Annotated in this window: 52 protein-coding genes and 2 riboswitches (2 of these 54 running past the window's edge); of the genes, 35 read left to right on the forward strand and 17 right to left on the reverse strand. The window is 66.0% G+C overall.

Features of this window, described 5'->3' with window-relative positions:
• Positions 1-1,406: the 3' portion of an EAL domain-containing protein gene (locus tag AAFF19_RS10120; protein WP_342721741.1), read on the forward strand. It extends 1,033 nt beyond the left edge of the window; 1,406 of the gene's 2,439 nt are visible here — the last part of the coding sequence; its start codon lies off the left edge, out of view; the stop codon is at positions 1,404-1,406.
• 55 nt (positions 1,407-1,461) lie between these two features.
• On the opposite strand, the gene AAFF19_RS10125 is transcribed toward AAFF19_RS10120, so the two are convergent.
• The 3 genes from AAFF19_RS10125 to AAFF19_RS10135 all read right to left on the reverse strand — a co-directional run bounded on the left by AAFF19_RS10125 (position 1,462) and on the right by AAFF19_RS10135 (position 3,191).
• Positions 1,462-2,277 carry a sulfite exporter TauE/SafE family protein gene (locus tag AAFF19_RS10125; RefSeq protein WP_008906176.1) on the reverse strand — a complete coding sequence of 272 codons (816 nt, stop codon included), beginning with the start codon at positions 2,275-2,277 and terminating at the stop codon, positions 1,462-1,464.
• Between the two features lie 339 nt (positions 2,278-2,616).
• Entirely contained in the window at positions 2,617-2,967 is a 351-nt protein-coding gene (locus AAFF19_RS10130) for a cell division protein ZapA (RefSeq protein ID WP_008906175.1), read from the reverse strand.
• Positions 2,964-3,191, reverse strand: a complete 228-nt coding sequence (locus tag AAFF19_RS10135; RefSeq protein WP_008906174.1) for a hypothetical protein — start codon at positions 3,189-3,191, stop codon at positions 2,964-2,966. Before AAFF19_RS10135 ends, AAFF19_RS10130 begins: the two co-directional genes overlap by 4 nt.
• A 35-nt stretch (positions 3,192-3,226) precedes the next feature.
• A riboswitch (cobalamin riboswitch) is annotated at positions 3,227-3,466 on the forward strand.
• A gap of 81 nt (positions 3,467-3,547) precedes the next feature.
• Here AAFF19_RS10135 and AAFF19_RS10140 point away from each other — a divergent pair.
• The 22 genes from AAFF19_RS10140 to AAFF19_RS10245 all read left to right on the forward strand — a co-directional run bounded on the left by AAFF19_RS10140 (position 3,548) and on the right by AAFF19_RS10245 (position 30,455).
• The gene (locus tag AAFF19_RS10140; protein WP_342721742.1) at positions 3,548-5,431 is read left to right on the forward strand and encodes a TonB-dependent receptor; all 1,884 of its coding nucleotides are present in this window, start codon (positions 3,548-3,550) and stop codon (positions 5,429-5,431) included.
• Entirely contained in the window at positions 5,428-6,807 is a 1,380-nt protein-coding gene (locus AAFF19_RS10145) for a cobyrinate a,c-diamide synthase (RefSeq protein WP_342721743.1), read from the forward strand. Before AAFF19_RS10140 ends, AAFF19_RS10145 begins: the two co-directional genes overlap by 4 nt.
• The gene (locus AAFF19_RS10150) at positions 6,804-7,391 is read left to right on the forward strand and encodes a bifunctional adenosylcobinamide kinase/adenosylcobinamide-phosphate guanylyltransferase (protein ID WP_008906171.1); all 588 of its coding nucleotides are present in this window, start codon (positions 6,804-6,806) and stop codon (positions 7,389-7,391) included. Before AAFF19_RS10145 ends, AAFF19_RS10150 begins: the two co-directional genes overlap by 4 nt.
• Complete coding sequence (locus AAFF19_RS10155) at positions 7,391-8,320, forward strand: helical backbone metal receptor (protein WP_342721744.1); 930 nt, start codon at positions 7,391-7,393, stop codon at positions 8,318-8,320. Before AAFF19_RS10150 ends, AAFF19_RS10155 begins: the two co-directional genes overlap by 1 nt.
• A complete protein-coding gene (locus AAFF19_RS10160) occupies positions 8,320-9,402 on the forward strand; it encodes an iron ABC transporter permease (protein WP_342721844.1) in 1,083 nt (360 codons plus the stop codon). Before AAFF19_RS10155 ends, AAFF19_RS10160 begins: the two co-directional genes overlap by 1 nt.
• Positions 9,402-10,208: an ABC transporter ATP-binding protein gene (locus AAFF19_RS10165; RefSeq protein WP_342721745.1), complete on the forward strand. Its 807-nt coding sequence runs from the start codon at positions 9,402-9,404 to the stop codon at positions 10,206-10,208. Before AAFF19_RS10160 ends, AAFF19_RS10165 begins: the two co-directional genes overlap by 1 nt.
• 21 nt (positions 10,209-10,229) lie before the next feature.
• On the forward strand, positions 10,230-10,799 hold the full coding sequence (cobO, locus tag AAFF19_RS10170; protein ID WP_342721746.1) for a cob(I)yrinic acid a,c-diamide adenosyltransferase: 570 nt from the start codon (positions 10,230-10,232) through the stop codon (positions 10,797-10,799).
• A 175-nt stretch (positions 10,800-10,974) separates the two neighbouring features.
• Complete coding sequence (locus AAFF19_RS10175; protein WP_342721747.1) at positions 10,975-12,432, forward strand: DUF3375 domain-containing protein; 1,458 nt, start codon at positions 10,975-10,977, stop codon at positions 12,430-12,432.
• Positions 12,433-12,434: 2 nt separating this feature from the next.
• A complete protein-coding gene (locus AAFF19_RS10180; protein ID WP_342721748.1) occupies positions 12,435-13,103 on the forward strand; it encodes a DUF4194 domain-containing protein in 669 nt (222 codons plus the stop codon).
• Positions 13,093-16,602, forward strand: a complete 3,510-nt coding sequence (locus AAFF19_RS10185) for an ATP-binding protein (protein ID WP_342721749.1) — start codon at positions 13,093-13,095, stop codon at positions 16,600-16,602. The genes AAFF19_RS10180 and AAFF19_RS10185 overlap by 11 nt, the downstream gene beginning before the upstream one ends.
• Positions 16,589-17,812 (forward strand): Wadjet anti-phage system protein JetD domain-containing protein, encoded by a 1,224-nt coding sequence (locus AAFF19_RS10190; RefSeq protein WP_182119066.1) that lies wholly within the window; start codon positions 16,589-16,591, stop codon positions 17,810-17,812. Before AAFF19_RS10185 ends, AAFF19_RS10190 begins: the two co-directional genes overlap by 14 nt.
• Before the next feature lie 29 nt (positions 17,813-17,841).
• Positions 17,842-18,822 (forward strand): adenosylcobinamide-phosphate synthase CbiB, encoded by a 981-nt coding sequence (cbiB, locus tag AAFF19_RS10195; RefSeq protein ID WP_246330821.1) that lies wholly within the window; start codon positions 17,842-17,844, stop codon positions 18,820-18,822.
• Positions 18,819-19,895 (forward strand): aminotransferase class I/II-fold pyridoxal phosphate-dependent enzyme, encoded by a 1,077-nt coding sequence (locus AAFF19_RS10200; RefSeq protein WP_182119068.1) that lies wholly within the window; start codon positions 18,819-18,821, stop codon positions 19,893-19,895. Before cbiB ends, AAFF19_RS10200 begins: the two co-directional genes overlap by 4 nt.
• Entirely contained in the window at positions 19,892-20,686 is a 795-nt protein-coding gene (locus AAFF19_RS10205; protein WP_182119069.1) for a HipA family kinase, read from the forward strand. The genes AAFF19_RS10200 and AAFF19_RS10205 overlap by 4 nt, the downstream gene beginning before the upstream one ends.
• Positions 20,673-21,065: a DUF3037 domain-containing protein gene (locus AAFF19_RS10210; protein ID WP_055395250.1), complete on the forward strand. Its 393-nt coding sequence runs from the start codon at positions 20,673-20,675 to the stop codon at positions 21,063-21,065. The genes AAFF19_RS10205 and AAFF19_RS10210 overlap by 14 nt, the downstream gene beginning before the upstream one ends.
• Before the next feature lie 35 nt (positions 21,066-21,100).
• Complete coding sequence (locus tag AAFF19_RS10215; RefSeq protein WP_342721845.1) at positions 21,101-22,567, forward strand: cobyric acid synthase; 1,467 nt, start codon at positions 21,101-21,103, stop codon at positions 22,565-22,567.
• 442 nt (positions 22,568-23,009) lie between these two features.
• Positions 23,010-24,758, forward strand: coding sequence for an AMP-binding protein (locus tag AAFF19_RS10220; RefSeq protein ID WP_342721750.1), 1,749 nt, complete (start codon positions 23,010-23,012; stop codon positions 24,756-24,758).
• Positions 24,759-24,794: 36 nt separating this feature from the next.
• Positions 24,795-25,706 (forward strand): bile acid:sodium symporter, encoded by a 912-nt coding sequence (locus tag AAFF19_RS10225; RefSeq protein ID WP_008906153.1) that lies wholly within the window; start codon positions 24,795-24,797, stop codon positions 25,704-25,706.
• 36 nt (positions 25,707-25,742) lie between these two features.
• A riboswitch (cobalamin riboswitch) is annotated at positions 25,743-25,937 on the forward strand.
• 44 nt (positions 25,938-25,981) lie between these two features.
• Complete coding sequence (bluB, locus tag AAFF19_RS10230; RefSeq protein WP_182119072.1) at positions 25,982-26,743, forward strand: 5,6-dimethylbenzimidazole synthase; 762 nt, start codon at positions 25,982-25,984, stop codon at positions 26,741-26,743.
• A gap of 94 nt (positions 26,744-26,837) precedes the next feature.
• A complete protein-coding gene (cobT, locus tag AAFF19_RS10235; RefSeq protein WP_182119073.1) occupies positions 26,838-27,899 on the forward strand; it encodes a nicotinate-nucleotide--dimethylbenzimidazole phosphoribosyltransferase in 1,062 nt (353 codons plus the stop codon).
• 159 nt (positions 27,900-28,058) lie between these two features.
• Positions 28,059-29,657, forward strand: coding sequence for a hypothetical protein (locus AAFF19_RS10240; protein ID WP_342721751.1), 1,599 nt, complete (start codon positions 28,059-28,061; stop codon positions 29,655-29,657).
• Between the two features lie 9 nt (positions 29,658-29,666).
• Positions 29,667-30,455, forward strand: a complete 789-nt coding sequence (locus tag AAFF19_RS10245) for a hypothetical protein (protein ID WP_342721752.1) — start codon at positions 29,667-29,669, stop codon at positions 30,453-30,455.
• A 124-nt stretch (positions 30,456-30,579) separates the two neighbouring features.
• On the opposite strand, the gene AAFF19_RS10250 is transcribed toward AAFF19_RS10245, so the two are convergent.
• Together AAFF19_RS10250 and nth are read right to left on the reverse strand one after the other, a co-directional pair.
• Positions 30,580-31,713, reverse strand: a complete 1,134-nt coding sequence (locus AAFF19_RS10250) for a GGDEF domain-containing protein (RefSeq protein ID WP_342721753.1) — start codon at positions 31,711-31,713, stop codon at positions 30,580-30,582.
• Positions 31,714-31,916: 203 nt separating this feature from the next.
• On the reverse strand, positions 31,917-32,555 hold the full coding sequence (gene nth / locus AAFF19_RS10255; RefSeq protein WP_342721754.1) for an endonuclease III: 639 nt from the start codon (positions 32,553-32,555) through the stop codon (positions 31,917-31,919).
• A gap of 200 nt (positions 32,556-32,755) precedes the next feature.
• On the opposite strand from nth, the gene AAFF19_RS10260 reads away from it, so the two are divergent.
• Together AAFF19_RS10260 and AAFF19_RS10265 are read left to right on the forward strand one after the other, a co-directional pair.
• Positions 32,756-33,946: a PLP-dependent aminotransferase family protein gene (locus AAFF19_RS10260; RefSeq protein ID WP_342721755.1), complete on the forward strand. Its 1,191-nt coding sequence runs from the start codon at positions 32,756-32,758 to the stop codon at positions 33,944-33,946.
• A gap of 7 nt (positions 33,947-33,953) precedes the next feature.
• On the forward strand, positions 33,954-34,181 hold the full coding sequence (locus tag AAFF19_RS10265) for a SlyX family protein (protein ID WP_008906148.1): 228 nt from the start codon (positions 33,954-33,956) through the stop codon (positions 34,179-34,181).
• A gap of 14 nt (positions 34,182-34,195) precedes the next feature.
• Here the strand turns inward: AAFF19_RS10265 and AAFF19_RS10270 are convergent, their stop codons facing one another.
• Positions 34,196-34,828, reverse strand: a complete 633-nt coding sequence (locus tag AAFF19_RS10270) for a TetR/AcrR family transcriptional regulator (RefSeq protein WP_342721756.1) — start codon at positions 34,826-34,828, stop codon at positions 34,196-34,198.
• A 73-nt stretch (positions 34,829-34,901) separates the two neighbouring features.
• On the opposite strand from AAFF19_RS10270, the gene AAFF19_RS10275 reads away from it, so the two are divergent.
• Complete coding sequence (locus AAFF19_RS10275; protein ID WP_342721757.1) at positions 34,902-36,992, forward strand: NADPH-dependent 2,4-dienoyl-CoA reductase; 2,091 nt, start codon at positions 34,902-34,904, stop codon at positions 36,990-36,992.
• Positions 36,993-37,046: 54 nt separating this feature from the next.
• Here the strand turns inward: AAFF19_RS10275 and AAFF19_RS10280 are convergent, their stop codons facing one another.
• The 3 genes from AAFF19_RS10280 to pstS all read right to left on the reverse strand — a co-directional run bounded on the left by AAFF19_RS10280 (position 37,047) and on the right by pstS (position 40,574).
• Complete coding sequence (locus AAFF19_RS10280; protein WP_237707285.1) at positions 37,047-37,760, reverse strand: 3'-5' exonuclease; 714 nt, start codon at positions 37,758-37,760, stop codon at positions 37,047-37,049.
• Between the two features lie 76 nt (positions 37,761-37,836).
• Entirely contained in the window at positions 37,837-39,363 is a 1,527-nt protein-coding gene (locus AAFF19_RS10285) for a CYTH and CHAD domain-containing protein (protein WP_342721759.1), read from the reverse strand.
• Between the two features lie 113 nt (positions 39,364-39,476).
• Entirely contained in the window at positions 39,477-40,574 is a 1,098-nt protein-coding gene (pstS, locus tag AAFF19_RS10290; protein WP_342721760.1) for a phosphate ABC transporter substrate-binding protein PstS, read from the reverse strand.
• A 175-nt stretch (positions 40,575-40,749) separates the two neighbouring features.
• On the opposite strand from pstS, the gene AAFF19_RS10295 reads away from it, so the two are divergent.
• Together AAFF19_RS10295 and AAFF19_RS10300 are read left to right on the forward strand one after the other, a co-directional pair.
• A complete protein-coding gene (locus tag AAFF19_RS10295) occupies positions 40,750-42,396 on the forward strand; it encodes a methyl-accepting chemotaxis protein (protein ID WP_342721761.1) in 1,647 nt (548 codons plus the stop codon).
• Positions 42,397-42,485: 89 nt separating this feature from the next.
• A complete protein-coding gene (locus AAFF19_RS10300) occupies positions 42,486-42,821 on the forward strand; it encodes a DUF6172 family protein (protein ID WP_008906141.1) in 336 nt (111 codons plus the stop codon).
• A gap of 35 nt (positions 42,822-42,856) precedes the next feature.
• On the opposite strand, the gene AAFF19_RS10305 is transcribed toward AAFF19_RS10300, so the two are convergent.
• On the reverse strand, positions 42,857-44,140 hold the full coding sequence (locus AAFF19_RS10305; RefSeq protein ID WP_342721762.1) for a DEAD/DEAH box helicase: 1,284 nt from the start codon (positions 44,138-44,140) through the stop codon (positions 42,857-42,859).
• A gap of 185 nt (positions 44,141-44,325) precedes the next feature.
• Here AAFF19_RS10305 and AAFF19_RS10310 point away from each other — a divergent pair, with 185 nt between their 5' ends.
• From AAFF19_RS10310 to AAFF19_RS10325, 4 genes are all read left to right on the forward strand, one after another.
• Positions 44,326-44,793, forward strand: coding sequence for a DUF2721 domain-containing protein (locus AAFF19_RS10310; RefSeq protein ID WP_182119083.1), 468 nt, complete (start codon positions 44,326-44,328; stop codon positions 44,791-44,793).
• Positions 44,790-45,152 carry a translation initiation factor Sui1 gene (locus AAFF19_RS10315; protein ID WP_342721763.1) on the forward strand — a complete coding sequence of 121 codons (363 nt, stop codon included), beginning with the start codon at positions 44,790-44,792 and terminating at the stop codon, positions 45,150-45,152. The genes AAFF19_RS10310 and AAFF19_RS10315 overlap by 4 nt, the downstream gene beginning before the upstream one ends.
• A 10-nt stretch (positions 45,153-45,162) precedes the next feature.
• The gene (locus tag AAFF19_RS10320) at positions 45,163-45,375 is read left to right on the forward strand and encodes a DUF3820 family protein (RefSeq protein WP_008906137.1); all 213 of its coding nucleotides are present in this window, start codon (positions 45,163-45,165) and stop codon (positions 45,373-45,375) included.
• A gap of 97 nt (positions 45,376-45,472) precedes the next feature.
• Positions 45,473-45,646, forward strand: coding sequence for a DUF5668 domain-containing protein (locus AAFF19_RS10325; protein WP_008906136.1), 174 nt, complete (start codon positions 45,473-45,475; stop codon positions 45,644-45,646).
• A gap of 31 nt (positions 45,647-45,677) precedes the next feature.
• On the opposite strand, the gene AAFF19_RS10330 is transcribed toward AAFF19_RS10325, so the two are convergent.
• Together AAFF19_RS10330 and ytfE are read right to left on the reverse strand one after the other, a co-directional pair.
• Positions 45,678-46,124 (reverse strand): group III truncated hemoglobin, encoded by a 447-nt coding sequence (locus AAFF19_RS10330; protein ID WP_342721764.1) that lies wholly within the window; start codon positions 46,122-46,124, stop codon positions 45,678-45,680.
• Between the two features lie 15 nt (positions 46,125-46,139).
• Complete coding sequence (ytfE, locus tag AAFF19_RS10335) at positions 46,140-46,877, reverse strand: iron-sulfur cluster repair protein YtfE (RefSeq protein WP_342721765.1); 738 nt, start codon at positions 46,875-46,877, stop codon at positions 46,140-46,142.
• A 92-nt stretch (positions 46,878-46,969) separates the two neighbouring features.
• Here ytfE and AAFF19_RS10340 point away from each other — a divergent pair, with 92 nt between their 5' ends.
• Positions 46,970-47,497, forward strand: coding sequence for an Rrf2 family transcriptional regulator (locus AAFF19_RS10340; RefSeq protein WP_008906133.1), 528 nt, complete (start codon positions 46,970-46,972; stop codon positions 47,495-47,497).
• A 37-nt stretch (positions 47,498-47,534) separates the two neighbouring features.
• Here AAFF19_RS10340 and AAFF19_RS10345 read toward each other — a convergent pair whose 3' ends face one another.
• From AAFF19_RS10345 to mfd, 4 genes are all read right to left on the reverse strand, one after another.
• Positions 47,535-48,131 (reverse strand): protein disulfide oxidoreductase, encoded by a 597-nt coding sequence (locus AAFF19_RS10345; RefSeq protein ID WP_008906132.1) that lies wholly within the window; start codon positions 48,129-48,131, stop codon positions 47,535-47,537.
• Between the two features lie 26 nt (positions 48,132-48,157).
• A complete protein-coding gene (serB, locus tag AAFF19_RS10350; protein WP_342721766.1) occupies positions 48,158-48,871 on the reverse strand; it encodes a phosphoserine phosphatase SerB in 714 nt (237 codons plus the stop codon).
• 100 nt (positions 48,872-48,971) lie between these two features.
• Positions 48,972-49,631: a hypothetical protein gene (locus tag AAFF19_RS10355; RefSeq protein WP_342721767.1), complete on the reverse strand. Its 660-nt coding sequence runs from the start codon at positions 49,629-49,631 to the stop codon at positions 48,972-48,974.
• A 68-nt stretch (positions 49,632-49,699) separates the two neighbouring features.
• Entirely contained in the window at positions 49,700-53,176 is a 3,477-nt protein-coding gene (mfd, locus tag AAFF19_RS10360) for a transcription-repair coupling factor (RefSeq protein WP_182119091.1), read from the reverse strand.
• A 97-nt stretch (positions 53,177-53,273) separates the two neighbouring features.
• On the opposite strand from mfd, the gene AAFF19_RS10365 reads away from it, so the two are divergent.
• Positions 53,274-54,170, forward strand: a complete 897-nt coding sequence (locus AAFF19_RS10365) for a 2-C-methyl-D-erythritol 4-phosphate cytidylyltransferase (protein ID WP_182119092.1) — start codon at positions 53,274-53,276, stop codon at positions 54,168-54,170.
• Between the two features lie 101 nt (positions 54,171-54,271).
• Positions 54,272-54,751 (forward strand): 2-C-methyl-D-erythritol 2,4-cyclodiphosphate synthase, encoded by a 480-nt coding sequence (gene ispF, locus AAFF19_RS10370; RefSeq protein ID WP_182119093.1) that lies wholly within the window; start codon positions 54,272-54,274, stop codon positions 54,749-54,751.
• Positions 54,752-54,802: 51 nt separating this feature from the next.
• Here the strand turns inward: ispF and AAFF19_RS10375 are convergent, their stop codons facing one another.
• A protein-coding gene (locus tag AAFF19_RS10375) for an ATP-binding protein (protein ID WP_246330815.1) crosses the window boundary here: on the reverse strand, positions 54,803-55,547 show its 3' portion. It continues 794 nt past the right edge of the window; the window shows 745 of its 1,539 coding nt (coding positions 795-1,539); its start codon lies off the right edge, out of view; it ends in the stop codon at positions 54,803-54,805.

Here is a 55,547-nt window from a genome sequence, read left to right on the forward strand (position 1 = left end):
CACTGCGTGACGATGAGGGGCGTCTGGTACAGAGCATTGGTTTCATGCGCGACCTCACCCTTCAGCACGCAGCCCAGAAACGCATTGAAGAGTTGGCCTACAGTGATGTGCTCACGGGCTTGCCCAATCGCCTGCTGTTGTCGCAGCGGGTGGATACCGCCATTCAGGGGGCACGCCAAAGCGATACGGGTTTTGCGATCTTGTTCCTTGATCTCGACCGCTTCAAGATCATCAACGACTCCTTGGGTCACCCATTTGGGGACCGCGTCCTGCAGCTGGTGGCAGAGCGCCTGCAGGCCTGCCTGCGCCAGACGGACATGCTTTGCCGGCTCGGTGGGGATGAGTTCGTCATCTACCTGCATGGTGGAGATGCCGTAGTGGCCGAGAGCGTCGCTCGCCGCATTCTGGACGACATGCTCAAGCCGTTCACGCTCGACAGCATGGGCTTCTCCATCCAGTGCAGCATCGGCATGGCGCTCTACCCGCAGGACGGTGCCACGCTCGATGATCTGATCAAGCAGGCCGATACCGCCATGTACCGCGTGAAGGAGCGGGGGCGGGGGAGTTATGGCTTCTATCAGCCGCAGATGAATGCCAACCTTCTGTCGCGCATGCAGATGGAGCATGCCATGCGTCAGGCGCTGGGCAAGGGCCTTATGGCGGTGCACTACCAGCCTCAGGTGCACATGGCAACGGGGCGAATCACCGGCGCCGAGGCGCTCATCCGCTGGACCGATCCCGAGTTTGGCTCCGTGTCACCGGCGCACTTCATCCCGCTGGCGGAAGAGTCGGGATATATCGTCACGCTGGGTGCATGGGTCATGGAGCAGGCGGTACGCGAGGCCGCCATGTGGATGCACGGTGGCACGCCCATCATGATCTCTGTCAATGTGTCGGCGCTGGAGTTTCGGCAACCCGACTTTGTCGAACGGCTGACGCGCTTGCTGGCGGTGCACCAACTGCCTCCCACGCTGCTTGAACTGGAGCTCACGGAAACCATCCTGCTGCAGGACGCGCAGGAAATGGAGCAGCGCTTGCTGGCTCTGGCCGGTCTGGGCATTGGACTGGCCATTGACGATTTTGGTACTGGCTACTCCAGCCTCGCCTACCTTAAAAAATTGCCTATCCACAAACTCAAGATCGATCAGTCGTTTGTGCGGGGGCTCCCTGATGACGAAGGCGACCGGGCCATTGTGAGTGCGATCATCAGCATGGGCCGCGCGATGCACATTGAGGTGGTGGCGGAGGGCGTCGAGACCGAAACCCAGCAAGCGGTGCTGCTGCAGATGCAGTGCGACCACTACCAGGGGTTTCTGTGTGCGCCCGGGCTTCCGTCCGAGGAGTTTCGCGCCATGCTGGGCAAACCATTGCCCTTGAAAGCCCAGGGCAGGCGAAGCCCGGCGTAGTGCTGGCGGGTCGTGGCACCAGCCGCTGGCAACCGCACGGGCGGCCGCGCACCAGTCAGAGGGCTGCCACGCCCTTCCAGAGCATGTATGCCGCCAGACCGAACAGCAAGGACGCAAATACCCGCTTGAGCTGCTTCACCGGCAGGTTGTGCGCCGCCTTTGCACCCAGTGGCGCGGTCAGCACACTGCAGGTGGCGATCACCAGCAATGCTGGCAACCAGATATAGCCGACCGAGGCGGCGGGAAGACCGGTCACGTTCTGGCCGCCGATCACGTAGCCCACCACATTGGCCAGCGCGATCGGGAAACCTAGCGCTGCACTGGTGGCCACGGCGTTGTGGATGGCAACGTTGCACCAGGTCATGAAAGGCACACTCACAAAACCACCGCCCGCACCCACCAGTCCCGACAGGAATCCGATGACGCCACCTGCAGCAACCTGTCCGGCTCCGCCAGGCATCTGTCGCGCGGGCGCCGGTTTTTTATCCAGGAACATCTGCGTCGCCGAGAAGCTCACGAACAGTGCGAAGAAGATCGCCAGAAACGAGCCTTTGAGCAGCGAAAACACGCCCAGGCTGGCAATGAAGCCCCCCAGCACGATGCCTGGTGCCAGGCGCTTGACGATGTCCCAGCGCACCGCTCCGCGCTTGTGGTGGGCGCGCACGCTGGAGATGGATGTGAACATGATCGTCGCCATGGAAGTGGCGATGGCCATCTTCACGGCCAGATCGGGCGCCACTTGTTGCGCGCCGAGGATGTAGGTCAGGAACGGCACAAGCAGCATGCCGCCGCCAATGCCCAGCAGACCTGCCAGAAAACCTGTGGCAAGGCCCAGCACGCCGAGTTCAACGATCAGGAGGGGATCCAGCATGGGGTCAGAAAGAAAGGAAGGGGAGAACGCGGGAGTGCACTGGATGGGGCGCAGGGTGCGCACTGGACAGGCATCTGAAAATGGGTGTCTGCGAATGCCACCGGACCCTCATCCTGAACCGGGGGTTCAGGTGGGCGAGGGCAGCCAAGCGTTGGGTTCATCTGACGCGAGATGATCACGCTCACCGGGCAATGTACCAAGCCCGAGCTCGTTGAGCATTGGTTCAAGGAAATATAAGGCCCGACGGCTTCGCAGACACTCCCATTGTAGGCGCTGGCAACCTGCATTCCAGCCGTGGGGCATGTAAAGCCCGCCCCATCCGGCGTGAATATGGGCGGGCTAAATCAGGCGTCCGTCATCCCCGAGTGCCTGGTCCAGACGCTGAACCAGCCTCTGCAGATCCTCGTGTTCCTCGTCAGGCAGGAGCGCTGCCTGGTGTCCAGCCGGCGCTGGCGTCGCGCTGATGGCGCTGGCTGCCAGGTCGGCGGCCTCACGATCGGCGATTTCAAAGGCCAGGTTCAACGCTGCCAGCACTGCAATGCGTTCACGGGCGCGGACCTTGCCAGCGTCACGGATGCGCGTCATCGCGGTATCCACGCGCTCAACGGCGTCGAGGAGACGGCTCTCGTGGCCCTCGGGGCAGGTCAGCAGGTAGCTTTGCTGGAGGATCTGCACCTCGATTTGCTTCATTCGATTTCTTTCGTGACGGCGGGGGTCGCGGCGGGCAGGCGCTCCAGCAGGGCATCAACGCGGGCGCGGGCGGCGCTGAGCCGCGACTTGAGCGAGTCCCGTTCCTGCGTCAGGGCTGCGACCTGATCTGCAAGCAGTGCATTGGTGCGTTGCAGCTCGGCATGGCGCAACAGCAGGCGTTCGACGCGCTCGGCGATCTGATCGATGGTGGATGGTGTGGCCATACAGCGCCCGATTGTAGGGTTGGCGTAAAAATCGGTCGTAAAATTCGCCCGTTGGTGCTCGCGGTGTGGTTCACACGCCGCAGTTCAACGGGAAGCAGGGAGGCGCCGTACCACCGGTACCCGCCCAGCCTGCGCTGCCCCCGCAACGGTCAGCGGACGAATCACCCGATTCTCTCTCCATCCATAAGCCACTGGGCGCCTTGAACAAGCGCCTGGGAAGGCATTGGGGGGGTGTTCCGCCAGCCCGGATACCGGCCAACACGGTGGCTGCGTGCGCTCTTTTTTGGCGCTGCGCGGCTGTATCACCCATACGCTGGCGGGAGGCCGGCCCGGGTTGTTTGTTGATCTTGATTCCCATGAAAATCCGTACCCTTCGTGCGCGCCCTGTGGCGTCGTTGCGCCTGTCCGCACCGCGCCTGGCCATGCTGTCCCTTGTTGCGGGCAGCGCCTGCACCGCCTTGGCCCAGACTGCCCCGGCCTCCGGTGAGCTGCTGGCGCAGAACCTGCGCGCGCCCTCGTTGTCTGAAACCGTGGTGGCCGCCACGCGCACGCCGCAGCCACTGTCCGACCTGGTGGCCGACATCTCCATCGTGGACCGCGAAACCATTGAAAGCAGTGGTGCCACCGGCCTGGCCGACCTGCTGGCCCGCCTGCCCGGTGTCGAGTTCTCGCGCAATGGCGGCCCGGGCAGCACTACCGGCGTCTTCTTGCGTGGCGCAGAGTCGCGCTTCACCGCGGTGTACATCGATGGGGTACGCATCGACTCCCAATCCACCGGCGGCGCACCCTGGGAGAGCATTCCCCTGGGCCTCATCGACCGCATTGAAGTGCTGCGTGGCCCGGCGGGTGCCGTTTATGGTTCGGATGCCCTGGGTGGTGTGGTGCAGATCTTCACCAAGCGCGGCGAAAACGGCACGGCGCCGTACGTGGGCGTGGGTGTGGGCAGCCACAACACCACCAGGCTAGAGGCGGGGATCAGCGGTGCCAGCGGCACGCTGGACTACGCCCTGGGGTTGGCGCGTGAAGACAGCAAGGGCTTCAACGCGCGCCCTGTCGCCGGGCAGAACCCGGACCGCGACGGCTACCGCTCCACAGCGGGCCACGCGCGGGTAGGCCTGCAGGTGAACGCAGTGCATCGCCTCGAAGGCACCCTCATGCTGAATGACACCAACAGCGGCTACGACAGCGGCCTGGGCAAGGACGACCGCAACCTGCACACCCTGCACGCGCTGGGCCTCAACTGGACGGCCCAGTGGAACAGCGCCTACAAAACGCGACTTTCGATCACCGACTCGCGCGACGAATACGAAACCCGCCCTTCGCCGTATCTGAGCGACACGCGCTTGCGTGGCTACTTCTTCCAGAACGAATGGCGCCAGGGCGCGCACCTCGTCACGGCCGCGCTGGAGCGCCGGGAAGACCGCCTGGAAAACACGCCCATTGACGCCAAGCGCTCGCAAGACGCGCTGGCGCTGGGCTACGGCTACAACGCTGCAGGCCACACGGTGCAGCTCAACCTGCGCCATGATTCCGACAGCGAATTCGGTGGCAAGAGCACCGGCAGCGTGGCCTACGGCTATGCCATCACCCCGCAGTGGCGCGCCACCGCGTCGGTGGGCACGGCCTTCCGTGCGCCCACGCTGTACCACCGCTTCAGCGAATACGGTGTGGCCACGCTGCGCCCCGAAAGCAGCCGCAATGCCGAAGTGGCGCTGCGCTATGCCCAGGGCAACAGCACCTTCTCGGCCACGCTGTTTCGCAACCGGGTGACCAACCTGATTTCGTTCTCGGGCCCTGGCAGCTGCCTGTCGGACTTTGGCTGCTACGCCAACACCGCCCGCGCCGAATACAGGGGCGTGACGTTTGCGGGTTCGCACCGCGTGGGCGACGTGCAGTTGCATGGCTCCATCGACCTGCAGCGCCCGCGCGACCTTGCCACGGGCAAGCAGCTGGCACGCCGCGCCAGGCAGCACGCCACCTTTGGCGCCGACACCCGCCTGGCGGGCTGGACGGTGGGTGCCGAGGTGCAGGCTTCGGGCCGCCGATTTGACACCGTGGCCAACACCAACGTGCTGGGGGGTTATGCGCTCGTAAACCTGTACGCCAGTACCCGCATCGCACGCGACACCACGCTGCTGGCCCGCGTCGACAACCTGGCCGACAAGGACTACCAGCTGGCCCGCACCTACGCTACCGCAGGCCGCACGGTTTATTTGGGCGTCAAGTGGGCGCCGCAGTGACCCTGGCGTCAACCGCTTCCGCCCGCTGCCCGGCGCTGCTGATTGCAGCCCCGGCCTCAGGGCAGGGCAAGACCACCGTCACCGCCGCCCTGGCGCGCCTGCATGCGCGCCAGGGGCGACGGGTGCGGGTGTTCAAGTGCGGGCCGGATTTTCTGGACCCGCACTGGCATCAGCTCGCCAGCGGTGCGCCGGTGCACCAGCTCGATTTGTGGATGAACGGCGAGGCCGACTGCGCGCAGCGCCTGCACGATGCTGCACGCGAGTCGGACCTGATCCTCATCGAGGGTGTGATGGGCCTGTTTGATGGCAACCCCAGCGCGGCCGACCTGGCCCGGCACTTTGGCGTGCCGGTGCTGGCGGTGGTCGATGCCTCGGCCATGGCCGGCACCTTTGGCGCGCTGGCCTATGGCCTGCGCCACTACCGGCCGGGCCTGCCCTGGGCGGGTGTGTTGGCCAACCGCGTAGGCAGTGCTCGCCACGCCGACATGTTGCGTGACGGCTTGCAAGATGCCGACGACTGGATGGGCGCGCTGATGCGGGTGCAGACAGGCAATGCGCCTTTAGCCGCCAAGGCCGGTGCGGCGCTGCTGCCCGAGCGCCACCTGGGCCTGGTGGCTGCGCACGAGCTGGACGACAGCCTGCAGCGGCTGGACGCTGCGGCCGATGCCCTGGCCGCTACACCCCTAGGCCAAATGACGCTGGAGGACCTACAGCGCTGGGCCGTGGACTTTCCGGCGCCTGCATCCCAGGTTGCCGTGCCTGCATTGCTCGCAGGCCGTACGGTGGCGGTGGGGCGTGACGTGGCGTTCTGCTTCACCTACGCCGCCAACGTGCAATGCCTGGAACAGATGGGCGCGCGCGTGGTGTGCTTCTCGCCGCTGCACGATGCGGGTCTGCCCGATTGCGATGCAGTCTGGCTGCCTGGCGGCTACCCCGAGCTGCACGCCGCGCAGATCGCGGCCAACACCGGGATGCAAGCCAGCCTGCGTGCCCATGTGGCCGCAGGCAAACCCCTGTGGGCCGAGTGCGGCGGCATGATGGCGCTGTTCGATTCCATCACGCTGGCCGATGGCAGCACGGCTCCGCTGTGGGGCCTGCTGCCCGGCCGCGTGACCATGCAAAAGCGACTGGCGGCCCTCGGCCCGCAGCACCTGACGGTGGCAGGGCACACGCTGCGCGGCCATACGTTTCACTATTCGACCAGCGACAGCAGCGCCCCCGTGGTGGCCCGCACGGCGCGCCCGAACGAGGCGGTTGCGCCCGATGCGGGCGAGGCGCTGTACCGGCAGGGCAGCATCCACGGCAGCTATTTCCACGCCTGGTTCCCATCCAGCCCCGAGGCGGTGGCGCATCTGCTGGGAGGCGCTTCCGTATGACGATCACCACCGAACTCATCCTGGGCGGCCAGAAAAGCGGCAAGTCCCGCCGCGCCGAACTGCTGGCGCGCGACTGGCTGGCCCAGTCTGCCGACCACCGCGCCGTGCTGATCGCCACCGGGCAGGCCTGGGACGACGAGATGCGCGAGCGCATCGCCCGCCACCAGCGTGACCGCGCCGAGCGCGTGCCCGGGCTGGAGACGGTGGAAGAGCCGCGCGACGTGGCGGCAGCCCTCGTGCGCTTCAGCACGCCGCAGACGCTGGTGGTGATGGACTGCCTCACGCTCTGGCTCACCCACTGGACCATGCCCGTGGGTGTGGAATCCATGAGTATTGAACAAAAACAGGCGCTAGCGCTTGACTGGAAAGCGCAATCAGCTATGTTTTTAGGAGCAATTCGGAAATCCCCCGGCCCCGTTGTTCTGGTGGGCAACGAAATTGGCCTGGGGGTCATCCCGATGGGGCGTGAGGTGCGCGCCTTTGTGGATGCGCTGGGCATACTCAACCAGCAGGTGGCGCAGGTGTGCCCCCGCGTTACGCTCATGGCCGCAGGCCTGCCTCTTACCTTGAAAGAACCCCGGTGATGAAACCCACCCCCGTGCGCCGCATCCTCTGGGTGATCGCCATTCTCATCGTGCTGGGCCTGCTCATGGCCGGGCTGGCAAGGGCCCAGCCGGTGCAGGTCACCGACGACCGGGGCCGCGCGGTGACGCTGCCGCGCCCGCCCCAGCGCATCGTGAGCCTGCTGCCTTCGCTTACCGAAACGATCTGCGCGCTGGACCAGTGCCACCGTCTGGTGGGGGTAGACCGCTATTCCAACTGGCCCGAGTCCGTCACCCGCCTGCCGCAGGTGGGTGGTGGGCTGGACCCGAACATCGAGGCCATCGTGGCGCTGCGGCCGGATGTGGTGCTGCTGGCCACATCGTCCCGCGCCTCGGCCCGGCTGGAGTCGCTGGGCATCGTCGTGGTGGCGCTGGAGCCCAAGACCCACGCCGATGTGCAGCGCGTGATGGGCAAGCTGGGCCAGGTGCTGGCCGTGCCCGATGCCCAGCGCGTGTGGCGCCACATCGACGCGGCCGTGGAGGCCGCCGCGCAAGCCGTGCCGCCCGCGGCCCGGGGCATGCGCGTGTACTTTGAGGTCAACCGTGGGCCGTATGGGGCCGGAGCCTCCTCGTTCATTGGCGAGACGCTGACCCGGCTGGGTGCGCGCAACATCCTGCCCGCGTCGCTCGGGCCGTTTCCCAAGCTCAATCCCGAGTTTGTGGTGCGTGCCGACCCCGACCTGATCATGGTGGGCGCGCGCAGTGTGGAGGGTCTGAACGAGCGGCCGGGCTGGAGCAGCCTGCGGGCGCTGCGCGAGCAGCGGCTGTGCGTGTTCCCGCCCGAAGAGGCTGACGTGCTGGTGCGGCCCGGCCCGCGCATGGCCGAGGGCGCGCGCATCATGGCCCGCTGCCTGGCCAGCAAGGCCGCGCCCGGTGCCAAGGCGCAGGCGCCTGCGGCGGTGCGCCCATGATGGGATCGGTGGTGCAGCGCGGTCGCTGGCTGGCGGGCCTGCTGCTGCTGGCCAGCGCGCTGCTGGTGCCGCTGGGCACCGGCGTGGGCAGCGTGGGGCTGGAGAACCTGTGGCCCGCGCTGTGGGATCAAAGCACTGACTCTGCTGGCAATGCCGCACGGGACATGGCCTGGCAGATCGTGTGGGAGATCCGGCTGCCGCGCACGCTGGGCGCGTGGTGCGCCGGTGCGCTGCTGGGGCTGGCTGGGGCCGTGGCGCAAGGCCTGTTCCGCAACCCGCTGGCGGACCCGTACCTGCTGGGCAGTGCCTCGGGCGCGTCACTGGGCGTGGCTGCAGCGCTGGCGCTGATGGGCGGCGGCGCGGGCATGGTGGGCAGCGCCAAGGGTGCGGCCGTGGCCATGGTGTTCTCGGGCCACTGGCTGGTGCGCCTGGGCCTGACCGGCGCGGCGTTTGCCGGGGCGGTGCTGGCGGTGCTGCTCACGCTGGCGCTGGCGCGCGGCGTGCAGCACACACTGCGGCTGCTGCTGGCGGGGGTCATTGTGGGCGTGGTGCTGGGCGCGTTCACCTCGCTCATCCTGCTGCTGTCGCCCGATTCATTGCAGGCCATGCAGGCGTTCCTGCTGGGCTCTACCGGCTTTGTGGGCTGGACCTCGTGCCTGCTGATGGCCGGGGTGTGGCTGCTGTGTGTGGTGGCCGCCTGGGCGCTGTCGCGGGTGCTCGATGGCCTGGCGCTGGGCGAATCCACTGCGCACAGCCTGGGGCTACCGCTGGCGCCGCTGCGCGCCGCGCTGGTGGCGGTGCTGGCCCTGGCCACCGGCACGGCCGTGGCGCAGACCGGGTTGATTGCTTTTGTGGGCCTGGCAGCGCCCCACCTGGTGCGCGCCGTGGTCAAGGTGCCGCACGGCCGCCTGATGGGGCTGGCCAGCCTGATGGGGGGTGTGCTGCTGGCCGGCGCAGACCTGCTGGCGCGTGGGCTCATCGCGCCGCAAGAGCTGCCTGTGGGTGTGCTCACGGCGGTGCTGGGCGGTGGCTACCTGCTGTGGCTGATGCACCGGCGCACCGGGCCAGGAGGCGTGCTGTAATGCGCAATGCTCCTGAAAACATAGCTGTCAGCGCAAGCGGGGTAAGCGCCAGCATCGGTAAAAACCCCATATTGCACGGCATCACGCTGCACCTGGCGGCGGGCCGGTGGACCAGCATCGTCGGCCCCAACGGCGCGGGCAAGTCCACGCTGCTGCGGGCGCTGGCGGGCCTGCTGCCTTGCACGGGCAGCGTGCAGTTGCTGGGCCGGCCGCTGGCCGCCTGGCACCGCAGCGACCGGGCGCGGGCGCTGTCGTGGCTGGGCCAGAACGAGGTGGCGGCGGATGACCTGCTGGTGTACGACGTGGCCATGCTGGGCCGCCTGCCGCACCAGCCCTGGCTGGCGCCCCCCAGCGAGGCCGACCACGCCGCCGTGGAGCTGGCCCTGCGCGCCACCCAGGCCTGGGACTGGCGCCACCGCGCACTCTCGCAGCTCTCGGGCGGCGAGCGCCAGCGCGTGCTGCTGGCCCGCGCGCTGGCCGTGCAGGCGCAGGTGCTGTTGATGGACGAGCCACTGGCCAACCTCGACCCGCCCCACCAGTCCGACTGGCTGCTGCTGGTGCGCGACCTGGTGGCCCAGGGCAAGACGGTGGTCAGCGTGCTGCACGAAGTCTCGTTCGCGTTGCAGGCGGATGATGTGGCTATCGTTGCAGCCGGCCGCCTGCGCCACCATGGCTCCACCCAGGACACCCACACCCACCGCGCGCTCGAGCAGGTGTTTGACGACCGCATTGCCATCCACCCGGTGGAGGGCCAGTGGCTGGCCTTGCCCCGTTTGCTGACCCGCCGTACTCCGGCGGAGCACTGATCCCTGACTGAAAGACAAGCTATGCAGATTGAAGCCGCCCCCACCGAAAAACGCTACGAGAAGGCCGAAGGCGAACGCCGTGGCCTCATCATCGTCAACACCGGCGACGGCAAGGGCAAAAGCACGGCCGCCTTTGGCCTGGCGCTGCGCGCGCACGGCCGGGGCAAGGCCGTGAAGATTTTCCAGTTCATGAAGGTGCCCACCGCACGCTTTGGCGAGCACCGCATGTTCGAGCAGATTGGCCTGCCCATCGAGGGGCTGGGCGACGGCTTCAGCTGGAAAAGCAAAGACCTGGAGCACTCTGCCCTGCTCGCGCGCGACGGCTGGGAGAAGGCGCGCGCCGCCATCCTGTCGGGCGAGCACTTTCTGGTGGTGCTCGACGAGATCACCTACCCGCTGATTTACGGCTGGCTGCCGCTGGACGGCGTGCTGCAGACCCTGCGCGAGCGGCCCAAGGACGTGCATGTGTGCCTCACCGGCCGCCGCTGCCCGCCCGAGATCATCGAACTGGCCGACACCGTGACCGAAATGCAGATGGTCAAGCACGCGTTCAAGGCGGGCATTCCCGCGCAGCGCGGTATTGAGGACTAAAGGGGCGCGCGCATGGCCGACAATGCGGCCTGACTGTGTTGCCCGCTTTGTGAAGGTGCGGCGAACACGCCCGGTATCGACCTGGCGCATTGTCGACACCCACTACCGGTCGGGTGAGCCTGTCGAAGCCTGGGCGCCGCTCGTGCAAAGCCCCCGACCTTTCTTCAAACTTCGCATGGATCTGGACTACACCACGCTGCACCAAATGCGCCGCCAGCACCCCGCCTGGCGGCTGCTGGTGGCCGAGCATGCGCCGTTGGTGGCCAGTTTTCTGCACCGCGTTTTCATTGCGCCGAATGTGCGCTCCATGGCGCAGGCCAACCTGGTGGAGGCGCTGAACGACACGCTTTACGATCTGCGTGAACGCCTGGGCGAGCAGGCCTTCCCCCGGTCGGCGCTGGACTATCTGAACGACTGGGCCGCGCACGACAAGGGCTGGCTGCGCAAGTTCTACCCCCCGGGCACGGACGAGCCGCAGTTCGACCTCACCCCCGCCACCGAGCGGGCCTTGACCTGGCTGGCCAGCCTGACAGAGCGCAGCTTTGTGGGCACCGAATCGCGCCTGCTCACGCTGTTTGCGCTGCTGCAGCAAATGAGCGAAGGCACCGACACCAACCCCGAGACCCGCATCGCTGAACTGCACAAGCGCCGCGATGCCATCGACGCGGAAATCGCCCAGGTGCTGGGCGGACACATGCCGCTGCTGGACGACACCGCGCTCAAAGACCGGTTCCAGCAGTTCACCAGCTTGGCGCGTGAGTTGCTGGCCGACTTTCGGGAGGTGGAGCACAACTTTCGTCAGCTCGACCGCAAGGTGCGCGAACGCATCGCGCTGTGGGACGGCGGCCCCACGCAGGGCCGGGGTGCGCTGCTGCGCGAAATATTGGGCGAGCGCGACGCCATTGCCGAATCCGACCAGGGTAAGAGCTTTCGGGCGTTCTGGGAATTCCTCATGTCGCAGGCGCGGCAAGAGCAACTGAGCGCGCTGCTCGACCACGTGCTGGCCCTCGACCCGGTGGCGCAACTGGCCCCCGATGCACGGCTGCGCCGCGTGCACTACGACTGGCTGGAGGCGGGTGAGCATGCCCAGCGCACGGTGGCGCAGTTGTCACAGCAATTGCGCCGGTTTCTGGACGACCAGGCCTGGCTGGAGAACCGCCGCATCATGGACCTGCTGCACGGCATCGAAGCGCGGGCCGTGGCGCTGCGCGATGCGCCCCCGCCTGGCGAGGTGTTTGCCGTGGACGCCCTGCACCCCGCTGTGCAGTTACCCCTGGAGCGCCCGCTGTTTCGCCCTGCGGCCGCGGTAGCGCTGAACGATGCTCCCGTGCAGGTAGGCGACGCTGGGGTGGACGCTGAGGCGCTCTTTACCCAGGTGCGGGTGGACAAGGCCGCGCTGGCTGCCCATGTGCGGCAAGCGCTGCAAACGCGGGCCCAGGTCAGCCTGGGTGAGTTGCTGCACATGCGCCCGCTGCAGCAGGGGCTGGGCGAGCTGGTGGCCTACCTGCAACTGGCGAGCGTGGCCGCGCAGGCCGTGGTGGACGAAGCTGTGCAAGAGACGGTGCACTGGACCGCATCTGACGGCGTGCAACGCAGCGCCACGCTGCCGCGTGTGATCTTTGTGAGGACTTGAGCATGAGCGACGACCTGTACAACGCAGCAGCGCCCATCGACGCGCCCGCAACCCCCGCACCTCAGTGGGATTTGTCTGCAGTGGTCATCCCGTTGCTGCGTGGCGTGGTCTACCGCGATGAAGACGCTGCGTTGTGGGATGCCCTGCAGGCGCTGCGTGCACGGGCGGCAGACTACGTGGCGGTGCTGGCGTTGGACCTGGTGGTGGACGAGGCCGAAGGCTACGCCTTTGTGCGCTCGCGCGTGCAAGAGGAGGACGAGGCGGCCGCCAAGTTGCCGCGCCTGGTGCGCCGCCAGCCCCTGAGTTTTCACGTCAGCCTGCTGCTGGCCCTGCTGCGCAAGAAGCTGGCAGAGCTGGACGCCACCGGCGGCGAAGCCCGGCTGATTTTGGCGCGCGACGAGGTGGTGGAGATGGTGCGCATCTTCATGCCCGCCAGCACCAACGATGCGCGGCTGATCGACCAGATCGAAACGCACCTGAACAAAGTGATTGAGCTGGGCTTTGTGCGCCGCCTCAAGGCCACCCATGCGGGCCAGGCACCGGTGTACGAGGTGCGCCGCATCCTGAAGGCCTTTGTCGATGCGCAATGGCTGGCCGATTTTGACGAGCGCTTGCAGGCCTACCAGCAGCACCTGAGCGCCCCGCAGGCGGAGGCAGACGATGCACAGTAGTGACGAGGGCGACCTGTTTGCAGGCGATCCCGCAGCCCCCGCAGCCCCGGCCGCGCCCGGAGCTCCCGCCGCCGCGCAGGCGCAGTCCGACGCTTCCACGGCGGTGGCGCTCTCAGGCTTTCGGCTCACGCGGCTGGAGGTATACAACTGGGGCACCTTCGACAAACGCGTGTGGTCGCTGGCGCTGGACGGCCGCAACGGCTTGCTGACGGGCGATATTGGCTCGGGCAAGTCCACGCTGGTGGATGCCGTCACCACGCTCTTGGTGCCTGCGCACCGCATTGCCTACAACAAGGCCGCCGGGGCCGATGCGCGTGAGCGCTCCTTGCGCTCTTATGTGCTGGGGCATTACAAGTCCGAGCGCAACGAAACCAGCGGCAGCGCCAAGCCCGTGGCCTTGCGCGACGCGGGCAGCTATTCGGTCATCCTGGGGGTGTTTCACAACGCGGGGTTTGACCAGACGGTGACGCTGGCGCAGGTGTTCTGGCTCAAGGAGGCCCAGGGACAGCCCGAACGCCTGTACGCCGTGGCCGACAAGGCCTTGTCGATTACCGACGACTTTGCCCAGTTTGGCAGCGCCATCACCGGGCTGCGCACACGGCTGCGCAAAGGCGGTGTGGCCCTGTTCGACAGCTTTGCGCAATATGGCGCGCATTTTCGGCGGCGGTTTGGCAACCTGGGCGAGCAGGCGCTGGAGTTGTTTCACCAGACGGTGTCGATGAAGTCGGTGGGCAACCTTACCGAATTTGTGCGCCACCACATGCTGGAGCCCTTTGACGTGGCGCCGCGCATTCAGAGCCTGATGGCGCACTTTGACGACCTGAGCCGCGCCCATGCGGCGGTGCTCAAGGCGCAGCACCAGGTGGCGCTGCTGACCCCGCTGGTGGCCGACTGCGACCGCCATGCCCAGGTGCAGGCCCACATCGACACCCAGCGCGCCAGCCGCGATGCGCTGCGCGCGCACTTTGCCGGGCTTAAGCTGGCGCTGCTGGATGAGCGCATTGCGCAGCTCACCGATGCCCTGGCCAGCGACCACACCAAGGTGCAAGTGCTTGAGGTCGACAAAGCCCGCCAGCAAACGCAAGAGCGCGAACTGCGCGCGGCCATTGCCCAAAGCGGTGGCGACCGCATTGCCCTGCTGGAAGAAGCCATGGCCCGCAGCCAGGCCGAAAGCACGCGCCGCAAAGCCCATGCCGCGCGCTACGACGCGCTGCGCCAGCCGCTGGGCCTGCTGCAGGTGGGCAACGCGCAAGAGCTGCTGACCCAGCAGCAGGCCTGCCAAAGCATGCGTGAGGTGGAAGGGGCTCGCAGCAACGCGCTGCGCAACGAGGAGGTGGAGCAGGGCGCCGCGCTGCACCAGGGGCGGCAGGAGCACGCCGAGCTGGCGGCAGAGATTGACAGCCTGCGCGGGCGCCGCAGCAACATCGATGCGCGGCAGATCGGCATCCGCGCGGCGCTGTGCCAGGCGCTGGGCGTGCCCGAAGACCGCATGCCCTTTGCGGGCGAGCTGATCGAGGTGCGAGACAGCGAACGCGACTGGGAAGGCGCCATCGAGCGGCTGATGCACAACTTTGGCCTGTCTTTGCTGGTGCCCGAAGCGCTTTATGCGCGCGTGGCCGAATGGGTGGACCAGACGGCCCTGCGCGGACGGCTGGTGTACTACAAGGTGCACCCAACGCGGCCTGCAGACGTCCCGGAGCTGCCCGCCGATGCCCTGTTGCGCAAGCTCTCCATCAAACCCGATTCACCCTTTTACGGCTGGCTGGAGCAGGCGCTGTGGCAGCGCTTTAACGTGGTGTGCTGCACCACCCAAGAGCAGTTTCGCCGCGAGCCCCGGGCCATCACCCGCGCCGGGCAAATCAAGGGCGGCGAGCGCCACGAAAAGGACGACCGCCACGCGCTGGCCGACCGCAGCCGCTACGTGCTGGGCTGGAGCAACACCGCCAAGCTGGCGGCGCTGCAGGCCAAGGCCAAAGTGCTGGAGGCCCACGTGGGCCGCGTGGGCGCCCGCATTGCCGAGCTGCAGACGCAGCAGCAGGCGGTGCAAGAGCGCCTGCGCTGGCTCGACAAGCTGGTGGAGTTTCACGACTATGCAGAGCTGGACTGGCAAACCCCCGCGCGCGAGGTGGCGAGGCTGAACGACGAACTGGCGCAGTTGCGCGCATCCTCCGACCTGCTGCAAACCCTCACCGGGCGTTTGGCTGAGGTGGAAAGAGCACTGGTCCAGCAGGAGGGGCGCCTGGCCGAGCAGCGCGACCGGCGCACCCGCACCGAGGTGAACCTGGCCCACGCCCGCACCCAGCGCAGCGATACAGAAGCGGCCCTTACCGATGAGCCCCCTACAGACCGTGCTGCCGCCGAGCACCTGAACACCCTGTTGTCCGAGGTGCTGGGCGGCCAGCCGCTCACGCTGCCCCACTGCGACGCCCGCGAGCGCGAGCTGCGCGAGGCGCTGCAAAAGTCCATCGACGCCGAAGGGCGGCGCAGCCAGCAGCTGGTGGAAAAAATCATCGCCGCCATGCGCGCATTCAACACCGCCTATGCGCTGGAGACGCAGGAAATCGACGTGGCGGTGGCTTCGGCCAGTGAATACCGCAAGTTGCTGGAGCAACTGCACGCCGACGACCTGCCACGCTTTGAGGCCGACTTCAAACGCCTGCTCAACGAGAACACCATCAACGAGGTGGCGCATTTCAATTCGCAGCTCAACCGCGAGCGCGAAACCATCCAGGAACGCATTGCGCTCATCAACCAGTCGCTCACCCAGATCGACTACAACCCCGAGCGCTTCATCGTGCTGGAGGCGCAGGCCACGGGCGACGTGGAGGTGCGTGAGTTTCGCGCCGAGCTTACGGCCTGCCTGTCGGGGGCGATGTCGGGCGCCCTGCCCGGTGACGGGGCGGGGCAGGGCAGCCAGTACTCAGAGGCCAAGTTCCTGCAGGTCAAGGCCATCATCGAGCGCCTGCGCGGCCGCCCGGGCCTGGCCGAGCCTGACCGCCGCTGGGCCGCCAAGGTGACCGATGTGCGCAACTGGTACGTGTTTTCGGCCAGCGAGCGCTGGCGTGCCGATGGGCGCGAACACGAGCACTACAGCGACTCGGGCGGCAAGTCGGGCGGGCAAAAGGAAAAGCTGGCCTACACCATCCTGGCCGCCAGCCTGGCCTACCAGTTCGGGATGGCCTGGGGCGAAACGCGCTCGCGCAGCTTTCGCTTTGTGGTCATCGACGAGGCGTTTGGGCGGGGCTCGGACGAGTCGGCGCAATATGGCCTGCAGCTGTTCCAGCGGCTCAATCTACAACTGCTCATCGTCACGCCGCTGCAAAAAATTCACATCATCGAGCCCTTTGTGTCCAGCGTAGGCTTTGTGCACAACGCAGAGGGGCGCGACTCGCAACTGCGCACCCTGAGCATTGAGGAGTACCAGGCCGAGAAAGAGCGGCTGGAGGGCCTCACGCAGCAAATCCACATCCACCCGGAGCCCGGCCATGGCCTGGACTAGCCCGGACGACCTGCACGCGCAGGTGCAAAGGCGCTGGGACCGGGGCGAGCTGCTGGCCGCGCTGGTGGCTGGCCACGCGGCGGTGGATGCGCCGCCACTGGCCTTCCCCTGGCGGCTGCGCGTGGTGGCGCCCAGTTCCAGCGAGCTGGCCCAGCGCTTTGCCGAGGCCCGCGGTTGGGCCAGCAGCCTGCGGGCAGGCGCAGGCCACTACCGGCTGGAAGAACGCGAACTGCGTCACCGCGAGGTAGGCCAGCACAGCCTGCCCGACGTTGCCTGGGTAGACAGCCTGGACGCCGCCCTGGCCCTGATCGGCAAGACCGCCGACGCCCGCCGCTTTGGCGCGCTGGTGGCCACCACTGCCGGGCAGCAGCCCTTGCTGTTGCCCTGGTTGGCGCGCCGCCCTCTGCAGGCCCTGGCGCTGGCTGCGGCCTGGCCCCGGCTGCTGGCCGTGGTGGCATGGCTGCAGGCCCACCCCCGGCCCGGCATCTACCTGCGCCAGATGGACCTGCCCGGCGTGGACACCAAGTTCACCGAAGCGCACCGGGGCGTGCTGACCGAGCTGCTGGACCTGGTCCTGCCGCCCCAGGCCGTGGACACTGCGGCCACGGGCGTGGGCCAGTTTGCACGCCGCTATGGTTTTGCCGACAAGCCCTTGCGCATCCGGCTGCGCTGGCTAGGGGTGGCTGCGCTCGCGCCGTGGGGGGCTGGCATTACAGATATCACCATCACACAAACCGCTTTTGAGGCATTGAACCCACCTGTGCGCCGGGTGCTCATTACTGAAAACGAAGTCAACTTTCTGGCCTTGCCGCCGGTGGCCGATAGCCTGGTGGTGTTTGGCGCGGGCTACGGTTTTGAGGTGCTGGCGGGCGCGGCCTGGCTGCGGCACTGTGCAGTGCACTACTGGGGTGACATCGACACGCACGGCTTTGCCATCCTGGACCAGCTGCGCGCCACGCTGCCGCAGGCCCAGTCGCTGTTGATGGACCGCGCCACCTTGCTGGCCCATGCCGACCACTGGGGGCACGAGCCCCAGCCCTTGTCGCGCGAGTTGCCACGGCTGCATCCTCATGAATCCGCGCTTTACGACGACCTGCGCTATGGCCGGGTGCGGGCAGAGCCCCCCCTGCGGCTGGAGCAAGAACGCATCGGGTTTGGCTGGGTTGAGCAGGCCCTGTCCGTGCTGCAGCCGACCGGGGAATCTGAATGAATGTGCCGTTGCAAGATCTGTGGCCCGCAATGTTGCCCGGCATCTGGGCCGCAGGTTGGCTCGCGTTCTTCTTGGCGGTGCCCCTGGCTTTGGCGGTGGATTACTTGCTGGGCGAGCCGCCCGCTGCCTGGCACCCCGTGGTGTGGATGGGCAAGGCGCTGCAGTGGTGGGGTGTGCGGCTGGCACCCACATCGCCTGTGGCGCAGGATTTCAAGACTTTTTGGCGCTCAGCGCTTATCTGGTGTGCGCTAGCAGCTATTGTTTTTATAGTGACTTGGGCGGCGCAGCAGCTGGTGCTGATGTTTCACGGGTTGCTGGCGGCGGCATTGCTCGCGCTGCTGCTCAAACCGCTGCTGGCCTGGCGCATGCTGCGCGACGAGGTGTTAGCGGTGGAGGTGGCGCTGGGCCAGTCGCTGCCTGCGGGGCGCGCGCAACTGTCCCGCCTGGTGAGCCGCGACGTGAGCGGCCTCACAGCCGTGCAGGTGCGCGAGTCGGCCATCGAATCGCTGGCTGAAAACCTCAACGACTCGGTGGTGGCCCCGCTGTTCTGGTTTGCGCTGCTGGGCCTGCCGGGCGCCGCGCTGTACCGCTTTGCCAACACGGCCGATGCCATGTGGGGCTACCCCGGCATGCGCGGCGGGCGTTACTGGCAATGGGCGGGCAAGTGGGCCGCGCGGGCGGACGACGTGCTGTCGTGGGTGCCCGCGCGCATCACGGCCGTGCTGCTGGCTGCTGTGACCCGGGGCGTCACATTGCGCGCCGTGGCCCGCCAGGCGCGCAAGACGCCATCGCCCAACAGCGGCTGGCCCATGGCGGCCATGGCGCTGGCGCTGGGTGTGCGGCTGGCCAAGCCCGGGGTGTACTCGCTGCACAGCAAGGGCCGCAGGGCCGGGCCGCTGGATACGCGGCGTGCGGCGCGCGTGGGCACGCAGGTGGTGCTGGCTATGTTGCCTGTGGTGGCTGCACTGCAGCTGCTGGTTCTCGTGGTGCTTGCTTGGGCACATGCATGACATCCCCAGCTTTTCTCTCTCTGCATGCGCCCTTGCACGGCGGCCCGGACGCCATGGGCATCCCTGTGTTCGACTTCTCGACCAACAGCAACGCCTGCGGCCCGTGCCCCGAGGCGCTGCACGCCGTGCAGGTGGCCGACGCCACGCGCTACCCCGACCCGGCCTACACGGCCCTGCGCGAGGCCCTGGGCGCCTTCCATGGCGTGGCCCCTGGGCGCATCGTGCTGGCGGCCAGTGCCAGCGAGTTCATCCACCGCATCACTGCGCTGGCGGTGCAGCAGGGCGCGGTGCAGGTGGCCGTGCCACTGCACAGCTATGGCGACTATGCCCAGGCTGCGCAGGCGCGTGGGCTGGAGGTGCTGCGGGGCGGCGGCGGCGCAGCAGGCCTGCAATGGGCGTGCGAGCCCTCCAGCCCTCTGGGTGTGGAAGACCCCTCGGTGCGAGGGTGGCGACAAAGCGATGCTGCCGCTGGCTGGCGGGTGCTCGACTGCGCGTATGTCCCCCTGCGGCTCGGCGCGGAGGGCGCATGGGCTGGCGCGCCGTCGCCGCTCATGCCATCGGCCTGCTGGCAGCTCTGGACGCCCAACAAGGCCCTGGGGCTGACGGGCGTACGTGCCGCCTATGCGATTGCGCCGCCAGACTGTGAAGAGCAGGCGCAGGGGCTGACGGCCCTGGCCCCTTCCTGGCCTGTGGGCGCCCACGGTGTGGCACTGCTGCAGGCGTGGACGCAAGCCACCGTGCAGCAGTGGCTGGTGCGCAGCCTGCGCACTCTGGGCGCCTGGAAGGCGCGCCAGCAGGCCCTGTGCACCGACCTGGGCTGGGCCTTGCACGCCGGCAGCCTGGCCAACTATTTTTGCGCGCAGCCCGCCACAGCCAGGCTGCAAAGCGACCTGGCCGCGCTGCGCGCCAGCGGCATCAAGCTGCGGGATGCGACATCGTTCGGCCTGCCCGGCACCGTGCGCCTGGGGGTGCTGGCGCCTGCTGCTCAAGATGCGCTGCAGGCCGCATGGCAGGCGCTGCCGGGCCGTACCATCCCGCACAGAGTTTCAAGCGGTTCAGGGGAGACCTCGTGAGAACCATCACCGTCAATCGCTACGTCACGCCGCTGCGTGAAGGTGGCTCCATGCCCGCCATCGTTGAGGGCGACGACCTGGGCACCTACGTGCTCAAGTTCCGTGGCGCAGGGCAGGGCGTGCGCGCACTGCTGGCCGAGATGATCGCGGGCGGTATCGCCCGTGCGCTGGGCCTACCCGTGCCCGAGATCGTGCTGGCCCAGCTCGACCCCGCGCTGGCGCAGACCGAGCCCGACCCCGAGATCCAGGACCTGGTGCGCGCCAGCGGCGGCCTGAACGTGGGGCTGGACTACCTGTCGGGCGCGCTCAATTTCGACCCGGCGGTGGATGTGGTGTCCGATGATTTTGCCTCACGCCTCGTGTGGTTCGATGCCTTGGTGGGCAATGTGGACCGCACCGCGCGCAACACCAATCTGCTCATGTGGCACCGCCAGCCCTGGCTCATCGACCATGGTGCGGCGCTGACCTTTCACCACGCCTGGAACGGCACGGTGGCCCTGCCCGCCAAGCCCTTTGCGCCCATTGCCGACCATGTGCTGCTGGCCCGGGCCACGCTGCTCGCGCAGGTGGATGCCGAGCTGGCCGCGCGCCTCACGCCCGAGGTGGTGACCGGCATTTTGGCCGAGGTGCCCGACGAGTTTTTGGTGCTGGCCGGTGCCGACCACGAAGAAGGCCTGCTGACCGCAGCCGCTACCCACCGCCGAGCCTATGTGGACTACTTCTGCGCGCGCATTGCCGGGCGCACGACCTGGGTGAATGCGCTGAAGGAGGCCGTCGATGCACGCGCCTGAGGTGTACGACTACGCCATCGTGCGCGTGGTACCGCGCGTGGAGCGCGAAGAGTTCATCAACGCCGGCGTGATCCTGTCGTGCCAGCGCACCGGCTTTCTCCAGGCTGCCATCGCGCTCGATGAAGCGCGCCTGCTGGCCATGGACCCGCACGCCGACATCGACACCGTGCGCCGCCATCTGGCCGCCATCGTGGCCATCTGTGCGGGCGACGAAGGCTGTGGCCCCATCGCCCGCCTGCCGTACCGCCAGCGCTTTCACTGGCTCACCGCCAAGCGCAGCGCCATCATCCAGACATCCCCCGTGCACACCGGCCGCTGCACCGATGCGGCGGCGGCACTCGAACACATCATGGACCGCATGGTCCGCCCTCTGCCTTGACTTCCACCACCTCTTCCAACCGAGCCCGCTGCGTGATGGTGCTGGGCACCACCAGCGGCGCGGGCAAAAGCTGGCTCACCACCGCGCTGTGCCGCTACTACAGCAACCTGGGCCTCAAGGTGGCGCCGTTCAAGGCGCAGAACATGAGCAACAACGCGCGTGTGGTGCCTGGCCCCGCTGGCGTGATGGGCGAAATCGGCAGTGCCCAGTATTTCCAGGCTCTCGCGGCCCGCGCCGAGCCCGAAGTGCGCATGAACCCGCTGCTGCTCAAGCCCGAGGCCGACACGCACAGCCAGGTGGTGCTGATGGGGCAGGTGAGTGCCGAGCTCACGGCCATGCCCTGGCGCGGCCGCAGCGAAAAGGTGTGGCCGCAGATCGCTGCAGCACTGGATGCACTGCGTGCCGAGAACGACGTGGTGGTGATCGAGGGCGCAGGTTCGCCTGCAGAGATCAACCTGCACGCCAGCGACATCGTCAACATGCGCGTGGCCCGCCATGCCGATGCACGCTGCCTGCTGGTGACCGACATCGACCGGGGCGGTGCGTTTGCCCACCTGTACGGCACCTGGGCGCTCTTGCCCGAGGACGAGCGTGCGCTGATCCATGGCTTTGTGCTCAACAAGTTTCGCGGCGACGCCAGCCTGCTGGCCCCTGCGCCGCAGATGCTGCAAGACCTGACCGGCGTGCCCACGGTGGCCACCATACCGATGCAGTGGCGCCACGGTCTGCCCGAAGAAGACGGCGTATTTGATGACCGCACGTTGTCAGCGGGCGCCGTGCACACCACGGTGGCCGTGGTGGCCTACCCGCGCATCAGCAACGTCGACGAGTTCCAGTCCCTGAAGAACGTGCCCGGCGTACGTCTGCTGTGGGCGCGCAGCCCGGCAGACCTGGGCGGGCTGACGCCCTCCGACTGGGTGGTGCTGCCCGGCTCCAAGTCCACCGCCGCCGACCTGGCCTGGCTGCGCGCACAGGGCCTGGATCAGGCCATAGCGCAGCACGCGGGGCAGGGTGGCACGGTGCTGGGCGTGTGCGGCGGCCTGCAGATGCTGGGCGAGGCGTTGATCGACACCGCAGGCATCGATGGCAATGCGCCGGGCCTGGGCCTGCTGCCCCTGGTCACCACCTTCGAGGTGGCCAAGACCGTGCGGCGCGCCCAGGCGCAGTTGGGTGCGGTGCAGGGGGCGTGGGCGGCATTGGCAGGGGTAGCGGTCACCGGCTACGAAATCCACCACGGCCAGACAGCCCAGCACCCGGCCATGGCTGCCAAGGGCGATGTGGCGCGCGAGGTCATCCCCGGCATCGCCTGGCAAAACCCGGCGGGCAACGTGCTGGGCGTGTACCTGCACGGTTTGCTGGAAGACGCTGCTGTTTTGAAAGCCCTTTTTGGTGCCCATGCGCCCACACTGGAGGCTGTATTTGATGGGCTGGCCGATGGCGTTGCCCGGCACTTCGAACCCGGTGTGCTGGACGCCCTTGTCGCGCAAGCTGACGCCGAGTAAGCCCCGCGATGGCACTCTCCTGGGGGCACGGCGCATGAAATTCATATGAAAATAGCCTCTAGCGCTTATCCATCAAGCGCCAGCAGCTATCAAAACTGAAGCAATTGCGCACCCCGCGTTGACGCCGACACGTCTGCCGCCATTCATCGACACCAGGGTGATCGGTAGCCCAACAGCCCGCAGGGGCATCGTCACCCGGGTTGTCGATTCGGGCGCGCTCAACCGCCGTTGGTAACGGGCGCGGGTGGGGCTCTCCCCCACCTGGCGGGCCTCAGGGAAGCCCAGGTCGCATGCCCGCGACCGGCCATGCGCGCGTTCGCCACAAGCGGGAAAACCCCGGCGTAAAACTGAGAACTGAGTCCAGAAATCCGGGCCGGGCTTGGCTAACATCCGCCAGTTCCGAACGACCGTTCGATTTTTCAACCCTTCTGCGAAGCATTCCATGACCGAATTGCCTGTAAGGCCCTGGCACCCGTCGTACCAGCAGGTGGGCATTGCCCCGGAACTGGAGTCGATGCCCCACCGCAACCTGGCCGAACTGACCCACGAATGCTGCAAGAAGTGGCAGGCGCAGAGCAAGGTGAAGGCCGCCTTCAGTTGCGTGGTGCCCAACGGCATGAATGGCCGTCTGAGTTTTGAGCAGGTGGACGAACTTTCCGACGCGTTTGCCGGGTACCTGCGTGCCGTGGCGGGCCTGAAGGCGGGCGACCGCGTGGCCGTGCAAATGCCCAACAGCCTGGGTTACCCGGTGGCGGCACTGGGGGTGTTCAAGGCTGGCTGTGTGCTGGTGAACACCAACCCGCTCTATACCGAGACGGAAATGATCCACCAGTTCAACAACGCCGGCGCCAGGGTGCTGGTGATGGTGGACATGTTCGCCGACAAGCTGCCGGCGGTGCTGGCCAAGACCGGGATCGAGAAGGTGGTGCTGGCGGCAGTTTCGGAGTTCTTCCCCGCCGTGCCTGGCGCCGTTGTGCGCGGGGTGCAACGCTACTGGAGCCGGGTGCTGCCGCAGGTTTCGGTGCCCCATGTGCGGCTGAAGGATGCATTGACCCAGGGGCGCGCCACGCTGGCCAAGACGCCCGCCCGCACCTACTGGGAAACCGTGGGCCGCCATGACCTGGCGCTGCTGCAGTACACCGGTGGAACCACCGGCGTGAGCAAGGGCGCGATGCTGACGCACGACAATTTGCTGAACAACATCCAGCAGACCCGCGCCATGGGCCAGACCCACATGGCCATGGGCGAGGAATGCGTGCTGACGGCCCTGCCGCTGTATCACATCTTTGCCTTCACGGCCAATCTGCTGGGCTTTCTGTCGATTGGCGGGCATAACGTGCTGATCCCCAACCCCCGGCCAGTGCAGAACCTGCAGCGCGCCATGGAGAACTTCCCCATCACATGGATGACGGGAGTCAACACCCTGTTCAACGGCCTGCTCAACGAAGAGTGGTTCGTGGCCTACCCGCCCAAGACGCTCAAGGCGTCCATCTCTGGCGGCACTGCGCTGCACACCGTGGTGGCGCAGCGCTGGCGCGAGTTGACCAAGACGCCGATTGCCGAGGGCTATGGCCTGACCGAGACCGCGCCGGTGGTGAGCTTCAACCCGCTGACCGGCACGCCGCGCGACGGCAGCATCGGCATTCCCGCCCCGGGCACCGACGTGCGCCTGGTGGACGACCAGGGGCAGGATGCCGCGCCGGGAGCACCCGGCGAGATCTGGGTGCGTGGCCCGCAGGTCATGAAGGGCTACTGGAACGCCGAAGAAGAAACCGCCAAGGTCATGAACAACGGCTGGTTCGCCACGGGCGATGTGGCCGTGATGGACGAGCACGGCTTCATGCGCATCGTGGACCGCAAGAAGGACATGATTCTGGTGTCGGGCTTCAACGTGTACCCCAACGAGGTGGAGGACGTGATTGCGGACATGGACCATGTGCTGGAGGTCGCCGTGATCGGTGTGCCCGACGCCAAGACGGGCGAAGCGGTGCGCGCGTATGTGGTGCAAAACCCGGACCACGCCAAGGAAGTGATGCCCGCCGACGTGATCGCCCACTGCAAGCAGCACCTGGCGGCCTACAAGGTGCCCAAGCTGGTGGTGGTGCGCGATGAACTGCCCAAGAGCCCCGTCGGCAAGGTGCTGCGCAAGGACCTGCGCAGGGCGGTGGCCGAAGAGCTGAACCGGGGTTGAGCCCCACCCCTCCACCCTGAGAACGAGTACTTCAAGATGATCTCCGAATTCGAGACCAAGCTGCTGGGCATCATGATGATCGTCATCATGCTCGGCATGGGCGCATCACTGACCTGGCGCGACTTTCGCATCGCCTTTCGCAAGCCCAAGGGGGTGATGGTGGGCCTTTTGTGCCAGTACGGCATCATGCCGCTGCTGGGCTTTGTGCTGGCGAAGGCGCTGGGCCTCTCGCAAGGCCTGACGGTCGGGCTGATCCTCATGGCGTGCATGCCGGGCGGCACCACCTCCAACATCTTTACCTACTTCAGCAAGGCGGTGCTGGCGCTGTCAATCATGATGACCTCGGTGTCGTCGCTGATCGCGCTGGGCATGGTGCCCGCGCTGCTGGAGTTTTACTCGCAGCTGGCCGGGCTGAGCGGCGATTTCAAGATTCCGGCAGGCAACGTGGCACAGGTGCTGTTTGTGCTGCTGGTGCCCACCGTCCTTGGCATGGTGCTGCGCAAGCTCAACCCCAACATCGGCGCCACCATTGAACTGCTGGGTGGCATGCTGGGGGTGGCGGTGATCCTGTTCCTGGTGTTCACCTGGATTCCACGCAACCACATGCTGCTGGCCGGCACGCCGTGGTACGTGTTCTTTGCCGCCATCGGTCTGGGCATCTTTGGCATCGCACTGGGTTTTGGGCTGGCCCGGCTGCTCAAGCAGGACCCCAACCGCAGCCGCACCATCGCGCTGGAGACCGGCATCCAGAACGGCCCGCTGGCTGTGCTGATCGTGACTCTCACTTTTACCGGCCCCATGCAGCAGGAGGTGCTGTTGATTCCGGTGCTGTACTCGCTGTTCATCGTGATCACCTCCAGCATCGTGACAGTGTTTTTTCGCCGCAAGAGCATGGCCGAAGCACTGGCCCGCGACCGTGCCAAGGACGGCTCGGTGCTGGCCAGCTGAGATCCAGTCCTTGAATGGATGGGGCGCACCGGGCTGCTACCATTCGCGGCTTCAGGTGCCCAATGCCGCTTGGCGGCAACGGGAGAATCGGGAAGGCGGTGCAAATCCGCCGCGTGCCCAACGCTGTAAGGATGATGACCCCTGCTCAATGCCACTGGCCGCCAAGGCCGGGAAGGCGCAGGGGCCAGAAGACTCCAAGCCAGAAGACCGGCCTGAATATCCAACGCGCTGCAAGGCCCGGCAGCGCGCCACCTATTCACGCACAGGGGACTGCCATGAATACCAGCGCAGTGGCGCAAGCCACGCCCAGCGCGCACGCCTTCACGCAAGAAGCGCGCGACGCCATCTACCACGCCATCTTTTCACGCCGCGATGTGCGCGGGCAGTTTCTGCCCACACCCGTGCCTGACGAGGTTCTGAGCCGCATCCTCACCGCCGCGCACCATGCGCCCTCTGTGGGCTTCATGCAGCCCTGGAACTTCCTCGTGGTGCGTTCTCCAGACACCAAGCGCCGCGTGCAGGGTGCCTTTGCCAAGGCCCATGCCGAAGCGGCTGACATGTTCGAGGGCGATAAGCGTGCCGTGTACCAAAAGCTCAAGCTCGAAGGCATCGTCGAGGCGCCCGTTGGCCTGTGCATCACCTGCGACCGCGAGCGCACCGGCCCCGTGGTGGTGGGGCGCACCCACATGAAAACCATGGACCTGTACAGCAGCGTTTGCGCTGTGCAAAACCTGTGGCTGGCTGCGCGCGCGGAAGGGTTGGGCGTGGGCTGGGTCAGCATCTTCCACCAGGCCGACCTGCAAGCGGCGTTGGGCATTCCCAAGGGCATCACCCCCATCGCCTACCTGTGCGTGGGCTACGTGAGCCACTTTCACGCCAAGCCCGAACTGGAAACTGCCGGCTGGCTGCCGCGCCTGCCCATGGAAGACCTCGTGTATTTCGACCAATGGGGCCAGCGCGACGACCAGCAGCCGCTCATCGCCCACCTGCGGCGCGACCAGGCCGCCGCCCGGCGCGGGTGCGAAGCCACCGCCTGACCCTGCCACCATGCGCCGACCCGCGCGCACTGCCATTGATCGCGCGGCCTGCGTGTGCGGTCCGCGCTCCACCTGATTGAAAGTTGAACACGCCATGAATACCCGCCTGCCCCTGATTGCCGACATCGCCGACCCGCAGCTCACCCAGGCCCTGCAGCACAAGCTGGACCACAAGACCAAACCTCTCGGCTCACTGGGCCGCCTGGAGCAGCTTGCGCTGCGCCTGGGCCAGATCCAGGGCACTGCATCGCCCGAGTTACAGCAGCCGCAGATGGTCGTCTTCGCCGGCGACCACGGCCTGGCCGCGCGCGGCGTGTCGGCCTTCCCGAGCGACGTGACCTGGCAGATGGTGGAGAACTTCCTCGTCGGCGGCGCCGCCGTGAGCGTGCTGGCGCGCCAGCACGGCCTGGCGCTCACGGTAGTGGACTGCGGCGTGGCGCGCGACATCGCCCAGCGCGAGACAGCAGCTGGCCAGCCGCGTCTGCTGCTGCGCAAGGTGGCTCCCGGCACGCAGGACGCGAGCCAAGGCCCCGCCATGAGCGCGGCGCAGTGCGCCCAGGCCCTGAACCACGGCATGGTGCTGGTGCACGAACTGCCAGGCAATGTGCTGCTGCTGGGCGAAATGGGAATTGGCAACACCTCGGTCGCCTCGCTGCTGCTGGCGCGCGTGTGCGGCCTGCCCATTGCCGAATGCACCGGCGCCGGCACCGGGCTGGACGCCGCGGGGATAGCGCGCAAGCGCACCGTGCTGCAGCAGGCGCTCGACGCCAACGCCGACGCCACCGCACCGCTCGCCGCCCTGGCCGCGCTCGGCGGCTACGAAGTCGCCGCCATGGTCGGCGCCGTGCTGCAGGCCGCCGCCGAGCGCCGCGTGATCGTGGTGGACGGCTTCATCACCAGCGCCGCCGTGCTCGTGGCCAGCCGCCTGCAGCCCCATGTGCTGCAGCGCTGCGTGTTCGCCCACCGCTCGGGCGAACGCGGCCACCAGCTCATGCTGGCGCAAATGCAGGCCGAGCCTTTGCTTCAACTCGACCTGCGCCTGGGCGAAGGCTCGGGTGCTGCGCTCGCGTGGCCTCTCCTGCAATCGGCCTGCGCCATCCTGCGCGAGATGGCGAGCTTTGAGTCGGCCGGGGTGTCGGGTCAGGCCGCTGTGTGATGCTTTGCCGGTCGCTACCAAATCAATAGCTTCTTGCGCTGGATGAACAAGCGCTGGAAGATAATTTGGCTGATATTTGGTGGAGCGTGACTACACGGCGAAAATGGTTCCCCCTACGGTTCCTGCATCCCGGCACCCCATTCATTCGCAAAGCCCCCTGTGAGCCTTTACACCCAATTGCAAGCCGCCAAGAGCGAAGAAGACGTCAAAGACGCATACATCAAGGCCCTGGGACTCAAGGGCTACACCAAGGGTTTGATCGACATCCAAACCAAAGAGATTTGGTTCGAGGCCAAGGACACCGGCAAGTACTCCAGCTATGCCATGTTCACGCAACTGCTGCATTACGTGCAGGTAGCGTTGAACAAGGGCGAATCGGTTCCGCCCTTCCTGGCGGTCATCGACACCGAAAAAGCGGCGCTGATGAAAAGCACCGATGTGTTGCCGTTTCTGGCCAAGAAAACCGTCAAATGGGGCAAGTCGGCCAGCCAGTACACCCAGGAGGCACTGGACGCCATATCGGCCCACATTGGTACGCACTTCGTGTCGTTCAAGATTTCCACGCACGAAGACGAATTCATTAGCACTGTCCGTGCAGCCATCAAGAGCGGCGACATTATCCGCACCCAGATTACCCCTGACAACCTGAAGCAGGTGTTCGATAAATGGGTGGCCATGATTGGCCGCGAGATTGCCGGCGTGGACGAAGAAAAATACGCCCTGCTGTTCTTTGCGGACATCATGCACGACGGCACCGTGTCCACCCACGCCAACCTGCCCGCCGAACTGCTGCACAAAAACGGCGCGCCCGTGTTCAGTCTGGGCGGCAAGATGCTCGAGCTGGGCAACAAGGAAGGCTATCGGCGCTTCTGGGCTATCTACCACCGCCCGCCCAAGAGCGAGTACCGCGACTACCTGCTGGAGCGCCGCGACAGCCTCATCCCGCTGGACGAACGTAGCTTCAAAGGCGCGTATTACACGCCGCTGCACGTGGTGGACAAGGCCTATGACAAACTGACCGAAACCCTCGGCAAGAACTGGCAGCGCGAATACATCGTGTGGGATATGTGCTGCGGCGTGGGCAACCTGGAGGTCAAGCACAGCAACCCGCGCAACGTCTACATGAGCACGCTGGACCAGGCCGATGTGGACGTGATGAAAGCCACCAAGACCTGTGTGGCAGCGCACCGGTTTCAGTACGACTACCTGAATGACGACATCACCGACGACGGCAAGATCGACTACAGCCTGAGCAATAAGGTGCCGCAAGGGCTGCGCGATGCGATTGCGGCGGGGAAAAGAATATTGGTGCTGATCAATCCGCCGTACGCAGCCGCGACCAATCGGGGAAACACCGCGCAGGTTGGCGACGCTGAGTACAAATCAGGCGTGGCAGATACCAAGTTTGCCGCAACGGCTATGGCGGACTATGGCAGGGCCAGCAATGAGTTGTTCACTCAATTTGTGGCACGAATTGCCCATGAAATTCCAACGGCTACGCTGGCGATGTTCAGTACATTGAAGTACATCAATGCCCCTGACTTTGAGATATTCCGCCAAAAGTGGGGTGCAACCTATCGGGGCGGCTTTGTTGTGCATAACCAAGCGTTCGATGGCTTGAAAGGGAAGTTTCCTATCGGCTTTTTGATATGGCAAACCAATCAGGGTTCGAGTTCACGAATCACCGAAGTGGTTGCTGAGGCTCTCGACAAAGAAGCGCGAGCGATTGGAGAGAAGAAATTCTTCAACATCCCATAATCGCAATACTTGAGCGCGTGGATAGTTCGACCCAAAACCAATGACATCAACGTCATACCGTTAAAAAATGCCGTCACACCCGCGACGGCCACCAAAGATTTGAGGGGAACCAAGTGGGCTGAAGGCGCAATTGCCTGCATGGATTGCGCGGGCAATGACTTGCAGCACGCCGAACAGCACACGGTCATTTTTTCATCCGGTTATGGAAGCGCCGGAGGATTCCTGATCACAGACAAAAATCTATGGCAATCCGCGATTGTGTTCGCGGTCCGCCGTCTGATAGTTCCAACATGGCTCAATGACCGCGACCAGTTCTTGCGACCCACAGCACCACTCACGGATGAGTTCAAGAACGATTGCCTGATCTGGATGCTGTTCAACCGCTCCAATCGCACCGCCAGCGCCAACGGTCTTGAATGGAACGGCAAGCAGTGGTCACTGGTCAACCATTTCATCCCTTTCACCGAAACCGAGGTCGGCGCGCCTGATCGCTTCGAGTCCGACTTCATGGTGCAGTATCTGGCCGACAAAACCTTGTCGCCTGAGGCGCAAGCCGTGCTGGATGCGGGGCGCACACTGTGGCAAATCTACTTTGCCCATACCGATCCGCGTTCCGTACGCGACGAGTACAAGCTCAACCGCCCTGACGTGGGCTGGTACCAGATCCGCAACGCTCTCAAGGCGCGTAATGCCACTGGTGATACGGTGCCAGTGGCCTTTGGCCCGCTGGAGCAGGTCTATCAAGCCCTTACAGAAAAGCTGCAGCCGCAGGTTTTTAGCCTGGGATTCTTACGCTGATTGCTCCTAAAAACATAGCTTCGGGCGCTTATTGGGCAATCGCTGAAAGCCATTCGTTCAATTATTCAAAACCGTTCGGAACGGGCAGACGGTCGTCAAGCTCGATCGGATATACCCCGGGGTATCAAGCCTCGACGGTCTGATTGCGACCCTCTGCCTTGGCGCGGTAGAGCGCGGCGTCGGCACGGGATAGCATGGCGTCCAGGGTCTCCTGGGGCCCGGTCCAGCTGGTGAGGCCGATGCTCACCTGGCAGTCGAGAGGGTGGCCTGAGGCGAGCGTGACGTGGATGCGCTGGGCCACACCCACGGCCGCAGCCGTGTCTGCGCCAGGCAGAAGCACCAAGAACTCCTCACCCCCGTAGCGCCCCAGCCGGTCGGCACGGCGCAGCACCTGGCGGGTGCGTTCGGCAAAGTGCACCAGTACGGCATCGCCGTGCTGGTGGCCATGCGTGTCGTTCACGGCCTTGAAGTTGTCCAGGTCCAGCATCATGATGGAGGGGCCATTGCCATAGCGCTGGGCGCGCTCCAGTTCATCCTCGCAGCGCTGCAGCAATGCGCGGCGGTTCAGGGCCTGTGTCAGCGAGTCGTAGGTGGCCAGGTGCTCCAGTTCGGTGCGCAAGCGGTCGGTGGCCATCAGCACCGCGCCGATCGACAGCATCAGCACCGTGAGCACGTAGGCGCCCACATAGAGGGTCTGGAACACCGAGGCTTCCATCAGGCCACTGCCCGCCTTCCCGGCCACGATGGAGCCGAGCCGGACAGCCAGCACGAGCATGTGCAGCGCCAGCACCACTTCGACCAGCCGCACGGGAAAGTTGCGGCCCCCGTGGCGCAGCATGAAGCGCAGCTGCACGGCATACAGCACGCCCATCAACAGGGTGAAAAACCCCACGCGCGCGGGGTAGTTGGGGGCCCAGTACGTGAGGTAGATGAACACCACGGTGCTGCCCGCCATCACCCAGTTCCAGGTGCGCCAGGTGGGGGGCTGCCCCAGGAACTGCCGTGTACCCATGTAGTAGGTCACGTTGCCCAGCACCAGCAGCTGGTTGGCCAGCACCAGGCCCAGCCAGTCGGGGATGGCGCCGCGCATGCCGAACAGCAAGGTGGAGCCCAGCCAGATCAGGGGCGCTGCCGCCCAGCCGCCCACGCCCCGGATGCTGGGCGGGTAGTGTCGCCGCATGAACAGCAGCACCATGGCCATGACGGCGGACATGAAGCCCCCCAGGGCAATCATGGAACGCGGGTCGAGGTTCGTCATCCAGTGGTGCGGGCTTGGGGGATAAAGGCGTAAAAAAATGTTTCTACGCGGCGCTCAGTATAGCCACGGCCCGCTGCGGCGGAAGGCCTTGGGTGACGCTGGTGTGGGGCGGTGGTTACGGCCAGATTTTCAAGCATTTTTGGCCGCTGGCGCTTTGTGGTAAAGCGCTGACAGCTATTAAAAATATAGCTAATGGGCCGAGATCAGGGCGCCGGCGTTTTGGGCCGGTAGTCGCAATACGGGCTCACCGCGCATTCCCAGCAGCGCGGCTTGCGCGCCTGGCACACGTAGCGGCCGTGCAGGATGAGCCAGTGGTGTGAATCCACGGCGTATTCCGCAGGAACACGCTTCATCAGCTGCATTTCCACCGCCAAAGGGTTCTTGCCGGGCGCCAGGCCGGTGCGGTTGCTCACGCGAAATATGTGTGTGTCCACCGCCATGGTGGGCTGGCCAAAGGCCACGTTCAGCACCACGTTGGCGGTCTTGCGGCCCACGCCGGGCAGGGCTTCCAGTGCTTCGCGGGTGCGGGGCACCACGCCGGCGTGGCTCTCCACCAGAATGCGGCAGGTTTCCATGAGGTGCCGCGCCTTGCTCTTGTACAGGCCGATGGTCTTGATGTAGCCCTCCAGCCGTTCCAGTCCCAGGTCGACAATGGCCTGCGGCGTGCCCGCCACCGGGAACAGCCGACGCGTGGCCTTGTTCACGCCCACGTCGGTGGCCTGGGCCGACAGCAGCACAGCGGCCAGCAGCTCGAACACCGTGGTGTATTCCAGCTCCGTATTGGGCAGGGGGTTGGCCGCCTTCAGGGTGGCAAAAAAGGGTTCAATCTGCGCGGTCTTCATCGGTGGGTTGGGTGGGGGTGGGGAGTCGAAGGGCGTGCGGTGGCAAGGGGTGCGCTGTTCAGCCGCTGCGCTGCAACGGCGGCGCCTGCAACAGGCCGACGCACAGGCCGACGCACAGGCCGACGCAGTGTAAGCCGCAGGAAACCTGCTCGCCAATTGGCGACAATGCGTGATCTTTCGCCAACCACCCTGTCCACGCCATGCAATTTGCCGACCGCCTGAACAACGTAGAAACCTCCGCCATCCGCGAGCTCTTCAAGCTGCTGGGCAAGCCCGGCATCATCAGCTTTGCGGGTGGCTTCCCCGACAGCGCGATGTTCGACGTGGAAGGCATCCGCGCCGCCAGCAATGCCGCTCTGACCGAAGAGCCCGGCGCTGCGCTGCAATACGGTGCGACCGAGGGCTACAACCCGCTGCGCGAGCAACTGGCAGCCTTCATGACAGCCAAGGGCGCCAAAGATGTGGTGGCCGACAACCTGATCGTGACCACCGGCAGCCAGCAGGCGCTGGACCTGCTGGGCAAGACGCTCATCAGCCCCGGCGACAAGGTGATCGTGGAAGGCCCCACCTTCCTGGCCACCATCCAGTGCTTTCGCCTCTACGGTGCCGAACTCATCAGTGCGCCCATCGATGGCAACGGTGTGAAAACCGACGAGCTGGAAAAACTCATCGCCGAGCACAAGCCCAAGTTCGTCTACCTGATCCCCACCTTCGGCAACCCCAGCGGCGCCATGCTGAGCCTGGAACGCCGCAAGGCCGTGCTGGAGATGGCCGTCAAGCACAACACCCTGATCGTCGAGGACGACCCCTACGGCGACCTGTACTTTGGCGACGCGCCACCTCCCAGCCTGCTGAACCTGTCGGCCACCGTGCCGGGTAGCCGTGAGCTGCTGGTGCACTGCGGCAGTTTGAGCAAGGTGCTGTCGCCCGGCCTGCGCGTGGGCTGGATGATTGCCCCGGCCGAGCTGCTGGCCAAGGCCACCATGTGCAAGCAGTTCAGCGATGCGCACACCAGCACCTTTGCGCAGGCCACGGCCGCGCAGTACCTCAAGGCAGGTCGCATGCCCGCCACGCTGGCCCACGTGCGCAAGGTGTACGCCGAACGCGCCCAGGCCATGGGCGACGCGCTGCGGAACGACCTGGGCGACGCCATCGAATTTGTGCAGCCCCAGGGCGGCCTGTTTGTGTGGGCGCGGCTCACCGGTGCGGGCGGCAAGGTGGCCGACGGCAACGTGCTGGCCAAGCGCGCTATTGAAAAGGGCGTGGCCTTTGTGCCCGGCACGCCGTTCTTCTGCGCCAACCCTGACCACGCCACCTTCCGCCTGTCGTTTGCCACGGCCGATGTGGACAAGATCCGCGAAGGCGTGGCGCGCCTGGGTCAGGCCATCTGAAAAGTCGATGTCTGACACCAACGATCTCGCCAACGTTCTCCAGCGCCTGGAAAGCCTGGAGATCAAGGCCAGCTTTACCGAAGACCTGCTGGACCAGCTGAACATGACCATCTACCAGCAGCAGCAACTGATCGACCGGTTGACGCACGAGGTCATCCAGCTGCGCCAGCAGGCGCCCGAAGGTGGCTCCAATGGCCCGCGCAACCTGCGCGACGAGCTGCCGCCGCACTACTGATCTGATTTTTCGATCTAAGCCTTCACAGCCCGCCAGGCTGCGTCCGCCAGCTCTGCACGATAGGTGGTAGGCGAGGGCAGTCCGCCCAAGGCAGCGTTGCCCGACAGCCAGGCCCTGCAATAGCTCTGCACGGGCCCCATCACCAGCGAGGGCATCAGCTCGCAAGGAAGGTTGCGCAGCGCGCCGGACTGCCGGTGCGGCTCAAACCAGGCCACCAGGGCCTGGTTGCGGCGCCGCGCGGCCTCGGCAAGGTCGGGCGTGCGTGGGCCGGCTGCCACGGCGCCCCGGGCCTGGAACAGAAAACGCGCCCGCTCGGGCTGCGCCACCACCCAGTCGAGATAGCCCGTGACCAGGGCCAACACGCCCGCCTCCACGCTCTGGGCGGCATCGAGCTGCGCCTGCACGCTGCGCGACTGGTCGTGAAAGATGTCGAAGTACAACGCCGCCACGATGCCGTCGCGGTTGCCAAAGTGGTGATAAATGCTGCCCACGCTGGCCCCGCAGCGCGCACGCACGCCGTCGATGGTGACCGCATCCACGCCGCCCTCGGCCGCGCAGGCCAGGGCGGCGTTCAGGATGTCCTGGCGGCGGTCGGTGGGTGCTTCGGCAGGGGATGAGCTGGGGGGCGGGGAAATGCGGCTTGCCATGGAACTGGATTCTAGAATAAAGTTCTAGAAAATACTTCTAGTCCGCGATCCTTCCATGCACTCCTCTCCTCCCATGGCCGCTCCTGCCGCCTCTGCAGCCGCTGCCTCCCTGCCTGGCACCGCCTTGTACCCACACCTGCTTGCCCCGCTGGACTTGGGCTTCACCACCCTCAAGAACCGTGTGCTCATGGGCTCCATGCACACCGGGCTGGAGGACGGGCGCGACCTTTCACGCATGGCGGCGTACTTCCGCGAGCGGGCCGAGGGGGATGTGGGCCTGATCGTGACCGGCGGGTTCGCACCCAACATTGCGGGCTGGGCCAAGCCATTTGCGGGCACGCTGGCGACCTCGGGCGCCGCCAGGCGCCACCGCGTGGTGACCGACGCGGTGCATGGCGCGGGCGGCAAGATTGCGCTGCAGATCCTGCACACCGGCCGCTATGCCTACCACCCGCTGGCGGTGGCCCCGTCGCGCCTGCAGTCGCCTATTTCACCCTTCACGCCGTTCGCGCTGTCGGCGCGCGGGGTGGAGCGCCAGATTCGCGCCTTCGTGCGCTGCGCCGTGAAGGCGCGCGAGGCCGGCTACGACGGCGTGGAGGTGATGGGCTCCGAGGGCTATTTCATCAACCAGTTCCTGTCGCAAGCCACCAACCTTCGGCGTGACGAATGGGGCGGCGACTACAGCCACCGCATGCGCCTGCCGGTGGAGATCATCGGCCGCATGCGCGAGGCCGTGGGGCCGGACTTCATCATCATCTACCGCCTGTCCATGATCGACCTGGTGCCCGGCGGCAGCGCCTGGGACGAGATCGTGACGCTGGGCAAGGCCGTGGCCACGGGCGGGGCGAACATCGTCAACACCGGCATTGGCTGGCACGAGGCACGGGTGCCCACCATAGCCACCAGCGTGCCGCGCGCAGCGTTTGCCTGGGTCACACAAAAGATGAAGGCCGAGTTTGCGGCGGCAGGCATCACCACGCCGCTGGTCACGTCCAACCGCATCAACACACCCGAGGTGGCCGAGCAGGTGCTGGCCGATGGCTGCGCCGACATGGTGTCGATGGCGCGGCCCCTGCTGGCCGACGCAGCGTTTGTGAAGAAGGCGGCTGAGGGCCGGGCCGACCGCATCAACACCTGCATCGCCTGCAACCAAGCCTGCCTGGACCACGTGTTCCAGAACAAGACCAGCAGCTGTCTGGTGAACCCGCGTGCGTGCCACGAGACCGAACTGGTGTACCGCCCGGTGTCGTCGCGCAAGCGTGTGGCGGTGGTGGGCGCAGGGCCTGCGGGCCTCACAGCCGCCACCGTGGCCGCCGAACGCGGGCACGAGGTGCATCTGTTCGACGCCGCGCCCGCCATCGGCGGCCAGCTCAACATGGCCAAGGTGGTGCCGGGCAAGGAAGAGTTCCACGAAATGCTGCGCTACCTGGCCACGCGGGTGGAGGACACGGGCGTGCAGCTGCACCTGAACCAGCGCGTGCAGGCCGCCGACCTGGTGGGCTTTGACGAAGTCATCGTCGCTACCGGCGTGGAGCCGCGCGACCCGAAGATCCCCGGCCAGGACCACCCCAAGGTACTGAGCTATATCGACGTGCTGCGCCACGGCAAGCCGGTGGGCGAGCGTGTGGCCATCATCGGCGCGGGCGGCATCGGCTTTGACGTGGCCGAATTCCTCACGCATGGCGACCACCCCTCCACCACGCTCGATCTGCCCGCCTGGAAGGCCGAGTGGGGCATCACCGACCCGGCCGATGCGCGCGGTGGCCTGGCCGCCAGCGGCCCGCGCGTAACGCCCCCTGCACGGCAGGTGACGCTGCTCCAGCGCAAGAAGGGCAAACTCGGCGCGGGCCTGGGCAAGACCACGGGATGGATCCACCGCACCACGCTCAAGATGAAAGAAGTGCAGATGGTGAGCGGCGTGAACTACGAGCGCATTGCCGACGAGGGCCTGCTGGTGTCTTATGGCGAAAAGCGCGACGACCCCACGTGGATTGCGTGCGACACCGTCGTGCTGTGCGCGGGGCAGGTGCCACTCTTCAGCTTGGCGCAGGCGCTGGAGGCTGCGGGCCACAAGCCGCACCGCATTGGCGGTGCGCTGGAAGCGGGCGAGCTGGATGCCAAGCGCGCCATCGACCAGGCGGCCCGGCTGGCGGCGCGGCTGTGAAGTGCATGGCCGAATTTTGATTAAAATTGGCCGTAAAGGCTTGGTGGATAAGCGCTAGTAGCTACTATTTTTATAGTGAATGGGTGATGGTGGTGCCGCTGTATGCTGCCTGTCAGGCCCTTGCAGCGCGTGGAACACCCGCAGCGCCGCCCACGCATCGTTGGCTGCATAGACCAACTGTGCTTCAGTCAACCGGGCGTTGGCCCAGTTCGAGGTGGCGGCCTTCTTGGATTTGATGAAGCGCTTGTTGAACAGCACGGCCACCGCGCCTTTCACGCCCATGTCCTTGCGGTAGCCCTGCTGCCGGAACACGGTGTTCAGCTCCAGCACGTCGGCCGGCTGAACGCCCAGCTTGTGCTGGATGCGCTTGGTATCGTCGCCCAGCCCAAAGCCTGCCTTGGTCACGCCGCGCAGCGCCAGCAGCTCGGCCACGCGGGCGCGACAGCCGGGGTTGTGGAGCTGGAAGACCCAGGCCCGCTCCAGCGTGGCCAGTTGCACGATGTGCGGCCCGTCCGACGGCTCATCGCGCACAAAGGTGGGCTTGGATTCGGTGTCAAAACCCCAGGCGCTGGCGGTGGCCAGATCGGTGCATGCCTCGTCGGCCTGCGCGGGCGTGGAGACCAGCGCAATGCGGTCCATGCCCAGGCGCTCAAAGGGTTCCAGCAGGGCGATCTGGTCTTTGTCTGGCGTGGGGTGCTGGGCTGTGCGTGCAGTGTGCTGGCGCGTGCCAGGGTGCGGCAGGCGCGGGTCAGGGAGAGAATCCGTCATGCTGACCATTGTGCCGTGCGGCAGGTGCGGGCGGGCGGGCTTGATGGAGCCGCGACGGCGTGGCCTCCTGGCCACCTCAGCGCTTACCGGCTTTGCGCAAGCGGGGAGCTTTCGCGATCTGCAACAAGGTTTCTGCGCAGGCCGTGATAGCCAACTCCTGGTGTGCCGCCAGCCAGCCCACGCCAAACCAGGCGTTCGGTTCGCCCGCCTCGGCAATCTCCCGGTACAACGCCGCGGCCACGCGCTCGTCGTTGAGTCGGCCCAGAGCCGACAGCGCAGGCTGCAGGCTGTCCAGAAACCGCGCGCTGGGCCCATCCAAAGCCGGCTCCACAAACTCGGTGAGGTAGCGCAAACGTTTGAGGCGTTTTCTCAGGCGGTGTTGGGCGTCGGGGGAGAGTTCGGCAAAGCACTGCATGCCTTTGTGCACCTGGGCATGCAGTGTGTGCAGGCGCTGTTGCACCCAGCGGCGAGTGTCTTTTGCAGCCAGACCCGCCGGTTCGCTGCCGGTGGCGCCATCCAGGCCCTGGGTGGTGAAGGCCATCAGGCCCACCAGCGCGCATTGGAAGGCTGCATCGCGCACGATGTGCTCCGCGGGCGCGGAACCGGTTGACCCATCCCCCAACATCTCCAGATGGGGTGCTCCGGCGGCGCGCAGTTCTGCCCCGATGCGTTGCAACACTTGGCTGCGGTCCCGCAGGTGGCCAAGATGCTGGAAGACCTGCACCAGCGGCGGCTCCCAGGCGGGGTCGAGGCCGCCGGGGGCCAGGGGCGCCAGCTCGCGCAGGGCGGTGCGCAGGCGGCGGATGCCAATGCGCAGCTGGTGCATGTGCTCGTCGTCACGTGAGCCCTCGGCGAGGTCGCTGGCAGGGCCAAGGATCTGCTGCAAGCACTGCGCCACCACGGCGCGCTGCAACGCTGCTCCTGTCGGCAGTTGCTGGTCAATGGTGGACAGAGGTCTGGTCTTGCGGTGCGAGTGGTTGCCGGGCACGGTCAGTAGCCGTTCGCCCCGCTCGGCCTTGGACACCGTGCTCAAAAACAGTCCATGTCGTGTGGCCCATTGCCTGGCGAGCGCTGCCAGGCCTGCCACCGGCCCGGCCTTGAGTTCCAGCTCCAGCTCGCAAATGCGTGCCTCGCGCTGTTGCGCGGTCCCACGGTGGGCCACAACCCGCCCTGTGTCCAGTGCCAGCTCTACCACCGCCCCTTGCCGGGTGATTTCGCGGGTGATGCGGTCCATTTCGGTTCCGTAGGTTTCGGTCAACGGGCCGCTGGCGGCGTGCAGCGCCTCCAGCAGCCGGGCACCTGCCACAGTGCCCGTGTGCAGTCGGGGCAGGGGCTCGGGCACGGTGCCTGCGGTGGCCGGGCCGCGTGCGGCGTTGTGCTCCTGCCGGTCCAGCGGGCCATCGCCCAGGGCCTTGACGGTCTGCACCCACTGATCGCCCTCGCGGCGCAAGCGAAAAGCAATGCCACGGGACGACAGCGCGCCATCTGCCGTATCGAAGTAGCGCGCTTCCATGCGGATGGGCTCGAAACGGCCTCGGCGCATGGCGGCGTTCACGCCTGCCACGCGCTCCGCGGGGATGCAGAATTTGAACTCGATTTCCATGTGGAGCAAAATTATCCTGAAATATCTGCTCGTTGTGGGCGCGTCAGCGCTGAAAATCGCACCACGGCCAATAGTAATATATCATGCAATATGTATGATTAAATCAAAATTGATTATTGTGCGAAGGAGTTCAAGGATGACATCAAACTCATTCCCAGTGGCTTTCCCTGGTGATCACGAATCGATGTAATGAGTTTGAATGCCGAGGCCTGTACGCGGTCTGGTAGGCGCACAAAATTATTCTCTTGCACCAGGGTGTCGCCATTCAAGAATGACCAGATAATGAATTTGAGCGCCTGGGCTGTCTGCTCAGGGGCTTGGGTCACTTTGGGAAACACCACAAAAGTGCCCATGGTGATCGGCCACACCGATTTGCCTGGGCGCTGGGTCAGTGTGCTGTGGAAAGCTCCGGAGGCCGACCAGTCGCTATGGGAGAGGGCCGCCCTGAACCCATCAATGGAGGGCCCGAGAAACACGCCTTCGGCATTTTTCATCTGCACGGCAGCCAGACCATATTCGGCTACATACCCAAAGTCCAAGTAGCCGATGGCACCCAAGGTGTCGCGCACGCCTTTGGCCACGCCATCGCTACCCTTGAAGGCGAGAAACCCGGCAGGCCATGCAATGCTTGTCTTGGTGCCGTAGGTGGCCTTCCATTGGGGGTTGACCTTGCCCAGGTAGTCCGCAAAGTTATAGGTGGTACCCGAGCCATCTGCACGCACCACCACCTTGATGGGTAGGTCAGGCAGAGACATTTCGGGGTTCAGTGCGGTGATTTCCACCGCGTTCCAGCGGTTGATTTCCCCCATGAAGATCCGGCTCAGCACATTCCCGTCCAGGCGCAACTGCGCACTTTGCACCTTGGGCAGGTTGACGATGGGAGTAATGCCCGTGATGGCCACGGGCAGCGCCAGAAGGCCGTGTTCCATCAGGTCCTTCTCGGGTGGATAGACATCCGTGGCCCCAAAGCCGGTGGCCTGCTGCTGGATTTTTTTCATGCCCGCACTGGAGCCGACGGGGTCGTAGTCCACTTTGCTACCGGTGGCCTTGAAATAGGCCTTGGCCCAGCTGCGGTAAATGGGAGCGGCTGCGGATGAGCCAGCGCCGGTCACATTCTGAGCATTGGCGTGGTCTGCGGGTATCAGCCCAAGCGACAGCAAGAATGCGAAGTAAAAATATTTCATGTCCAGAAGATTTTTGATGTTAATCATATCAAGGCGGCGCGAATTTTAGCGTATCGGAAAAGTGATTGAATGTCTCGGGTCGTCACTATTCTGTCATTTGAAACAATTAGTATCTTTGACATCAGGTAAAGATCCGCATGGGCAATGCAGCCCTGCGGCAATATCCGGTGGACGTTTACAAGAGATTCATATGCTTCATAAAATGAAAATTGGTACCCGCTTGGGACTGGCGTTCGCAGTGCTTTTGCTGCTGATATCGGCCGTGGCCGCGGGCGGCATCAGTGGAGCCAAGCGATTGACAGAGCGCAGCGCCGCGCTGTACGGCGACCGTACCGTGCCCATGGGCGTGCTAGCTGAAATCAGTCATCTCACGCAGCGCAACCGGGTGCTGGTGATGGACATGCTGATGGATCCGGGCACCAGCAACCTGCAGGCCAGCCACTCAGCCCTGACCGCCAATGTCGAGCGCATCCAGACCTTGTGGAATGACTATGCCGTCAAACCCCTGAGCGTCGACGAGCAGGCCCTGGCGCAGGCCTTTGCCAACGCCAACGCCACTTACCTCGACAAAGGCCTGATCCCCGCTTCCACTGCATTGGTGGCGGGCAAATACGACGACGGTTCCGAGTTGTACATCAACCAGATCCGCCCCAACGCCGTCAAGGTGCAGGAGGCCATCGAGCGCCTGGTGGCTATGCAGATCGATGTGGCGGCTGCCGAGTTTGCTGGAGCGCACACATTGAGCGACACCATCCACTGGTGGATGTTGGCGGCCACGGCGTTGGCCTTGATGACAGGAGCTGCGATGGCCTGGGTCATCACCCGTTCCATTGCGAGGCCCCTGGGCCAGGCCGTCGTGCTTGCCCGCACGGTCGCGGGCGGCGATCTGACTGCCCGCATCGACGTTCGCGGCAGCGACGAAACCGCCGAGTTGCTGGGCGCCCTGCGCGAGATGAACCACCAGCTGGTGCGCGTGATCACCGAGGTGCGCGAAAGCACCGAAACCGTGGCGCAGGAGGCCGTGCTGATCGCCGACGGCACCGAAGACCTGGCACGCCGCACCGAGGTGCAGGCATCGAACCTGCAGGAGACGGCCGCATCGATGGAACAACTGACAGTCACCGTGCAGCACAACACCGACAACGCCCACCGGGCCACCGAGCTTGCGCAGGAAGCCGCCCGGGTGGCCCATGAAGGTGGCACGGTCATGCACGACGTGATTGCGACCATGCTGGAGATCAGCGTGCAGTCGCAGAAGGTGACCGACATCATCAAGGTGATCGATGACATCGCGTTTCAGACCAATCTGCTGGCCCTGAACGCGGCCGTCGAGGCTGCACGTGCGGGGGAGCAGGGGCGCGGCTTTGCCGTGGTGGCGGGTGAGGTGCGCGGTTTGTCCCAGCGCAGCAGCACGGCAGCCCGGGAGATCCGGGGGCTGATCGCGGCGAGCGTGCGCAGCGTGGAGCGGGGCGCCACCCTGGTTGACCAGGCGGGTGAACGCGTGGCCCTGACCGTGCAAAGGGTGGGTGGCGTGATGGCGCTGATGGGTGAGATCAAGGACGCCGGGCAGGAGCAGGCCCGCGGTATCGCGCAGATTGGCGAGGCCGTGCGCCAACTGGACGCTGCGACGCAGAAGAACGCCCTGCTCGTGGATGACAGTTCGTCCGCATCCAATGGCATGAAAAACCAGGTGCGGCGCCTGCTGGAAGTTGTCCAGCAGTTTCAGCTCGCGCCGTCGTCCCCTGGGGGCGGAGATGTGGCGTTGACCGGGGGGCCGGTGGGACTTACGGTGCCGGCGTTGCACGGTGGGGCCACATCCTCCCGGCCGCTGTCGCTGCCCGCGCACTGACGCAAAAAAAGCGGGGCTCTGCAGGGTGTGCAGCGCCCGTGCGCGCAGGTGGTGTGGGGTGGGTGCCGCTGCAGGCGGTACCATCGCCCATGAGAAAAATTTTCCAACTCCACGTTGAAGGCAAGAACCGCGACCGCGTTCTGGAGGCCGTCAAGCACGAAATCCGCAAGTACATCAAGCGCGAGCGCCGCCGCGATCTACCCGAAGGCGCCGATTTCTGGGATTTCGATTGCCGCTTTGGCCGGACCAAGGAGGACGCCCAGGAGGCGCACCTGTCGGCTTTGACTGGCCTGATCAACGAGGTGGCAGCCGAGGGCGGTGCGCAGTTCTATGTGGAAATTCTGGCCAGAGCTGCCCAGCGCAAGCCCAGGGCGCCGGGCGAGGCCGCTGGCAACGAGACCCAAGAGGCCGACGACGAAATTTGAACGCCCCGGTTTTACCCGGCAATGACAGGCTCCTTTCAGGAGCCTTTTTTGTTGTGGGCGGCGGGATCGGCGGAAGCAGCGTGCGCAGCGGCCGCGCGCAACTTGTCTTTCTTGCTGGGGCGTTTGCCTTTGACGCCACCGGTGCCTTCGGGGTCGGTGACCGGTGCGGGCGCGGGTGCCTCGGTGGGTTCAAACCCTGCAATCTGTTCTCGCGGCAGTGCGAGGTGCTGGCGTTTTTCTATGAGGCGAAAGTGCGCCTCCGCGTCCGCCGTCACGAAACTCACGGCCACGCCGCTTTCGCCCGCACGGCCGGTGCGCCCGATGCGGTGCACGTAATCCACGGCAGAACGGGGCAGGTCGTAGTTGACCACGGCCGGCAGCTGCGCAATGTCGATGCCGCGCGCGGCCAGATCGGTGGTCACCACCACCTGCCAGCGCTCGTCCTTGAACTCCTGCAAAACCTGATTGCGCGCGCCCTGGCTGATCCCGCCGTGGAACGGCGTGGCATAGATGCCGGCCTTGTAGAGCTTCTCGGCCACATGCTCGGCGGCATACTGGGTGGCCACGAACACCAGCACGCGTGACCAGTTGTGCTCCTTCACCAGATGGCGCAGCAGCTGGGTGCGGCGGCTGGCGTCCACCGCAATGGCGCGTTGCTCGATGGCGGGTTCGTTGCCGGGGGTGTGAGGCACCTCGACACGCACGGGGTTTTTCAGGAGGCCATCGGCCAGCGTCTGCACTGCCGCTGGGAAGGTGGCAGAAAAAAAGAGGTTCTGCCGTTGCGCAGGCAGCAGTGCCAGCACACGCTGCAGTTCTTCCGCAAAGCCCAGATCCAGCAGCCGGTCGGCTTCATCCAGCACGAGATGCGCCACGGCGCCCAGCCGCAGTGCGTTGTGCTCCACCAGGTCCAGCAGGCGGCCGGGTGTGGCCACCACGATGTCGGCGCCACCGCGCAGGCCCAGCATCTGGGGGTTGATCGACACGCCGCCAAACACGATGGCGATCTTGAGCGGTTGCAGCAGGTGCTGGGCCAGGCTGCGCAGCACCTCGCCCACCTGGGCCGCGAGCTCGCGCGTAGGCACCAGCACCAGGGCCCGCACCCTGCGCGGCCCCCCGGTGGCGCTCAGCTGCAATTGCTGCAGCAAGGGCAGGGCAAAAGCGGCGGTTTTTCCAGACCCCGTCTGCGCCGCACCCAGCAGGTCCGCGCCCTGCAGGATGGCCGGGATGGCCGCAGCCTGGATGGGGGTGGGCGTGACAAAGCCCGCTTTTTCTGCAGCGTGGGCAAGGGCAGGGGACAAACCGAGAGAGGCAAAGGGCATGGAGGCAGCGCCAGGCGGCGCCCGACAGGTGAACGCACGCCAGCGCAATCGCAAAAAGAAGCTGCGATTGTCGCCGCACTTGCACAACGGCCGTGAATGCAGTGGCTCGAGGGCCGCCGCGCGCTGCTGTGGAGCGGCCGATAATCACCCCACCGGCGATTCGCCGACGTTCCCATTTCAACGCCATGGCCCTCACCCTCGATTCTTCAGCCATCACCCACGGTATTCAGCTCGCGGTGGCTCCGGTGTTTCTGCTGACCGCCGTGTCCGGAATGATTGGAGCCGTGGCTGGGCGGCTGGCGCGCATCATTGACCGTGCCCGCGTGGTGGAAGACCGCGCCCGCGCCAACACCGAGCCAGATTTTGTGGCCCGCGCCTACCAGGAGCTGGGCGATTTGCGGTTGCGCGGGCGGCTGGCCAACGGGTGCATTGGCTTGCTCACGTTCTGTGCGTTTTTGATCGGCATCACCATCATCTTGCTGTTTCTCGGAGAGACCACCAACTTCCAGTCCAACCGGCTGGCCGTGGCCGGGTTTCTGGCAGGGGTGGTGTCGTTTTTGCTGGCCCTGGTGTGCTTTCTGGCCGAAACCCTGCTGGCCACCCGCCTGCTGAACTTTCACATGCTCCAGCGCGATGCGGAGGGCTCGACATGAAATCGCTGGCGGACCTGGGCGGGCTGGTGTATTCAACCGAACCGGGCCGCATGTGCCCTGACTGCCGCCAGCCTGTGGCGCAATGCACCTGCAGGCAGAACAAGCCCCTGCCCACTGGCGACGGCATCGTGCGCGTGTCCCGCGAAACGAAGGGCCGTGGCGGCAAGGCCGTCACCCTGGTCAAGGGCGTGCTGGTGGACTCGGCTGCATTGGAGCAACTGGGCAAGCAGCTCAAGGCCACCTGCGGCAGCGGCGGCACGGTGAAGGACGGCGTGATCGAAGTGCAGGGCGACCACGTGGAGCGTGTGATGGCCGCACTGCAAAAGCTGGGCCACAAGGTCAAGCGTGCGGGCGGCTGAGGGGCGGGCAATGGATGCGGACAAGCTGCAGCGCCTGGTGACCACCGAGATGCCCTATGGCAAGCACAAAGGCACGCTGCTGGCCGACCTGCCAGGCAACTACCTGAACTGGTTTGCGCGTGAGGGTTTCCCCAAGGGCGAACTGGGGCAATTGCTGGCACTGATGCACGAAATCGACCACAACGGCTTGTCCGACCTGCTCACGCCGTTGCGGAGCCGTTAATCGGTGCGGGGGCGGTTGCGTTCACCGTCCTTTTCCCGACACCGGCCTCCACCATAATGGCCCCCACCGTCTGACAACAAACCCCGAGGGAATGCACATGAAGGGCCATATCGCTGCGATCGTCCTGGTCGTTTTGGGCGTGTTTTTTCTGCTGACCAACCTCGGGTTGATCAGCATCAGCCTGCGTGAGCTGCTGCGGGTGTGGTGGCCGGTGGCGCTGATTGCTGTGGGCCTGGCGCTGTTCTTCACGCCCGGCGAGAAGAAGAAGTAGGCGGTCCCGGCGCCCAGGTTCCGGCCTTGGATCAAGGCACGTCGTGCCCGCTGTGTGTGTGGCGCGCAGGCGCAAACGCCGGGTCATTGCCGAAGTAGCCCCTGAACAGATTGCGCGCAATGCCATGCGCGGCAACCTGCAGTTCGCGCGCCACTTCGGGTGCAAAAAGGCGATTGGTGTGCTGCTGCCACAGCCCCACCCAGGCCGCAAAGTGGGCGGGCGTGACGCCCTCCAGCGCCATGTGCTTGCCAAAGACGTCGCCCTTGAAGCTGCGCGTGCCCAGGGCCACGGTGCTCCAGAAGTCCACCAGGCGCTGCAGGTGGGAATCCCATCGGCCGTGCAGTGCCTGTTCAAACACCGGGCCCAGCAAGGGGTCACGGCGCACGTCGCCATAAAACCCGTGTACCAGCTGCGAGATGCTTTCCACGCTTGGCGCAAGCGGGTAGTGGCTCGGGCGTGCAGCGTCGGGTGGACTCATGGCAGCAGTTCCGCCTCAGCTGCAGCCGCAGCCGGACGAGCCGCAGCCCTGCGATGATGCCGCGCTGGCCTCGAACACCGGGAACAGCACATTGTTTTCCAGGTGGATGTGGTTGATGAGGTCATCGCCGAGCTGCGCAACGCCAGCGTACAGTGCACGCCAGGTGTTGCAGGCGCCTTGTGGCGGTGTGGCGTCGTTGGTCAGGGCGTTGAGCTTGTCCAAGGCCTCGCCGTGGTCCACGTGTTCGGCACGCATCATGCCAATGGGCTGGCCGACAAATGGATTACCGCCGTTCTTGAGCATGGGGAACAGCACCTGCTCTTCCTTGAGCATGTGCGAAAGCAGCTCCTGGTGCATGGCCTCCAGGTGGTCGGCCAGGCCTGCGGGGACATGCGGGTTGTCGCGGTGCACAGCCTCCACGCGCCGCGCCATGCGGATGAGTTCGGGCAGCTGCTGGCGATGCACCTCGTGGTAGCGCGCCAGGATGTGGTCGATGAGTTCTGCGGGTGTGGCTGCCTGCGGCGCGGCGTCGCTGCGCTGCAGGGCAGAGAGCTCTGCGAGCACCGCATCCACGTCCAGGCCCTTTTCTGCCGCCGCGTGGGCCAGGCTGACCTGACCGCCGCAGCAGAAATCAAGCTTCAGGCGCCGGAACACCGCCGTCGCGCCGGGCAGCTGCACGGCAATCTGGCCGATCTGCTGGTCGGCATGGAGGGCGGGCTGGGCTGCGTGCAGGGTGTCGATACGGGCGTTCATGGCGGTCCTTATAAAGATTCATGTGATGTGAATATTTTATCCAATAAAATGCAATATTCGTACATCTTTCACTTTGACCTGCGACAAATCCCATGCGCCTCACCCAATGGACCGACTACACCCTGCGCGTGCTGATGTACTGTGCGGCAACGCAAGGTCGCGCCCAGCCAGTGACCATCACCGAGGTGGCCGAGGGCTATGGCATCTCACGCAGCCACCTGATGAAGATCGTGCAGCAGCTTGCCGCGCAGGGCCTGCTGGAGACCACGCGCGGGCGCGGAGGCGGTATGCGCCTCATGGTGCCCGCGTCTTCCATCAACATCGGTGCGGTGGTGCGCGCTACCGAAACCGATTTCAACCTGGTGGAGTGTTTTGACCCTGCCACCAACCAGTGCCGCCTGAACAACCATTGCCGCCTCAAAGGCGCGCTCTGGCGGGCCATGCAGGCGTTTCTGGCGGTGCTGGACGGCGTGACGCTCGAGGATCTGATGGTGACGTCGTCCGGGGCGTCGGGCGCAGGGAGTGCGGCGCGCACCGTGTTGCCCACGGTGGCCCTGCCGCGCAACAGTGCGCTGGCGCGGCGACGCAAGCCGGGGGCGGCAGAACCGGAATTCGAATGAAATTGGCCGCCAGCGCTTGACTGGTGGGCGCGAGCAGCTATTTATTCAGGAGCATGGCGCCCCACCTCGGCATGGCGTGTGCCCACCACAGCCGCAGGCGCATGGCCCATTCGGGGGTGTAGCCCGAGGTGGCAAACCGCACCTGGCCATCGGCATCGATGACCACCAGCGCAGGCACGGAGCGCACGCCCCAGCTGCGCGACAGGGTGCCCTGCGCGTCCACCGCCGTGGGCCAGGCCATGCCGCGCTGGCGCTGCACCTGGGCCACGCGTTCGGCATTGCCCGACTGCATGGCCACGCCCAGCACGGGCCAGTCGGCAGACAGGCTGGCGATACTGGGCTCTTCGAGCTTGCAAATGGAACACCATTCGGCCCAGAAGTGCAGGGCCACGGGCTGGCCGGGGTGCAGAGCGCGCCACTGTGCCAAGGTGGTGTGCAGCGGCGGCGCGCTGGCATCCGCCAGGGTGGGGGCCATGAGCAGTGCCACATCGGGCGCAGGGCCTTGGGGCAGGTCGCGGGTGCGCCAGGTGTCCACCGCCACGATGGCGATCCAGGCGAGCGTGAGCGTGGCCAGGTGCTGCTTCCAGCCCCTGCGCAGGGACTGCACGGCGCGGATGGTGCGGGCCTTCAGCATGGTGGTTGTGTCGCGGAGTGCGGGGGTCAGCGCAGCACTTCCAGCAGCCGGTCGAGCCCGCCCTGGTTGATGGCGACCTTGGCCTGTGCGCGTACGGCGGGCTTGGCATGGTAGGCCACCGAAAGGCCGGCCGCGCCCATCATGGGCAGGTCGTTGGCGCCGTCGCCTACGGCAATCGCCTGCTGGGGCGAGATGCCCATGAGCGAAGCCACCTCCAGCAGTGTGCGGCGCTTTTCCGCACCGTCGCAGATGTCGCCCCAAGGTTGGTCCACCATGCGGCCGGTGAGTTGGCCATCTTGCACTTCCAGCATGTTGGAGCGCGCAAAGTCGATACCAAGCCCGGTTTTGACGCGGTCGGCAAAGAAGGTGAAGCCGCCCGAGACCAGCAGCGTGGTCAGGCCCGCCGCCTTGGCGGCGGTGATCAGCTCCTTGGCGCCGGGGTTGAAGCGCAGGCGCTCGGCGAACACCTGTTCCATGTGCTGCACCGTCACGCCCTTGAGCAGGGCCACGCGCTGGCGCAGGCTTTCCTTGTAGTCGGTGATCACGCCCTGCATGGCCGCTTCGGTAATGGCGGCCACCTCTGCCTTGCGGCCTGCGGCGTCGGCGATTTCGTCCACGCACTCGATGTTGATGAGGGTGGAGTCCATGTCAAACGCGATGAGCTTGTAGCTCGACAGGGACAGGGGCGGAACGATGCCCTGGACAACAAGGCCGGGGGCGAATTCGGTGGCGTGGGTCATGGCACAAATGGGGCAGGTGGGTGCAGGGATCAGAACGCGTAATGGTATCGCCCCGCCCCTGGCCGATATACGGAAAGGCCGCGGGGGCTTGCCCACGGGTTCAGTCGGGCCGGGGCAGGTACAGCCGGTCCGACCAGGTCGCCAGCCACTCGGGCTTGAAGGCCACAAAAATCGCCGTGAGCATGCCGGTGACAAAACCATCCCCCCACGCCATCAGCCAGCGCGCTACCAGCGACAGCTCATCGCCCACGCCGGGCAGCAGGTGGCCGCTCCACTGCGACAGCACGCCCGCCGCAAACACGCAGACCACCGTGCCCAGAAATGCACGGCCCAGCACATAGACAAACGGTTTGGTGCCCGTGTAGCGCCGCACCAGCGCGCCCAGGCCCAGCGCCAGCGTCGCAGGCACCACGCCCAGCCACACGGTGGCGCCCAGCGCATCGGGCCAGGCCATGGCAGGGGAGACCAGGCAGGCCACCACGCCCACAGCGGCAAGTACCGGGATTGCCAGTGGCCAGCCCAGCATCAGCACCACCAGGCAGGCGCCCGACCATTGCAGTTGCAACGGCATCGCGTGCAGCGTGGGCAGGGCCCACATCCAGGGCAGCAGCACCAGGGTGGCCAGCAGCGGCGTCCACAGCGCAGACGGCGCGCCGTGGGTTTCGTGCGCCAGAGGTTTGCCGCTGGCCAGCATGCGCCAGGGCCGTGCTGCCAGCGCAGCCACCAGAGCGACGAGGACAAGAGCAGCTTCAAACCACATGATTCACTACACTATTGATAGCTGCTTGCGCATGCTGGATAAGCTCAAAAGACCATTTTGATTGATATTCATGCGGCAACCAGTGGCTGCCCCAGGTTGCGCAGGATGTCGCGCACCATCTGCGCGCGGTCCTTGGGGTCCTTCAGCTCGCGCTCGATGCGCAGCTTCTCGTTGCCCGCCAGCTTGATGTGCTTGTTCTTCTGGATCAGCTCGATGATGCGCATCGGGTCAATCGGCGGCTGGGGCTTGAAGGTGATGTTGATCACGCCAGGCGCCGCATCCACCTTCACCACGCCGTAGGGCTGGCTCAGTACGCGCAGGCGGTGCACGTCAATCAACGTCTGGGCCTGCGGCGGCAGCTTGCCGAAGCGGTCCACGATCTCTTCGAGCAGGCCGTCGATCTGGTCGGGTGTCTTGGCCGTGGCCAGCTTCTTGTAGAACGACAGGCGCAGATGCACGTCGCCGCAGTAGTCGTCGGGCAGCAGGGCGGGGGCGTGCAGGTTGATGTCGGTGGTGACGGACAGGGGGCTGAGCAGGTCGGGCTCCTTGCCGGCCTTGAGCGCCTTCACGGCCTCGCTCAGCATCTCGTTGTACAGCTGGAAGCCTACTTCGAGCATGTTGCCGCTCTGGTTCTCGCCCAGCACCTCGCCCGCGCCGCGGATCTCCAGGTCGTGCATGGCCAGGTAGAAGCCGCTGCCCAGTTCTTCCATCTGCTGGATGGCGTCCAGGCGCTGCGCGGCCTGCTTGGTCAGGCCCTCGGTGTCGGGCACCATCAGGTAGGCATAGGCCTGGTGGTGGCTGCGGCCCACGCGGCCGCGCAGCTGGTGCAGCTGCGCCAGGCCAAACTTGTCGGCGCGGCTCATGATGATGGTGTTGGCCGTGGGCACGTCGATGCCGGTCTCGATGATGGTCGAGCACAGCAGGATGTTGTAGCGCTGGGCCACGAAGTCGCGCATCACGCGCTCCAGTTCGCGTTCGGGCATCTGGCCGTGGGCCACGGCAATGCGGGCCTCGGGCAGGATCTCTTCGAGCTTCTGGCGGCGGTTCTCGATGGTCTCCACCTCGTTGTGCAAAAAGTAGACCTGCCCGCCGCGCTTGAGTTCGCGCAGCACCGCCTCGCGGATCACGCCCGTGCCCTCGTTGCGCACAAAGGTCTTGATCGCCAGGCGCCGCTGCGGCGCGGTGGCGATGACCGAGAGGTCGCGCAGCCCTTCGAGCGCCATGCCGAGCGTGCGCGGGATGGGCGTGGCGGTGAGGGTGAGCACGTCCACCTCGGCGCGCAGGGCCTTCATCTGCTCCTTGTGGCGCACGCCGAAGCGGTGTTCCTCGTCGATGATCAGGAGGCCCAGGTTGTGGAACTTGGTGGACTCGGAAAGCAGCTTGTGCGTGCCCACCACGATGTCCACCGTGCCGTCGCCGATGCCCTTGATGGCGGCGGTGATCTCCTTGCCCGAGCGAAAGCGCGAGACTTCGGCCACCTTCACCGGCCACTTGCTGAAGCGGTCCACCAGGGTCTGGTAGTGCTGCTCGGCCAGCAGGGTTGTGGGTGCCAGGAAGGCCACCTGCTTGCCGCCCGTCACAGCCACGAAGGCGGCGCGCAGCGCCACCTCTGTCTTGCCGAAACCCACGTCTCCACAGACCAGTCGGTCCATGGGGCGGGGCGAAATCATGTCCTGGATCACCGCATGGATGGCGGCGTTCTGGTCGGCCGTTTCCTCAAAGCCGAAGTCGTTGGCAAAGGTCTCGTAGTCTTGCGGGCTGTAGCGGAAGGCATGGCCCTGGCGTAGCGCGCGGCGGGCGTAGATGTTGAGCAGCTCGGCCGCGCTGTCGCGCACCTGCTCGGCGGCCTTGCGCTTGGCCTTTTCCCACTGGCCGCTGCCCAGCTTGTGCAGCGGCGCCTCGTCGGCGGAGACGCCGGTGTAGCGGCTGATGAGCTGCAGCTGGCTCACAGGCACATACAGCACGGCCTTGTTGGCGTATTCGAGGTGCAGAAACTCCTGCATGGCGGGCGTGCCGTCGGGGTTCTTGTTGCCCACATCCATGTTGACGAGGCCCCGGTAGCGGCCGATGCCATGCTGGCTGTGCACCACGGGGTCGCCCAGGGTCAGCTCGGCCAGGTCCTTGATCAGCGCCTCGACGTCGCTCACCTGCTCCTGCTTCTTGCGCCGGCGCGTGGTGGGGCCGGCGGCAAACAGCTCGGTCTCGGTGACGAAGTCGATGCCGTCCTCGATCCAGCTGAAGCCCACCGTGAGCCCTGCGGTGGCGATGCCCACCTTTTCGTCGGCCGTGCCCTGGAACTCGGCCAGCGAGTCGAAGGCCGGCGGGTTCACCCCGCTGGCGCGCAGAAAATCAAGCAGGCTCTCGCGCCGGCCATCGCTCTCGGCCAGCAGCAGCACGCGGTGTTGCGTGTTGCGGATGTGGGCGTGCAGGCGGGCGAGCGGGTCTTCGGCGCCGCGCACCACCGACAGGTCGCCCAGCTTGTGGAAGTTCGGGTTGTCGTCTACGTCCGCGACACCCGGGCGGATGGACAGCTGCGCATGCTCCTTGGAGCGCGTGTAGAACTGGTCGGCCGATAGGAACAGCGCCTCGGGCGGCAGCGCCGGGCGCTCGGGGTCGCCCTGCACCAGGCGAAAGCGGTCCTTGGTGTCCTGCCAGAAGCGCTGGAAGGCGGGCTCCAGGTCGCCGTGCAACACCACGGTGGCCTCGCCACCCAGGTAGTCGAACACGGTGGCCGTCTCGTCGAAGAACAGCGGCAGGTAGTACTCGATGCCCGCCGTGGCCACGCCCGCGCCCATGTCCTTGTAGATGCGGCTCTTGGTCGGGTCGCCCTCCAGCATCTCGCGCCAGCGGCTGCGGAATTTGGCGCGCGCATCGTCGTCCATGGGGAACTCGCGGCCGGGCAGCAGGCGCACCTCGGGCACGGGGTACAGGCTGCGCTGGCTGTCGGGGTCGAACGTGCGGATGCTGTCGATTTCGTCGTCGAACAAATCCACGCGGAACGGCACCAGCGAGCCCATCGGGAACAGGTCGATCAGCCCGCCGCGCACGGCGTACTCGCCCGGGCTTACCACCTGCGAGACGTGGCTGTAGCCCGCCAGCGTGAGCTGGGCCTTGAACTTGGCCTCGTCGAGCTTTTGCTTGACCTTGAAGTGGAAGGTGTAGCCCGCCAGAAAGGACGGTGGCGCCAGCCGGTACAACGCCGTGGTGGCGGGCACCAGCACCACGTCGGCGCCGGTGTCCTTGTCCTTCTGGCTGATGCGCCACAGCGTGGCCAGGCGTTCGCTGATCAGGTCCTGGTGCGGCGAGAAGCTGTCGTAGGGCAGCGTCTCCCAGTCGGGGAACAGCGCGCAACGCAGGCCAGGCGCAAAAAAGGCCATCTCATCAATGAGGCGCTGCGCATCGGTGGCGTCGGCCGTGACGATGGCGGTGGTGCGGCCCGCGGCCCTGTCGCGCTCGGCCAGGCGGGCCAGCAGCAGAGAGTCGGCGCTGCCCACGGGGCGGGGCAGGGTGAAGCGTTTTCCGGGGGAGAGTTTGGGCAGTTCCATGCGGACGGTGGCGTCGGTGGCCCCCCGCATCCCCAGGGGCGCGAAACACGCACGGGCTGGATCGGAGGGCAACGGAGGATTCTAGAATGAGCGCTCCATGATTGCTCCCTTGCTGCAACCCCCGCTCGTTCCTTTGTCTGCCCAGGGGCGGTTCTGGGCGCTGGTGCCCTGTGCGGGCGTGGGGTCGCGTGCAGTGGCAGCGGGCATTGCGGGTGCTGTGCAGGCGGCTCCCGCCCAGCCCTCCACCGTGGCGGCGTTTTCGGACCCCACCGCGGTCACTGCAGGCCCGTTACCCAAGCAGTACCACCTGGTGGCGGGGCATCCCATGGTGCTGCACACACTCGCAGCCTTTGCAGGCGTGGGGCGGCTGCTGGGGACGCTGGTGGCGGTAGCACCGGGTGACCGGTTTCTGGAGACCCACGCGCATCCCGCTTATTTTGTGGTGGAGTGTGGTGGCCCCACGCGGGCCGACACGGTGCTGGGCGGCCTCAAGGCGCTGCTGGAACGTGGCGCCCAGCCCCATGACTGGGTGCTGGTTCACGATGCGGCACGGTGCCTGGTGACCTCCGAGCAGATCAACGCCCTCATTGACCAGTGTGCGGGCGACAGCGTGGGAGGGCTGTTGGCGCACAAACTGGCCGACACGCTCAAAACCTCCATCGACGGGCCCGGCGGAGTACGCGTGGCCTCCACGGTGGACCGCAGTGACAAATGGCTGGCGCAAACGCCGCAGATGTTCCGCATCGGCCCGCTGATGGATGCCATCGTCAAGGTAGGCTCCAACGTGACCGATGAGGCCAGCGCAATGGAGGCCATGGGCTTTCACCCCCGCCTGGTACCCGGTGGGGCGCAGAATTTCAAGGTTACCTACCCGGACGATTTCGCGCTGGCCGCCGCAGTGCTGGCGCAGCGCGCGCACAGTACCACGCTGGAGCGCTTTGGCGGCGAACGGGGGCAGGTGACTACCGCCCCAGGCAAGAAGAATCTCTTTTAGGGGCGGCCCTTCCCGGCCCACCCGCTGGCTGCACGGGCCACCGGGGGGAACGCGTGGCAAACACAACGCCGCAAGGCACGTAAATACACAAAGGCAAGTGGATGAATATCAGGATTGGTGAAGGCTGGGATGTGCATGCCCTGGTGCCCGGCCGCCGGCTGGTGATAGGTGGTGTGGAGATTGAGCACCCCGTGGGGCTGCTGGGCCACTCGGACGCCGATGTGCTGCTGCATGCGATCACGGACGCGCTGCTCGGGGCCGCGGCCCTGGGTGACATTGGCAGCCATTTCCCGGATACCGATGCCGCCTTCCGCGGCGCGGATTCGGGCGTGCTGCTGGCAGAGGCTGCGCGGCGCGTGCGCGCTGCGGGCTATGAGGTCGGCAACATCGACAGCACCGTCATTGCCCAGGCGCCGCGCCTGGCAGCACATATTCCCGGCATGCGTGTGGCCATTGCGCATGCGGCGGGCGTTGCGCTGGGGCAGGTCAACGTGAAGGCCAAGACGGCAGAGCGTCTGGGGCCGGTGGGGCAGGGGCTTGCCATCGAGGCGCGTGCCGCAGTGCTGATCTGCGCCTGCTGACGGCAGGGCCCCGGCAGCCTGCGGTGCGCTTGCAGGCTGCCGTTGCCCGTTTCAGGTCACGCGGTCTTCAGCGCGGCGCCGGGGCAGCTGCCGCTTGACGGAGGGGCGCTGCAGGCGTTGCTTCGGATCGGCGCCGCCTGGCAGGTCGGTGGCGCGTTGCAGCTGCAGGTGGGCCACCAGGCCGCCGGTGCTGGAGTTGGCCAGCGCAAAAATGCCGCCCATGCGCTGTACCGTCTTGTCGACGATGGACAACCCCAGGCCCGCGCCCGCCGCAGCCGTGCGCGCGGAGTCACCCCGAAAAAACGGTTTGGTCAGGTTGGACAGCTGTTCAGGCGGTACGCCCGGACCGTGGTCGCGCAGCTTGACCAGTACCCAGTTTTCGCGGCCCTTGGCGGCAATCTCGACGCTGGTGATGCCGGTGTCTTCGGTCTTGCCGTAGCGCCGCGCGTTTTCGAGCAGATTGGAGATCACGCGCGCAAGCTCCACCTCGTCGGCCAGCACGTTCAGATCCTCGGGTACCGACATGGTGATCTGCAGCTCCCGATGGTCCTGCACGGCGTACACGCACGATGACACCACCGCGTGCATGTTGACGGGCGTGAGTGTCACGTGGTCGGGGCGGGCGTAATCCAGGAACTTGTCGATGGTGGCGTCAAGCTGAACGATATCGGCCACCATGTGCTCGCGCGCGACGTGGTCGTTGACGCTCATCTCGGTTTCCAGACGCAGGCGCGCCAGTGGCGTGCGCAGGTCATGCGAGATGCCGGCCAGCATCACGGCGCGATCCTGCTCCAGC

Source organism: Acidovorax sp. FHTAMBA (genome assembly GCF_038958875.1).
Classification (GTDB): Bacteria; Pseudomonadota; Gammaproteobacteria; order Burkholderiales; family Burkholderiaceae_C; genus Acidovorax.

Excerpts from the sequence above, each read along its gene's own strand:
- AAFF19_RS10125 (WP_008906176.1), bottom strand. The coding sequence starts at position 2,277 with ATGCTGGATCCCCTCCTGATCGTTGAACTCGGCGTGCTGGGCCTTGCC.
- AAFF19_RS10130 (WP_008906175.1), bottom strand. The coding sequence starts at position 2,967 with ATGAAGCAAATCGAGGTGCAGATCCTCCAGCAAAGCTACCTGCTGACC.
- AAFF19_RS10135 (WP_008906174.1), bottom strand. The coding sequence starts at position 3,191 with ATGGCCACACCATCCACCATCGATCAGATCGCCGAGCGCGTCGAACGC.
- AAFF19_RS10140 (WP_342721742.1), top strand. The coding sequence starts at position 3,548 with ATGAAAATCCGTACCCTTCGTGCGCGCCCTGTGGCGTCGTTGCGCCTG.
- AAFF19_RS10150 (WP_008906171.1), top strand. The coding sequence starts at position 6,804 with ATGACGATCACCACCGAACTCATCCTGGGCGGCCAGAAAAGCGGCAAG.
- AAFF19_RS10155 (WP_342721744.1), top strand. The coding sequence starts at position 7,391 with ATGAAACCCACCCCCGTGCGCCGCATCCTCTGGGTGATCGCCATTCTC.
- AAFF19_RS10160 (WP_342721844.1), top strand. The coding sequence starts at position 8,320 with ATGGGATCGGTGGTGCAGCGCGGTCGCTGGCTGGCGGGCCTGCTGCTG.
- AAFF19_RS10165 (WP_342721745.1), top strand. The coding sequence starts at position 9,402 with ATGCGCAATGCTCCTGAAAACATAGCTGTCAGCGCAAGCGGGGTAAGC.
- cobO (WP_342721746.1), top strand. The coding sequence starts at position 10,230 with ATGCAGATTGAAGCCGCCCCCACCGAAAAACGCTACGAGAAGGCCGAA.
- AAFF19_RS10175 (WP_342721747.1), top strand. The coding sequence starts at position 10,975 with ATGGATCTGGACTACACCACGCTGCACCAAATGCGCCGCCAGCACCCC.
- AAFF19_RS10180 (WP_342721748.1), top strand. The coding sequence starts at position 12,435 with ATGAGCGACGACCTGTACAACGCAGCAGCGCCCATCGACGCGCCCGCA.
- AAFF19_RS10185 (WP_342721749.1), top strand. The coding sequence starts at position 13,093 with ATGCACAGTAGTGACGAGGGCGACCTGTTTGCAGGCGATCCCGCAGCC.
- AAFF19_RS10190 (WP_182119066.1), top strand. The coding sequence starts at position 16,589 with ATGGCCTGGACTAGCCCGGACGACCTGCACGCGCAGGTGCAAAGGCGC.
- cbiB (WP_246330821.1), top strand. The coding sequence starts at position 17,842 with ATGTTGCCCGGCATCTGGGCCGCAGGTTGGCTCGCGTTCTTCTTGGCG.
- AAFF19_RS10200 (WP_182119068.1), top strand. The coding sequence starts at position 18,819 with ATGACATCCCCAGCTTTTCTCTCTCTGCATGCGCCCTTGCACGGCGGC.
- AAFF19_RS10210 (WP_055395250.1), top strand. The coding sequence starts at position 20,673 with ATGCACGCGCCTGAGGTGTACGACTACGCCATCGTGCGCGTGGTACCG.
- AAFF19_RS10215 (WP_342721845.1), top strand. The coding sequence starts at position 21,101 with ATGGTGCTGGGCACCACCAGCGGCGCGGGCAAAAGCTGGCTCACCACC.
- AAFF19_RS10220 (WP_342721750.1), top strand. The coding sequence starts at position 23,010 with ATGACCGAATTGCCTGTAAGGCCCTGGCACCCGTCGTACCAGCAGGTG.
- AAFF19_RS10225 (WP_008906153.1), top strand. The coding sequence starts at position 24,795 with ATGATCTCCGAATTCGAGACCAAGCTGCTGGGCATCATGATGATCGTC.
- bluB (WP_182119072.1), top strand. The coding sequence starts at position 25,982 with ATGAATACCAGCGCAGTGGCGCAAGCCACGCCCAGCGCGCACGCCTTC.
- cobT (WP_182119073.1), top strand. The coding sequence starts at position 26,838 with ATGAATACCCGCCTGCCCCTGATTGCCGACATCGCCGACCCGCAGCTC.
- AAFF19_RS10250 (WP_342721753.1), bottom strand. The coding sequence starts at position 31,713 with ATGACGAACCTCGACCCGCGTTCCATGATTGCCCTGGGGGGCTTCATG.
- nth (WP_342721754.1), bottom strand. The coding sequence starts at position 32,555 with ATGAAGACCGCGCAGATTGAACCCTTTTTTGCCACCCTGAAGGCGGCC.
- AAFF19_RS10260 (WP_342721755.1), top strand. The coding sequence starts at position 32,756 with ATGCAATTTGCCGACCGCCTGAACAACGTAGAAACCTCCGCCATCCGC.
- AAFF19_RS10265 (WP_008906148.1), top strand. The coding sequence starts at position 33,954 with ATGTCTGACACCAACGATCTCGCCAACGTTCTCCAGCGCCTGGAAAGC.
- AAFF19_RS10270 (WP_342721756.1), bottom strand. The coding sequence starts at position 34,828 with ATGGCAAGCCGCATTTCCCCGCCCCCCAGCTCATCCCCTGCCGAAGCA.
- AAFF19_RS10275 (WP_342721757.1), top strand. The coding sequence starts at position 34,902 with ATGGCCGCTCCTGCCGCCTCTGCAGCCGCTGCCTCCCTGCCTGGCACC.
- AAFF19_RS10280 (WP_237707285.1), bottom strand. The coding sequence starts at position 37,760 with ATGACGGATTCTCTCCCTGACCCGCGCCTGCCGCACCCTGGCACGCGC.
- AAFF19_RS10285 (WP_342721759.1), bottom strand. The coding sequence starts at position 39,363 with ATGGAAATCGAGTTCAAATTCTGCATCCCCGCGGAGCGCGTGGCAGGC.
- pstS (WP_342721760.1), bottom strand. The coding sequence starts at position 40,574 with ATGATTAACATCAAAAATCTTCTGGACATGAAATATTTTTACTTCGCA.
- AAFF19_RS10295 (WP_342721761.1), top strand. The coding sequence starts at position 40,750 with ATGAAAATTGGTACCCGCTTGGGACTGGCGTTCGCAGTGCTTTTGCTG.
- AAFF19_RS10300 (WP_008906141.1), top strand. The coding sequence starts at position 42,486 with ATGAGAAAAATTTTCCAACTCCACGTTGAAGGCAAGAACCGCGACCGC.
- AAFF19_RS10305 (WP_342721762.1), bottom strand. The coding sequence starts at position 44,140 with ATGCCCTTTGCCTCTCTCGGTTTGTCCCCTGCCCTTGCCCACGCTGCA.
- AAFF19_RS10310 (WP_182119083.1), top strand. The coding sequence starts at position 44,326 with ATGGCCCTCACCCTCGATTCTTCAGCCATCACCCACGGTATTCAGCTC.
- AAFF19_RS10315 (WP_342721763.1), top strand. The coding sequence starts at position 44,790 with ATGAAATCGCTGGCGGACCTGGGCGGGCTGGTGTATTCAACCGAACCG.
- AAFF19_RS10320 (WP_008906137.1), top strand. The coding sequence starts at position 45,163 with ATGGATGCGGACAAGCTGCAGCGCCTGGTGACCACCGAGATGCCCTAT.
- AAFF19_RS10325 (WP_008906136.1), top strand. The coding sequence starts at position 45,473 with ATGAAGGGCCATATCGCTGCGATCGTCCTGGTCGTTTTGGGCGTGTTT.
- AAFF19_RS10330 (WP_342721764.1), bottom strand. The coding sequence starts at position 46,124 with ATGAGTCCACCCGACGCTGCACGCCCGAGCCACTACCCGCTTGCGCCA.
- ytfE (WP_342721765.1), bottom strand. The coding sequence starts at position 46,877 with ATGAACGCCCGTATCGACACCCTGCACGCAGCCCAGCCCGCCCTCCAT.
- AAFF19_RS10340 (WP_008906133.1), top strand. The coding sequence starts at position 46,970 with ATGCGCCTCACCCAATGGACCGACTACACCCTGCGCGTGCTGATGTAC.
- AAFF19_RS10345 (WP_008906132.1), bottom strand. The coding sequence starts at position 48,131 with ATGCTGAAGGCCCGCACCATCCGCGCCGTGCAGTCCCTGCGCAGGGGC.
- serB (WP_342721766.1), bottom strand. The coding sequence starts at position 48,871 with ATGACCCACGCCACCGAATTCGCCCCCGGCCTTGTTGTCCAGGGCATC.
- AAFF19_RS10355 (WP_342721767.1), bottom strand. The coding sequence starts at position 49,631 with ATGTGGTTTGAAGCTGCTCTTGTCCTCGTCGCTCTGGTGGCTGCGCTG.
- mfd (WP_182119091.1), bottom strand. The coding sequence starts at position 53,176 with ATGGAACTGCCCAAACTCTCCCCCGGAAAACGCTTCACCCTGCCCCGC.
- AAFF19_RS10365 (WP_182119092.1), top strand. The coding sequence starts at position 53,274 with ATGATTGCTCCCTTGCTGCAACCCCCGCTCGTTCCTTTGTCTGCCCAG.
- ispF (WP_182119093.1), top strand. The coding sequence starts at position 54,272 with ATGAATATCAGGATTGGTGAAGGCTGGGATGTGCATGCCCTGGTGCCC.